General features: G+C 70.2%; 44 protein-coding genes (1 of these 44 cut by a window edge). 23 read left to right on the top strand and 21 right to left on the bottom strand.

The genetic code is table 11. The features are described from left to right. Positions 1-324: 324 nt before the first annotated feature. The 11 genes from FNF32_RS02595 to FNF32_RS02545 all read right to left on the bottom strand — a co-directional run bounded on the left by FNF32_RS02595 (position 325) and on the right by FNF32_RS02545 (position 14,411). The gene (locus FNF32_RS02595) at positions 325-1,401 is read right to left on the bottom strand and encodes an NAD/NADP octopine/nopaline dehydrogenase family protein (protein ID WP_131674750.1); all 1,077 of its coding nucleotides are present in this window, start codon (positions 1,399-1,401) and stop codon (positions 325-327) included. Further along, positions 1,401-2,000: a peroxidase-related enzyme gene (locus tag FNF32_RS02590; RefSeq protein ID WP_131674749.1), complete on the bottom strand. Its 600-nt coding sequence runs from the start codon at positions 1,998-2,000 to the stop codon at positions 1,401-1,403. Before FNF32_RS02590 ends, FNF32_RS02595 begins: the two co-directional genes overlap by 1 nt. Before the next feature lies 1 nt (position 2,001). Continuing rightward, positions 2,002-2,511 carry a CMD domain protein gene (locus FNF32_RS02585; protein WP_131674748.1) on the bottom strand — a complete coding sequence of 170 codons (510 nt, stop codon included), beginning with the start codon at positions 2,509-2,511 and terminating at the stop codon, positions 2,002-2,004. After that, positions 2,508-4,022 carry an NAD(P)-binding domain-containing protein gene (locus FNF32_RS02580; protein WP_131674747.1) on the bottom strand — a complete coding sequence of 505 codons (1,515 nt, stop codon included), beginning with the start codon at positions 4,020-4,022 and terminating at the stop codon, positions 2,508-2,510. The genes FNF32_RS02585 and FNF32_RS02580 overlap by 4 nt, the downstream gene beginning before the upstream one ends. 18 nt (positions 4,023-4,040) lie before the next feature. Then, positions 4,041-5,159, bottom strand: a complete 1,119-nt coding sequence (locus FNF32_RS02575; protein WP_246087633.1) for an ABC transporter ATP-binding protein — start codon at positions 5,157-5,159, stop codon at positions 4,041-4,043. Between the two features lie 10 nt (positions 5,160-5,169). Beyond that, a complete protein-coding gene (locus tag FNF32_RS02570) occupies positions 5,170-5,961 on the bottom strand; it encodes an ABC transporter permease (protein ID WP_131674746.1) in 792 nt (263 codons plus the stop codon). A 7-nt stretch (positions 5,962-5,968) separates the two neighbouring features. Beyond that, positions 5,969-6,955, bottom strand: coding sequence for an ABC transporter permease (locus tag FNF32_RS02565; RefSeq protein ID WP_131674745.1), 987 nt, complete (start codon positions 6,953-6,955; stop codon positions 5,969-5,971). After that, positions 6,955-8,052, bottom strand: a complete 1,098-nt coding sequence (locus FNF32_RS02560) for an extracellular solute-binding protein (RefSeq protein ID WP_131674744.1) — start codon at positions 8,050-8,052, stop codon at positions 6,955-6,957. Before FNF32_RS02560 ends, FNF32_RS02565 begins: the two co-directional genes overlap by 1 nt. A gap of 357 nt (positions 8,053-8,409) precedes the next feature. Then, positions 8,410-9,717 (bottom strand): cation:proton antiporter, encoded by a 1,308-nt coding sequence (locus FNF32_RS02555; RefSeq protein WP_221930640.1) that lies wholly within the window; start codon positions 9,715-9,717, stop codon positions 8,410-8,412. A 222-nt stretch (positions 9,718-9,939) separates the two neighbouring features. Further along, entirely contained in the window at positions 9,940-11,271 is a 1,332-nt protein-coding gene (locus tag FNF32_RS02550; RefSeq protein ID WP_131674743.1) for an Nramp family divalent metal transporter, read from the bottom strand. A 272-nt stretch (positions 11,272-11,543) separates the two neighbouring features. Then, positions 11,544-14,411 (bottom strand): calcium-binding protein, encoded by a 2,868-nt coding sequence (locus FNF32_RS02545; protein ID WP_131674742.1) that lies wholly within the window; start codon positions 14,409-14,411, stop codon positions 11,544-11,546. 362 nt (positions 14,412-14,773) lie between these two features. Between FNF32_RS02545 and FNF32_RS02540 the strand changes: the two genes are divergently transcribed. From FNF32_RS02540 to FNF32_RS02525, 4 genes are read left to right on the top strand one after another with little or no spacing between them, the layout of a single operon-like run. After that, a complete protein-coding gene (locus FNF32_RS02540) occupies positions 14,774-16,225 on the top strand; it encodes a lipopolysaccharide biosynthesis protein (RefSeq protein ID WP_221930639.1) in 1,452 nt (483 codons plus the stop codon). Further along, entirely contained in the window at positions 16,226-17,296 is a 1,071-nt protein-coding gene (locus FNF32_RS02535; RefSeq protein WP_131674740.1) for a polysaccharide pyruvyl transferase family protein, read from the top strand. It begins immediately after the preceding gene. Positions 17,297-17,307: 11 nt separating this feature from the next. Beyond that, on the top strand, positions 17,308-18,324 hold the full coding sequence (locus tag FNF32_RS02530) for a glycosyltransferase (protein ID WP_131674739.1): 1,017 nt from the start codon (positions 17,308-17,310) through the stop codon (positions 18,322-18,324). A 34-nt stretch (positions 18,325-18,358) separates the two neighbouring features. Then, on the top strand, positions 18,359-19,366 hold the full coding sequence (locus tag FNF32_RS02525) for a glycosyltransferase family 2 protein (RefSeq protein ID WP_143796459.1): 1,008 nt from the start codon (positions 18,359-18,361) through the stop codon (positions 19,364-19,366). 39 nt (positions 19,367-19,405) lie between these two features. On the opposite strand, the gene FNF32_RS02520 is transcribed toward FNF32_RS02525, so the two are convergent. Then, positions 19,406-21,133, bottom strand: coding sequence for a bifunctional AfsR/SARP family transcriptional regulator/alpha/beta hydrolase (locus FNF32_RS02520; RefSeq protein ID WP_143796458.1), 1,728 nt, complete (start codon positions 21,131-21,133; stop codon positions 19,406-19,408). Positions 21,134-21,309: 176 nt separating this feature from the next. On the opposite strand from FNF32_RS02520, the gene FNF32_RS02515 reads away from it, so the two are divergent. From FNF32_RS02515 to FNF32_RS02505, 3 genes are read left to right on the top strand one after another with little or no spacing between them, the layout of a single operon-like run. Then, the gene (locus FNF32_RS02515) at positions 21,310-21,723 is read left to right on the top strand and encodes a hypothetical protein (protein ID WP_143796457.1); all 414 of its coding nucleotides are present in this window, start codon (positions 21,310-21,312) and stop codon (positions 21,721-21,723) included. Positions 21,724-21,725: 2 nt separating this feature from the next. Continuing rightward, the gene (locus FNF32_RS02510; protein ID WP_131674736.1) at positions 21,726-22,352 is read left to right on the top strand and encodes a GNAT family N-acetyltransferase; all 627 of its coding nucleotides are present in this window, start codon (positions 21,726-21,728) and stop codon (positions 22,350-22,352) included. Positions 22,353-22,383: 31 nt separating this feature from the next. Then, complete coding sequence (locus tag FNF32_RS02505) at positions 22,384-24,609, top strand: calcium-binding protein (protein ID WP_131674735.1); 2,226 nt, start codon at positions 22,384-22,386, stop codon at positions 24,607-24,609. Between the two features lie 36 nt (positions 24,610-24,645). On the opposite strand, the gene FNF32_RS02500 is transcribed toward FNF32_RS02505, so the two are convergent. Then, positions 24,646-25,008, bottom strand: coding sequence for a winged helix-turn-helix transcriptional regulator (locus tag FNF32_RS02500; protein WP_131674734.1), 363 nt, complete (start codon positions 25,006-25,008; stop codon positions 24,646-24,648). A gap of 99 nt (positions 25,009-25,107) precedes the next feature. Between FNF32_RS02500 and FNF32_RS02495 the strand changes: the two genes are divergently transcribed. The 5 genes from FNF32_RS02495 (at position 25,108) to FNF32_RS02475 (ending at position 30,037) form a co-directional block, all read left to right on the top strand. After that, positions 25,108-25,833: a glutathione S-transferase family protein gene (locus FNF32_RS02495; protein WP_131674733.1), complete on the top strand. Its 726-nt coding sequence runs from the start codon at positions 25,108-25,110 to the stop codon at positions 25,831-25,833. A gap of 114 nt (positions 25,834-25,947) precedes the next feature. Continuing rightward, positions 25,948-27,132, top strand: a complete 1,185-nt coding sequence (locus FNF32_RS02490; RefSeq protein WP_131674732.1) for a glycine C-acetyltransferase — start codon at positions 25,948-25,950, stop codon at positions 27,130-27,132. A gap of 8 nt (positions 27,133-27,140) precedes the next feature. Continuing rightward, the gene (gene tdh / locus FNF32_RS02485; protein WP_221930642.1) at positions 27,141-28,166 is read left to right on the top strand and encodes an L-threonine 3-dehydrogenase; all 1,026 of its coding nucleotides are present in this window, start codon (positions 27,141-27,143) and stop codon (positions 28,164-28,166) included. Between the two features lie 174 nt (positions 28,167-28,340). Then, positions 28,341-29,279, top strand: coding sequence for an ABC transporter ATP-binding protein (locus FNF32_RS02480; RefSeq protein WP_131674730.1), 939 nt, complete (start codon positions 28,341-28,343; stop codon positions 29,277-29,279). Further along, positions 29,276-30,037 carry an ABC transporter permease gene (locus FNF32_RS02475; RefSeq protein ID WP_131674729.1) on the top strand — a complete coding sequence of 254 codons (762 nt, stop codon included), beginning with the start codon at positions 29,276-29,278 and terminating at the stop codon, positions 30,035-30,037. The genes FNF32_RS02480 and FNF32_RS02475 overlap by 4 nt, the downstream gene beginning before the upstream one ends. Positions 30,038-30,041: 4 nt before the next feature. On the opposite strand, the gene FNF32_RS02470 is transcribed toward FNF32_RS02475, so the two are convergent. Beyond that, a complete protein-coding gene (locus FNF32_RS02470; RefSeq protein WP_131674728.1) occupies positions 30,042-31,292 on the bottom strand; it encodes a pyridoxal phosphate-dependent aminotransferase in 1,251 nt (416 codons plus the stop codon). A 128-nt stretch (positions 31,293-31,420) separates the two neighbouring features. Here FNF32_RS02470 and FNF32_RS02465 point away from each other — a divergent pair, with 128 nt between their 5' ends. From FNF32_RS02465 to FNF32_RS02425, 9 genes are all read left to right on the top strand, one after another. Beyond that, positions 31,421-31,714, top strand: a complete 294-nt coding sequence (locus FNF32_RS02465; RefSeq protein WP_185961828.1) for a putative quinol monooxygenase — start codon at positions 31,421-31,423, stop codon at positions 31,712-31,714. 137 nt (positions 31,715-31,851) lie between these two features. Beyond that, positions 31,852-32,991, top strand: a complete 1,140-nt coding sequence (locus FNF32_RS02460; protein ID WP_185961827.1) for a glycosyltransferase — start codon at positions 31,852-31,854, stop codon at positions 32,989-32,991. A 54-nt stretch (positions 32,992-33,045) separates the two neighbouring features. After that, positions 33,046-33,642: an acyl-CoA dehydrogenase family protein gene (locus FNF32_RS02455; RefSeq protein WP_221930638.1), complete on the top strand. Its 597-nt coding sequence runs from the start codon at positions 33,046-33,048 to the stop codon at positions 33,640-33,642. Beyond that, the gene (locus tag FNF32_RS02450; RefSeq protein WP_185961826.1) at positions 33,614-34,171 is read left to right on the top strand and encodes a hypothetical protein; all 558 of its coding nucleotides are present in this window, start codon (positions 33,614-33,616) and stop codon (positions 34,169-34,171) included. Before FNF32_RS02455 ends, FNF32_RS02450 begins: the two co-directional genes overlap by 29 nt. Further along, positions 34,165-34,902, top strand: coding sequence for a PIG-L deacetylase family protein (locus FNF32_RS02445; RefSeq protein ID WP_131675461.1), 738 nt, complete (start codon positions 34,165-34,167; stop codon positions 34,900-34,902). Before FNF32_RS02450 ends, FNF32_RS02445 begins: the two co-directional genes overlap by 7 nt. Further along, positions 34,899-35,501 (top strand): class I SAM-dependent methyltransferase, encoded by a 603-nt coding sequence (locus FNF32_RS02440; protein ID WP_131675462.1) that lies wholly within the window; start codon positions 34,899-34,901, stop codon positions 35,499-35,501. The genes FNF32_RS02445 and FNF32_RS02440 overlap by 4 nt, the downstream gene beginning before the upstream one ends. Beyond that, the gene (locus tag FNF32_RS02435) at positions 35,465-36,970 is read left to right on the top strand and encodes a glycosyltransferase family 2 protein (protein ID WP_143796455.1); all 1,506 of its coding nucleotides are present in this window, start codon (positions 35,465-35,467) and stop codon (positions 36,968-36,970) included. Before FNF32_RS02440 ends, FNF32_RS02435 begins: the two co-directional genes overlap by 37 nt. After that, positions 36,952-37,866, top strand: coding sequence for a glycosyltransferase (locus tag FNF32_RS02430; protein WP_131674953.1), 915 nt, complete (start codon positions 36,952-36,954; stop codon positions 37,864-37,866). The genes FNF32_RS02435 and FNF32_RS02430 overlap by 19 nt, the downstream gene beginning before the upstream one ends. Next, positions 37,863-38,927: a glycosyltransferase gene (locus tag FNF32_RS02425; RefSeq protein ID WP_185961825.1), complete on the top strand. Its 1,065-nt coding sequence runs from the start codon at positions 37,863-37,865 to the stop codon at positions 38,925-38,927. The genes FNF32_RS02430 and FNF32_RS02425 overlap by 4 nt, the downstream gene beginning before the upstream one ends. On the opposite strand, the gene wrbA is transcribed toward FNF32_RS02425, so the two are convergent. Beyond that, positions 38,879-39,478 carry an NAD(P)H:quinone oxidoreductase gene (wrbA, locus tag FNF32_RS02420; protein ID WP_131674951.1) on the bottom strand — a complete coding sequence of 200 codons (600 nt, stop codon included), beginning with the start codon at positions 39,476-39,478 and terminating at the stop codon, positions 38,879-38,881. The genes FNF32_RS02425 and wrbA overlap by 49 nt on opposite strands. A 182-nt stretch (positions 39,479-39,660) precedes the next feature. On the opposite strand from wrbA, the gene aroQ reads away from it, so the two are divergent. Next, a complete protein-coding gene (gene aroQ / locus FNF32_RS02415; RefSeq protein WP_131674950.1) occupies positions 39,661-40,101 on the top strand; it encodes a type II 3-dehydroquinate dehydratase in 441 nt (146 codons plus the stop codon). Between the two features lie 81 nt (positions 40,102-40,182). Here the strand turns inward: aroQ and rlmN are convergent, their stop codons facing one another. Next, positions 40,183-41,415, bottom strand: a complete 1,233-nt coding sequence (gene rlmN, locus FNF32_RS02410; protein WP_131674949.1) for a dual-specificity RNA methyltransferase RlmN — start codon at positions 41,413-41,415, stop codon at positions 40,183-40,185. 189 nt (positions 41,416-41,604) lie between these two features. Beyond that, positions 41,605-42,123, bottom strand: coding sequence for an invasion associated locus B family protein (locus tag FNF32_RS02405; RefSeq protein WP_131674948.1), 519 nt, complete (start codon positions 42,121-42,123; stop codon positions 41,605-41,607). A 143-nt stretch (positions 42,124-42,266) separates the two neighbouring features. Here FNF32_RS02405 and FNF32_RS02400 point away from each other — a divergent pair, with 143 nt between their 5' ends. Next, the gene (locus tag FNF32_RS02400; protein WP_131674947.1) at positions 42,267-43,253 is read left to right on the top strand and encodes an asparaginase; all 987 of its coding nucleotides are present in this window, start codon (positions 42,267-42,269) and stop codon (positions 43,251-43,253) included. 54 nt (positions 43,254-43,307) lie between these two features. Here FNF32_RS02400 and FNF32_RS02395 read toward each other — a convergent pair whose 3' ends face one another. From FNF32_RS02395 to FNF32_RS02380, 4 genes are all read right to left on the bottom strand, one after another. Beyond that, positions 43,308-44,081 carry a TSUP family transporter gene (locus FNF32_RS02395; protein ID WP_131674946.1) on the bottom strand — a complete coding sequence of 258 codons (774 nt, stop codon included), beginning with the start codon at positions 44,079-44,081 and terminating at the stop codon, positions 43,308-43,310. Positions 44,082-44,103: 22 nt separating this feature from the next. Further along, complete coding sequence (gene hspQ, locus FNF32_RS02390) at positions 44,104-44,424, bottom strand: heat shock protein HspQ (protein WP_131674945.1); 321 nt, start codon at positions 44,422-44,424, stop codon at positions 44,104-44,106. A gap of 178 nt (positions 44,425-44,602) precedes the next feature. After that, entirely contained in the window at positions 44,603-45,907 is a 1,305-nt protein-coding gene (locus FNF32_RS02385; protein ID WP_131674944.1) for an MFS transporter, read from the bottom strand. Positions 45,908-45,997: 90 nt separating this feature from the next. Beyond that, a protein-coding gene (locus tag FNF32_RS02380) for a DUF2585 family protein (RefSeq protein ID WP_131674943.1) crosses the window boundary here: on the bottom strand, positions 45,998-46,196 show its 3' end. 377 nt of this gene lie beyond the right edge of the window; 199 of the gene's 576 nt are visible here — the last part of the coding sequence; the start codon falls outside the window, past its right edge — the gene reads right to left on this strand; it ends in the stop codon at positions 45,998-46,000.

Genomic DNA, 46,196 nt, shown 5'->3' with positions numbered 1-46,196 from the left:
CTCCGCCCCATGCCCACCCGCGGAGAATGGACCGATCAGATCAGCAGCGGCAGGAGGAGAGCGCCGTGGCGCTTACCATGGACCGCAGGGCAGGGGCGGCGCGTCGAGCGGAAGCGGCGTTCGGGACACGAGGACACGCACGATCGGGATCGCAGCAGCGAGCGGTGTAGGGCGGATCGCATGCCCTGAAAACATCCTCGATGGCTGCTTCAACTGCCCGGTAGATCGAGGCGCAGTCCTCGCCATCGTCTCCCCCGGTTCCACCCCGCCTGCAACTCCACCGGCCGCGGCGACCCCTGACCCGAGACCGCCGCCTGCCGCAGATCACCCCCCGAACCCCCGCCGGCAAAGCCGCTCCAGCGAGCCCACGTCCAGATCCTCCAGCCCCAAGGGCCCGAGCAGGTCGTTGTCACCCGCCAGATCGCGCCCCACTGCCCCCGAAAACAACGCGATTCCGGCCTCGTGCAACCGCGCAGGTACCCCCGCGATCCGGCCCAGCAGCGCCGTCGAGACAAGACCGAACGGCACGTCCTCGAAAATGTAGCGGCTGTCCATCGTCGCAGGACCCGTCCCCGTGTCGCCACGCCGGAACATCTGCTGGTTCATCTCGTGAACGCTCCCCTCAGGAACGTGAAACGACAACGAAAAATGCTGGAAAACCGTCCGCACCTGCAGGCCGAAGCGGTCCGCGATGGCGATCCGCTCGGCGTCCAGCGCCTCGATCAGCCGGCCTACGGCGGGGGTCACGTATTCGCTTTGCCGCCACGTCTCGCCGGTTTCCATCCGGGTCAGGTTGAACATGGCGATGGCCAGGTGGTTCTGCGGGTTCAGGTTCGACAGCGCGATGGCCAGCAACCCGTCGCGGGGCACGAAGCGGTCGCCGAAGAGCGTGCGGCACAGGTCCACCGCATCGTCGATGGCAGTTTCCGGGACCGTGGCAATATCGACCTTGGACCGGACGGTGCTGACATCGACCAGCGTCTCGCTTTTCTGCCGACCCGCGACCAGCGTCGTGCCCCAGACCGCGATCGGCACCCGCACCCCGCGCTCGGCCAGCAGGCGCGACAGGTAGAGCGCCCCGAACGAGCTGTGGGAGCTGATGATGACCGTCTGCCCTTCGGTCAGGTGCGGGGCGACGGCGTCCATCGCCATCCGGTGCGCGTTCACCGGCATGGCGATCAGGACGGCGGTCGCGCCCGCGACCGCATCGGCCGCGTCCTTTGCCACCGCGACCGGGCCGGTGAACTCGACCTGGCCGACGGCGGTCAGGTCGGCGCCGCCCGCAAGCGCGGCGGTCCGCCGGCCCGAGGGCGACCACAGCACGGGCTCGTGCCCGGCCGCACCCAGAAACGCGGCCATGCCAAAGGCGATCGACCCGGCTCCAAGTATTGCGACGCGCATCAGTCCGCTCCTTTCCTGTCAGGTTTCAGTGTCGGTTCGCCCAGCGTGTGCATCAGGCGGTTGGCCCAGCCGAAGACCGCGACCGCGTGGATCAGGTCCATGATCTCAAGATCGTCCAGGCCGATCTCGCGCAGGCGATGGAATTGCATGTGGCCGGGATTGCCGGGGTCCGACGTCAGGTCCACGCCAAAGTCGTAAAGCGCCTGGTCGGGTTCGGACAGGACGGCGGCGGTTTGCCGCGCGAAGATCTCGTCGATGGACGCGGGGCGCTTTTCCAGGTGCAGGTGCCGGTTCGCGTGGACGCCCGCGCAATAGATGCAGCGGTTGACGACCGATGCCGCCAGCGCCCCCATCTCGCGGCCGCCGCGCGACAGCCCGCCGGTCGAATACATGATGTCGTTGAAAAGCGGCGACCGCTCGGCCAGCATCGACGCCTCGTGCGCCAGCACCAGCACATAGGGCGAGACGCCGGTGTTCGAGGGCGTGACCTGCATCGCGTCCAGCTGTTCGGGCGTCGCGTGGTCAAGTTCAACCGGCGCGACGTAGGGCCTCCAGTCGAGCGGGGCGAGCGTGAAGTCGTGGACGACGTCGGCGGTCATGTCAGAAATCCCTCAGCATCGACAGGCCGGCCACTACGAGGATCTGGTAGTTGACGAAGGCGATCAGCCCGGCAAGCGTCACCACGTCGCGGTCGTCAAGACCCGCGCCCGTAAGCGCCGCGATGTCGTCGCGGGTCGCTTGCGCGGGCTGCCGCGTGACCAGGTCCACGTGGCGAAGGATTGCGCGCAGGCGCGGGTCCTGCGGGGCGGGGGACGCAGGGTCCGCCAGGGCCAGCGTTGCTGCGTCCGCGTCCAGATCGCGGGCAAGGGCGGTGTAGTGCCGGGCAAGCTCGGCCCGTTTCCACGACCGCGCCATGCGCGCCGCCAGCGCCGCCCGCAGCGGCAAGGGGAAGTTGCGCGGGTCGGCGGGCATCAGCGCGGCGCGGTAGCTCGTCTGGCTGTAATGGCGCAGCTTGTCGCGTTCACGCCGCAGCCGGTCCAGCGGCGAGCCGGGCGCGATGCCGAGGACCGCGTCGATCACGTCGGGTTCGGGCGGTGCGGTGTCGTTCATGCCGTTCTCGCCCCGGCCGCCGCGTCCGGCGCCGCGTCCGCGTCTCGCCACTCGGTGCCGTCGAGTTCGGGCTGGGCATAGTCCTGCAGCGCCTGCCAGTGGGTGGCAAGGTCGCGGGCGAACAGTTGCGCCGCGATCCCTTCGGCCAGCCACCCGGCGCCCTCGCTGATCGCCGGGATGTCGCCCGACACCTTGCCCACGCTGATCGCGGCGCCGTAGTTGAAGCAGTGGATGTCGCCCAGGAACGGCGCCGTGCCAGGGGTCTTTTCGGTAAAGCCGAAGTCGCGCGCGAGCCACGGAAAGCGGCCGAGGGCGGGGTTCGCCTCGTCCGGGGGCGGGGTGTAGCGGTCTTCCCAGCAGGCGATGCGGTCGGCGAAGCCCGCGAGTTCCGGCCGCGTCATCGGGTCGATATCGAAGCCGGTCCCCAGGATGACGAAATCGGTCTGGAATCTGCGCCCGTTCAGGGTCGTGACCTGCACGCCCTGCGGCGTTTCCTCGATCCGGTCGATGCCCGCGTTGAAATGGAAATGGGCGTTCGCGTGCCGGCTGACCCGCAGGGTCGAGCCGTGGGGCGCGGGCGTCTGCTGGCGCGCGGCATAGTCCATGATCCGCCAGCGCCATTCCGGCGGCAGGACGGGATAGGCGGCGGTGACGCCAAAGGACCCGATCCCCATCAGCTTGTTGACGGTGGGCATGGTCGGGCGGCGCGCGAGCAGCCGCACCTCGGCCGCCCCTGCCTCGAGCGCCTCGGCGGCGTTGTCGACGGCCGACGCGCCGACCCCGATGACGACGACCCGCTTGCCCCTGAGCGCCGCGAAGTCCACCACGTCAGAGGAATGGGCCCACAGCCGGTGCCGCTCAATCCCGTCCATGAAGCCGGGGATGGTCGGCCCGCCCAGCCCGTCGCGCCCGGTGGCGAGGACGATCTTGCGCGAAAGCCGCGCCGTCTGCCCGTCGATCGACAGCGAGAACAGCCCGTCCGGCCGCGGATCGACGTGCAGCACCCGCACCCCGTTCTCAACCGGGATCTGCAGGACATCGCGGTACCAGCGCAGGTAGTCCATCCACATCGGCCGGGGAATCCGGTACAGATCGTCCCACGCCGCCGCCCCGAACCGGGCGCGGTACCACGCCTGGAACGTCAGCGACGGCACCCCGAAGGCGGGTCCCAGCAGCTGCTTGGGCGAGCGCAGCGTTTCCATCCGCGCAAAGGTCAGCCACGGCCCTTCCTGCCCTTGCGGGGCGGCGTCGAGGATCTGGATGTTGGCGACCCCGGCCCGGCGCAGGGCGAACCACGCCACCAGGCCGCACATTCCGCCGCCGATGATGGTGACGTCCGCGACCTCCACGCCCCCAACCGGCGCGTGAGGCGGGACCCAGTTCGCGGGCGGATAGTTCAGGAACGAAAGATCCTGCCGCACGCGGGCGTCCAGGTCGTCAGGCGAACCTGCGGGCCAAGCTGCGGGCGGGCCTGCGGACAGGTCTTCGGGCGTTTCCGGCACCGATCGCATCCGGTTTCCTCGCGGTCGTCAGTCGTTCAGGATGGTGGCGTTTTCCGGGTTCCAGGACAGCCACACGTCATCGCCCGACAGCGCATCCAGCGCGGCCGGCCCCACCGAGGCCGTGACCTCGGCCCCGTCGGCCGCCCCGTCCGCCGCCCCGCCCGCCGCCCTGATCGTCAGCGCGGTCAGGTTGCCGCGGAAGATGCGGCGAACGATGCGGCCCTGCGCAGCGGCGCGCTGCGCCGGGCGCTCGCTTTGCACCACGATCGATTCCGGCCGCACCACGACGGTGCGCTGTCCGCCCGCCGCCAGCCCCTCGTCGCCCTGCGCCCCGAACCGCTGCCCCGCCCATTCGACCGCCCAGCCGTCGCCCTCGCGCCCCAGCACCCGCGCGTCCAGAAAGTTCGCCTCGCCGATGAAGCTTGCCACGAAGCGACTGCGCGGGCGGCGATACAGCGTTTCGGGATCGCCCATCTGTTCGATCCGGCCCGAGTTCATGACGACCACCTGGTCCGACATGGTCAGCGCCTCTTCCTGGTCGTGGGTCACGAACAGGAAGGTCTTGCCGGTCTGGGACTGGATCGACTTCAGCTCGATCTGCATCTGATGGCGCAGCTTGGCGTCCAGCGCCGACAGGGGTTCGTCCAGCAGCAGCACCTGCGGGTCGGGGGCCAGCGCGCGCATCAGCGCGATGCGCTGGCGCTGCCCGCCCGACAGCTCGCCCGGCTGGCGGTCGCCAAACTCCTCCAGGTGGACCAGCGCCAGCAGGTCGCGCACCCGGCGCGCGATCGCGTCGCGGGGGACGGCCCGCATCTCCAGCCCGAAGGCGATGTTGCGCGCCGCGCTCAGATGGGGGAACAGCGCGTAATCCTGGAACACGATGTTCACGTTGCGCCGGTTCGGCGGCACGTCGGTCACGTCGCGCCCGTCCAGGATGATGCGGCCCGACGTCGGCTCCTCGAACCCGCCCAGCATCCGCAGCGTCGTGGACTTGCCGCAGCCCGACGGCCCCAGCAGGGTCACGAACTGCCCCCGGCCGATATCCAGGTTCAGGTCGTGGACGGCGACCGAGCGCCCGTAGGCCTTGCGGACGTTGACGAAGCTGACGACGGAATCGGCCGCCGTGGCCGGGGACTTCACGTTCACGCGGGTTCCTTCACGTTCTGCCGCGGCGGGTCAGCCGCTCGGCATAAAGACCGATCAGCACGGTGGCGATCAGGACGAGGGTCGCCATGGCGTTGATTTCGGGCGACATGCCGCCCTGCACCTTGGCGAAGATGAGCATCGGCAACGTCGCCTGATAGCCGCCCAGGAAGAAGGTGCGGACGAAGTCGTCGATCGAGGTCAGGACGCAGAAGATCATGCCGCCCGCCAGCGCCGGCCCCAGGAAGGGCAGCGTCACCCGCATGAAGGCAGTCAGGTTGTCGGCGCCCAGGTCCTGCGCGGCCTCGCCCAGCGACTTAGGCATCGTCCGCAGGCGGGTCAGCACCATGATGACCACGAATGGGACGGCATGGACGGTGTGGCCCAGGATGATCGCGCCGGTCCCGGTGGGAATGTCGAGCGTGCGGATGAAGATCCGCATCGAGATCGCGTTGATGAGGCCCGGCACGACGGCGGGCAGCACCGCCAGCGCGAAGATCACGCTGCGCGCCCGCGCGCCGCCGCTTTCGATCAGCAGCGCGATCCACATCCCAATGATCGTCGCGCCGATGGTCGTCGCGGTGGCGATCAGCGCCGAATACCCGACGGCCGACAGAAAGGCGGTGTCGCGCAGGACCTTGCCGTACCACTCGGTCGTCCAGCCGGTGATCGGAAAGGCGATGAAGTCGCCCCCCTTGAAGCTCATCAGCATCATCAGCAGCAGCGGCACCATCAGGTAGATGGCGAACAGCCAGTAGACGACCGACAGGGCCGAGCCGGGGGCAAGTTTCGTCAGGCGGGTCATGGCATCCCTACATCAGCCGGGCGGAGCGGCCGCCGACCGCGCGCATGAACAGGCCCACCGTCGACAGCGCGACCACCAGCATGATGATCGAAAAGGCGGCGCCCGCCGGCCACTTGTCGTTCGAGGAATGGAACAGCTGGGCGATCACCTCGGGGAAGATCGTCGTGGTGGGCCCGCCCAGCAGCAGCGGCGCCGCGAACACGCCGACCGTGGTCAGGAACACCAGGCTGCACCCCGACACGATCCCGTCTTGCGACAGCGGCAGGATGACGCGCCGGAACCGCGTGGCGGGGCTCGCGCCCAGGTCGGACGCGGCATCGACCAGGTTCTGTGGGATCTTTTCCAGCGAGGAATACAGCGGCAGCAGCATGTACAGCGCCACGAGGTAGATCACCCCGAAGCTCAGCGAGAAGAAGGTGTAGAGCATCGGGATCGGCCGCTCGATCAGGCCAAGCTCGCGCAGCGAGAAGTTGATCGCGCCCCGGTTCGCCAGCAGCATGATGACCGAAAAGGTGCGGATCAGCTCGCCCGCCCAGAACGGCGTCAGCAGCAGAAGAAGCGCGCGCGTCCGCCGTTCGGGCCGCACGACCCGGGCGATGTAGTAGGCGACCGGGAACACGACGATCAGCGTGACGACCGTGACCACAGCGGCAAAGACGAGGGTCCGCAGGAACGGCATCCAGTACAGCCGTTCCTGAAAGAACATCGCATAGTTGGCCCAGGTCCAGGCCGGCGTGCCGCCTTCGGCCAGGGGGTAGTTGCGGATGACGCTGATGCGCGCCATCTCGGCGATCGGGCCGATCGAGAACAGCGCGATCCACACCACCGGCACCAGCCACAGCAGCGCCTTGCGGGTCTGCGGGTTCTCGACCAGCCGCCCCAGCGTGGCGCGATAGGCGGGCGACGCGCCCAGCCTGCCGATCCAGCTGCCGAAGCGGCGGTCGTGGCCCGCCGTCGCGGCGGTCACGCCCGTCTCGGTCCGTCCTGCGGTCATCAGGCGGCCTTGATCGCCGAAACGGCGGCGTCGATCATGCTGTTCTTCATGTCGCGGTTGATGGCCGAGAAGAACTGGATCCGCTCCAGCTGCTCGGGCGGCACGGTCAGCGCCGCGCGTTCGCGGTCGTTCAGCACCTGGTCGACGCCCGCCATGGTCGATGAAAAGCCCGACGCGCGGGTCATCGCCGCCCCGACCTCGGGGTCGGCCATGATCGCGTCCAGAAGCGCATAGGCCGCGTCGGCGTTGGGCGCGTTGTTCACCACGTTGAAGGAGTAGATGAACCCGTAGGTCCCTTCCTTGGGGATCGAGATCTCGACCGGGTGGCCGTCCATGATGAGCTTGGCGACCGGGCCCGACCAGCACTGCGCGACATAGGCATCCTCGTTGATCAGCATCTGCTGAACCTCGGACCCCGCGTCGTAGTATTTGCGGACCATGTTCTTGTGCTCGATCAGGAACGCCTGCGCCTTGTCGATCGCGACCTTGGCGACATCGGGCTTGCCGTCGTAGGTCACGAAGTCGCCGTCATCGCCCAGATATTTCATCACGATGGTGACCATGTCCGACAGGATATAGGTCGTCAGCCCCTTGTATTCGGGATCGAACATCATGCCCCAGCTGTCGCTGGGCTTGGTGTAGTCGGTGTTGCGGGCCATCGCCTCGAACCCGGCCAGCAGGGGCACGCCATAGACGCTGCCGTCGGCGGTGATCTGCGGCGCGCCCGCATAGGGCGCGGCGAGGTTGCCCCAGTTCTTCAGCCGCGCGGTGTCGAGCGGCGCCAGCAGGTTGCCGGCGATGAACTGCGACAGGCGGTGCCCGGTCACGGTGACGAGGTCGGTGGACGGCGCCGCGCCCTCGGCGGTCAGCAGGTTGTACTGCTTGCCCTGGTCGTCGGTCAGCCGGACGTTGACCGCGATCCCGGTGTCCTTCTGGAACTTCTCCACGAACTCCGGCGGCAGGAAGCCGTCATAGGTCGTGATGTTGACCGTCTTGGACTGCGCCATCGCGGGCCGCACGACCCACGGCGCCGCAACGGATGCCGTTCCGGCAGCCAGAAGGCCGAGTACTGTCCGGCGGGAGGTGACGATGCCCATGATCGGGTTCCTTCGATGGTTGGCCAGCGCGGGCAAGCACGCCCGCACACGCGACGTAGCGTCACGGTTCAGGCACGATGGAATAATATGACAGGGGTGACAAGGTACTTTTCGGACAGGTTGTTGCCGTATCGCGCAAGATTTGTTCACGATTTTGCCGTGCCGGTGACTTTTAAGGACGAGATGTCTTTTTCTGGCGGCTGGCCGCGAATCGCATTCCGATGCGCTGCATCGTCTTGGAACATGCATCTGGCGCGCCTGCATCGGCGCGGGCGGGCGGCATCCCGCTGACCGGGAAATCGCGGGTCGCGGCGCGCGCTGGCCGCCCTGACAGCCGCCCTGACCGCCGCTTTGCCCTTACCCGCCGCCCGGTCCCTGCAACCCCGGCGGCGGCACCGCGTCCGCGTCGGGATCGCGGCCCTGCTTGCGGTCGAGCAGCCGCATGACGGGCGTGACCGTCAGCCCGTGCAGAAGGATCGAGATCAGGATCACCAGACCCGCGATGGCCCACAGCCGCTCGCCACCCGCGATTTCGGCGTGGTTCAGGCCGTAGGCGAGGTAATAGATCGACCCCACGCCCCGGATCCCGAAGAAGGCGATCGTCAGCTTTTCGCCCATCTCCGCCTTGTGGCCGGCCAGGCCGATCAGCCCGGTCACCGGCCGGATCACCAGCAGGATGACCAGCGCCGCCGCGACGTCGGTCCAGACCAGTCCGCGCAGCAGCCCGTCGGCCAGCGCCGCCCCGAACAGCAAGAGCAGCGCCATCATCGCCAGCCGCTCGATCTGTTCGGTCGTGTCGTGCATCTGGCGGTTGAAGTCGTGGGTCCGGTGCGCGGCGCGAAAGGTCAGCGCGGTCACGAACACCGACAGGAACCCGTAGGAATGGATGATCTCGGTCAGCCCGTAGGACACGAAGGTGGCGGACAGCGCGATCAGCCCGTCGCCGGTCCGCGCCAGCTTCGTTTCGGCGCTGACGCGGAAGGCGAGCCAGCCGAAGGCGCGTCCGATCAGGTAGCCGCCCGCGACGCCCGCGCCGATTTCCCACAGCACGTTGTAGGTCAGCCATTCGACCGCCCACGGCTTCCCGGTCGCGCCTGCGGCCGTCAGCGTGATCGCGAGGTGGACGAACGGAAAGGCCGCGCCGTCGTTCACGCCCGCCTCCGATGTCAGGCCGAACCGCACCTCGTCCTCCTCGCCCGTCTTGGGCGGGCCGACCTGCACGTCCGACGCGAGAACCGGATCGGTCGGGGCAAGCGAGGCCGCCAGCAGCAGCGCCACCGGCGAGGACAGCCCGAGCCAGGTCCCGCCGAGCAGCGTGATCGCCGCGATGCTGAGCGGCAGGGTCACGAGGATCAGCCGCCACGTCACCGCCCATCGCCACAAGCCGAAGATCCGGTCCAGCTTCAGCCCGGCGCCCATCAGGGCGATGATGACGACGAACTCGGCGAAACGCTCGGTCAGCTCGGGGTAGGCCAGCGGCGAGGCATGCAGGTCGCGCAGCGGCCCTGGCACCGCCGACAGCACCGCGCCCGCGGCGATGCAGACGATGGGCAGCGACAGCGGCAGGCGTTTGAGCGCCAGCGGCAGCCACGCGACCAGCGCGATCAGGAACCCCGCGCCGGTCAGGACGAGGATGTAGGGGTCGGGGTGGATCGGCGGGATCACGGGATGGACGCCGTGGATGCCGGGCGCACTTCTATGCCGCGCCTGCCGCCCCCGGGGCGTTCCCTGTCGTATGTCTGGGCCAGCCGCCTTCTCCCTGACTTCTCCCGTGACGGGGGATCGTCCGCGCGAATCCCGTGCGTGCCCAACACCGGGCGCGTGCCCGTGTTCCGTGCCGGGCGTCAGGTTGCGGAAGATTAAACCCCGAAGCTTAGACCCCGAAGATCACGCCCCGAAGATGACCGTCCGCAGCAGGTTGGCGTTCAGCCCGATGATCGTCAGCGCAACGATCGCGCAGGCCAGCGTCAGCCAGCGCGGCGACACCAGGTCGCCCATCTTGGTGCGGCTGGCGGTGAACATCACCAGCGGCACGATCGCGAACGGCAGCTGGAAGCTGAGGACGACTTGGCTCAGGATCAGCAGCCGGCCGGTTTCCTCGGCCCCCCAGATGAGGATCACGGCCAGCGCCGGAATGATCGCGATGACGCGGGTTATCAGCCGCCGCGCGACCGGGCTGATGCGCCAGCGGATGAACCCCTCCATCACGATCTGGCCCGACATGGTCGCGGTGATCGTGGCGTTCAGCCCGCAGCACAGCAGCGCCAGCCCGAACAGCGTCGGCGCGATGGACCCGCCCAGAAGCGGCGTCAGCAGCGCGTGCGCCTGGTCGATCTCGACGATCTCGGTGTTGCCGGTGCTGTGGAACGTGGCCGCGGCAAGGATCAGGATCGAGGCGTTGACGCACAGCGCGAACATCAGCGCGATGGTGGAATCCCACGTCGCCATCGACAGCGCCGCCCGCTTCTCGGCCGGGTCCTGGCCATAGGCTCGGGTCTGGACGATGCCCGAATGCAGGTACAGGTTGTGCGGCATCACGGTCGCGCCGATGATCCCCAGCGCGATATACAGCATCTCGGGGTTGGTCGCGATCTCGACCGAGGGGGCGAAGCCGCGGATGACGGCGCCCCAGTCGGGGTCGGCCATCGCGATCTGGACCGCAAAGCACGCGGCGATCAGGCCCAGCATGGCGATCACGAACGCCTCGATCCAGCGGAAGCCGCGGTTCTGCAGCCACAGGATCAGAAATGCGTCGGCCGCCGTGATGAAGATCCCGATCTCGAGCGGGATCCCGAACAGCAGGTTCAGGCCGATCGAGGTGCCGATCACCTCGGCCAGGTCGGTGGCGATGATCGCCGCCTCGGCCAGCAGCCACAGCGGATAGGACACCCAGCGCGGGAACGCGTCGCGGCAGGCCTGCGCGAGGTCGCGCCCCGACGCGATCGCCAGCCGGGCGCACAGCGATTGCAGCAGCATCGCCATGATGTTCGACAGCAGCGCCACGAACAGCAGCGTATAGCCGAACTTCGCCCCGCCGGCGAGCGAGGTCGCCCAGTTGCCCGGGTCCATGTAGCCGACCGCGACAAGGTAGCCCGGCCCGATGAAGGCGAGGAAACGCCGGAACCGCGACGCGCCCATCGGGATGGCGACGGACCGGAACACCTCGGACAGCGAGGGTTCGTGCTGCGCTGTGCGCCAGCCGGCGGAGGTGTGGTTCATCGTCGGGGGCGCCCCTCATTGGTCCTGGTCGTCGGTTCGGTCGGTGTCGCCCGGCCGGGTGACGCGCGCCGAGTCATCGATGTTCGGGACGCATGCGGCCGGGCAGGTTCCGGTCAGGATGGCAGGCGGCCGCGGGAAAGGCTAGGCCGAGCTGACGGACAGCAGGGTGCGGGCGGACCCGTCCTGTCCACCTGACGTCACGGTTTTGGCCGCGCGCCGGTTGCGAGGCAGCCGCGCGTCACGCGGGCCGCGACGACCGCTCGCCCGCGCCGTCAGATGAAATCGCTGACCAGGTGGTCGCGGAACACGTACAGGTCGCCCGCGAACCGCATCACGGCGTCGTCGCCCTGCTGGGTGAACCCCTCGAACCCCCGCATCGCGCGGATGGCCGCGATGCCCGCCACGCCTTCAACGCTGATCTGGTCCACGCCGATCTCGAAATCCTCGAGATAGGCGATCGCCTGCGAACTGGCGCTGCAGTTGATGAACAGGAACTCGTCGGCGTCCGCCCCGCCGATCAGCGTCTTGATGCTGCCCGCGGCCATGTTCGACAGGAACGTGTCGGCGCCGTTCCCGCCCTCGGACCGGTCCTCGCTTGCGCCGCCTTCAAGGTAGTCGTCGCCGTCGCCGCCGATCAGCAGGTCGTTGTGCATATTGCCGTAAAGGGAATCGTCGCCGACGCCGCCCAGAAGCGTGTCGTTGCCGTCGCCGCCCAGCAGGCTGTCGTTGGCGTCCCCGCCATCCAGCAGGTCCAGCCCGGCCGACCCCAGCAGCTTGTCGTCGCCGCCGTCGCCGTAAAGCGTGTCGTTGTCGTTGCTGCCGTCCAGCGTGTCGTAGCCGTCGCCGCCGCTCAGCACGTCGTGGCCATAGGCGCCGTTGAGCGAGTCGTTGCCTTCGTCGCCGTTGAGCGAGTCGTTGCCGGCCGCGCCCAGCAGGCTGTCGTTGCCGGTCCCGCCGTTCACCAGGTCGTTGTCGCCGCCGCCGTCCAGGGTGTCGTTGCCGTCATCGCCGTTCAGCGTGTCGAAGCCCGCCGACCCCAGCAGCTTGTCGGCGCCTTCGCCGCCGTTCAGCAGGTCGGCGTCGCCGCCGCCATCCAGCGTGTCGCAGTCGGCATCCCCGTTCAGCGTGTCCAGCCCGGCCGCGCCATACAGCTTGTCGTTGCCCGCGCCGCCGCCGATCAGGTCGTTGCCGCCGTCGCCGTACAGCATGTCCTCGCCCAGGCCGCCGTCGAGCGTATCCAGCCCGTCCTGGCCATAGACGGTGTCGCGCCCCTCGTCGCCGATCAGCACGTCGTTGCCGGTGCGGCCGACAAGGGAATCGTCGCCCATGCTGCCGTCCAGCGTGTCGTTGGCGGTGCTGCCGTTGATGGTGTCGTTGCCGCCGCGCCCGTTCACCCACATGCCTTGCCAGGTAAAGGCGTCGCCGTCGGTGTCGACGTAGCCGACGGCGATGTCGTCGGCATCTTCGGTCCCGTGGCAGACGCCGTCTGCGCGGAGCTGGTTCATCAGGATCGCGCGCCCGCCCGCCACCGTCAGGATCAGGTCGTCGGCGCGTCCGTCGTTGTCGTAATCGGCCAGCGTGCCCGCGGCCATCATCTCGGCATAGGTCCATTCCCTGCCGTCGATGATGATACGGTCGCCCTGGTCGTGGCGAAAGTCGGCCAGCACGTCCTCGCCGCCGTCGGCGAGCACGAACAGATCGGCCCCGCGGCCGCCGGTCATCACGTCGTTGCCCGCGCCGCCCCGCAGCTCGTCGTCGCCGTCGCCGCCCATCAGGACGTCGTTGCCCGCGACGCCGTTCAGCGTGTCGTTGCCGCCCTGGCCGAACAGGTGGTCGCGCCCGGACGCGCCGGTGACGACGTCGTTGCCCGCGCCGCCGTAGAGCATGTTCATGCCGCGCTCGATCCCGGTGATCGTGTCGTCGCCGCCGAAGCCCGCGGCATAGCCGATCCCGTCGACCGCGACGCGGATCCCGTCCTCGCGGTACACGTCGCCGGCGATGAGCCGCGCGGTGATCGTCTCGTCGCCGAGGTGAAGCGGATCCTCCTCGTCCATGAGAAAGCCGTTCATGCCCTGCGCGAAGCTGTCGGCGTGCTGGAACAGCACCTTCTTGCCGTTGTTGATGGTGACGAAGGTCGATGCGCCCGCCTCGGCACCCGGGAACCAGCCCAGGCCGATGCCCGCATCCGCGAACACCTCGTAGGCGCGGACCATCCAGAACGCCATGCTGTTGTTCACGACGTTGTTGGCGTTGCGGCCTTCGGCGTTGGTTTCGGTCACGATCACGTCGTCGTCACCAAGGACGCCGAAGCGCTCGCGCAGGAACGTCTCCATCGCCTCGACGGTGTCGCTGCCGCCGGCGGCCCAGTTCGGGTAAAGATGGCTGGACCATACCAGAAGATCGCCCGCCGCGGCCCGGATCTGGTCCATGACGCTGGTGTCGCCCGCGCTGCTGATCGTGGTCGCGAGAATGTCGAATAGCGCCGAATAGGCCCATCCGCCTACCATGATCCGCGCGTCCGACCGCGCCTCGATCAGCTGCGCGAACTCGGCCATGTGGTCGCCGTACATCTGCACGAACTCGCCGCCGCCGCCCGCCAGCGTCTCGGCCCGTGAATAAGCGGCGGGTTCGTTCGCCGCCTCGAGCGCATAGACCGCCGCATTGACCGCGGGATGGGCGTCGAGCCAGTCGAGCATCGTCGTCCAGCCCTGGATCATGCGGTCGTGAACCTCGCCCGCCAGTGCGTCGCGCATCGTGGCGACATCGGGGTTGCCCGTCTCGCCCAGCCGCTGCATGTCGCCGTCGGCATAGACCAGCACCAGCTTGAAACCCTGCTTCGCGGCCTCGGCAAGAAAACGCTCATACACCGGGTCCAGCGTGCCGTCGGCGTTGAACGAAAAGGCGTTGAACGGGATCCGCAGCGTGTCGACCCCGGGAAGCGTCTGGCGCAGCAGCCTGGCATAGGCTTCGGGCTGGTTTTCCATCCCCATCGGGCGGGTCTGAAAGTCCGATTGCCACAGGTAGTATTTCTCGTCGGCCGCCACGGTCGCGGCGTAAGTGCCGTTCGCCTGGTCGATGGCGATCTGTTTTTCCGCCGTGACCTGCAGGTTGATCATGTTGATGTGGGAGGTGGCCGACATGTTGCCTCACTCTACTCTGGGTAGAGCAACAACTTACCTACTCGCCTTATGGTTGCGCGAGTTCCATCAATTTTCCCACGATTTTTTGAGTCTGGCGTGAGCGCCGATTTTCTTGTTTGCTTTCAGCCCCCTGCATAGCCGAATGGCTGCGGGCTCGGATGGGTTCCGTGGGCGCAGGGTCATCGGCGACTTTCCGCGCGCTCGACGGTGCCCCGCCCGCGTGTCGTCCCCATGCCGCAACCTTGGCGAAAGCGACCCCTGCCTGCCGGGCCCTGCCGTTCGGTTGACTCTCACCCCGAAATAACCCCAATGGCCGCACGAAGCCGCCGCGGTGGACGAGATCAATGGCCAACGCTGACGGCTTGAAGCGGAAGACGTTCGTGGCATCGCTGTGGTCGGTGTTGCGCTCGGTCTGGAGCGCGATCATCACCTTCGTCCTGTTCGCGGTCATGGCGCGGCTGCTTGCGCCCGCCGACTTCGGGGTCTTCGCGCTGGCCAGCATCGTGGTGGAAATCGCCCGGATCGTGGCGACGGCGGGGCTTGGCAGCGCGATCGTGCGCGAACCCGACCGCTCGGCGTCGTTCGACAATACCGTGTTCTGGTGCGTGCTGGGCCTGTCGCTGGCGGCGGCCGGGATCCTGGCGCTTGGCGCCCCGGCCTATGCCCGCCTGGTGAACGCGCCCGAGGCGGTGAACGTGATCCGCGCGCTGGCGGTCCTGCTGCCGCTGACGACGCTGACGACAGTGCCCTCGGCCCTGCTCACGCGCGATTTCCAGCAGCGCAGCCTGACCTTTCAAAGCATCGTGTCGGGGCTCGCGGGCGGCGTGGTGGCGGTGATCCTGGCGTTTCAGGGCTGGGGCGTGTGGGCGCTGGTCGGGCAGGCGTTCGTGGGCGGGATCGTGGGCCTGGGCATGATCTGGCGCATGAGCCCGTGGCGGCCCGCGCTGATGTTCGACCGCAGCCGGGTGCGCGGGCTCATCATCTTCAGCAGTTCCATGATGGCCACGCAGATCGTCTGGCTGCTGCTGGTGCGGGTGCAGGAAATCTTCATCTCGCGCTGGCACGGACCCGAGGCGGTGGGCCAGTACCGCATCGCCTGGCGCCTGATCGAGCTGATCTCGCAGTCGCTTCTGTCGCCCATCGGCAGCGTGGCGCTGGTCACGTTTTCCCACGTCCAGAACGACCCCGCGCGGTTCCGCGCGATCTATGCGCGGATGGTCGGGATCGCGGGGCTTGCCACCTTCCCGGCGCTTCTGGGGATTGGCGCGGTCGCGCCGCTGCTGCTGCCGCTGCTGTTCGGCGACAAGTGGGACGCGGCGATCCCGGTCGCGCAGGTGCTGGTGCTGATGAGCGTGCCGTTCGTGCTGAACTTCTTCTCCGGCCCCGCGCTCACCTCGGTCAACCGGCCGCAGGCGAACCTGTGGATCGCGGTCCTGCAACTGGCGCTGACGGTCGTCTTTACCTGGATCGCCATTCCCTACGGGCTGGTGGCGGTGGCCGCCGCCTATGTGGCGCGGGCGTGGATCACGATGATCCCGCAGCAGCTGGCGCTGCGCCGCCACGCGGGCATCCCCATGGCCTCGACCGCGCGGGTGGTGCTGCCGGCGCTGGCGGCGGCGGCGGCGATGGCGGTCGCGGTGCGCTTTGCGATGGACTTCCTCGTCCCGCGCCTTGGCGGCGGGTGGGAAACGGCGGTGGCAAGCGTTGTCTTTGGCCTGATACTGTTCCCTGCGATCATGTTCGCCATCGGCCACGATCCACGGCGCGAGATACGCGACCTGCTGACCTCGTTGCGCCAGCGAAAGGAAACCTGAGTGACCTCGACCCCACCCGCCGCGGCGACCTTGCCCGACCCGCAGTCCCAGACCGCAGCCGACGTGGTGTCCCGCTGCCAGGGCATGCTGGACACGGTGTTCCGGGACGAGATCGCGGCGCTCAAGGCGAACGGCTGCGCGCTGGTGGATTTTCCCGACCACGGCAATGTCGGCGACAGCGCGATCTGGTCGGGGCAGGTCGCGTGGCTGGACCGGCACGGGATCGGCCGCAGGCTGGCGGGCGACCTGAACATCGACCTGGCGCAGATACGCGCGCTTCCCGCCGAGGTGCCGGTGCTGCTGCACGGCGGCGGCAACTTCGGCGACCTGTGGCCGCGCCACCAGCTGTTCCGCGAACGGATCCTGACCGAGTTTCCCGACCGCCGTGTGATCCAGTTGCCGCAGTCGATCCACTACGACGACGCCGCCATGATCGCCCGCACGCGCGAGGCGATCGCCCGCCACCCCCGCTTCCTGCTGCTGGTGCGCGACCATCCGAGCCTCGATCTCGCGCGGCAGAACTTTGCCTGCGACGTGCGGCTGTGCCCCGACATGGCGTTCGCCATGGGGGCGCAGCCGCGTCCCGTCCGGCCCGACGCCGACGTGCTGATGCTGCTGCGGACCGATTCCGAACGGCAGGGCTATGCCGAGGCGGTGGACGTCCCCGAGGGCTGGGTGCAGGCCGACTGGCTTCAGGACGACCCCGACGTCTGGACCCGGGCGGCGGGCGACGCGCGCCGGCGCGCGATCCTGTCGTTCAACCCGGCGCGGATGGGCGGGGCGGCGCGCCACAGGGATTACCTGAACCAGCTGTCGGACCGGCGGGTGGACCGCGGCCTGCGGCTGCTGTCGCGCGCGCGCTATGTCATCACCGACCGGCTGCACGTCCACATCCTGTGCACGCTCATGAACATCCCGCATTGCGTGCTGGACAACCGCTACGGCAAGATCGCCCGGCTGTCGCAGGCGTTCGGGACCCGCTGGGCGGGCGTGTCGCAGGCCGCGACCCTGCCCGAGGCGGTCGCCACCGCCCGCGCCCGGCTCGCGCGCCGCGAACCGCAGACCGCCTGAGGGACGACACCATGCCGACCGACACCCCGCCAAGCGACACCCCGCCAAGCGACACCGCGCCGCCCTCGATCCAGACGCCCCGCCTTACCGTCATCATGTGCACGCGCAACCGGGCCGAGCAGTTGCGCCGGGTCCTCGAATCCGCCGCCGCCATGCAGGTCCCGCCCGGCACGACGTGGGAGTTCCTGCTGGTCGACAACGGCAGCACCGACCACACCGCCGAGGTGGTGCAGTCGTTCGACGGCCGCCTGCCGATCCGCCGCATCGTCGAGCCGACGCCCGGCCTCTCGAACGCGCGGAACGCGGGCGTCGCGGCGGCGCGCGGCGACTACATCCTGTGGACCGACGACGACGTGGTGATCGACCCGGGCTGGCTTGCCGCCTATGCCGACGCCTTTTCGGCCTATCCCGACGCCGTGGTCTTCGGCGGCGTCATCGAACCCGTTTACGAGGAGGAACCCCCCGCCTGGTTCCGCGAGAACGAGGATCTGCTGGCCACCATCGTCGCCAAGCGCGACCTTGGACCCGAGCGGCGGCTGATGGAAAACGTGCCGGGCACCATCCCCTACGGCGCGAATTACGCGCTGCGCGCAGCCGAACAGAAGCGACACCGCTATGACCCGGCGCTGGGCGTCAGCCCCACCCACAAGCGGCTGGGCGAGGAAACGATGGTCATCGACGCGATCCGCAAGGAAGGCGGCGCGGCCGTCTGGGTGCCCGCCGCCCGCGTCCGCCACCTGATTCCCGCCAAGCGCCTGACGATGGACTATGTCCGCGTCTACAGCGAATCCGCAGGCGAGACCTGGGCCTATCTCAGCGAGACGAGCGGCGCGGACGTGATGGGGCCGCCGGTCCCCCGGGGCGGGCGCCGGTTCCTGGGCGCGCCGGTCTGGACCATCCGCAAGATGGTCCAGGGCCAGCTGAAGCTGTGGACCCGGCGCGAGCCGATGCGCGACCACATCCGCCGCCAGCGCGAGGTCGCGCGCCTGCGCGGCGCCGTGCGCTACTGGGTGACGCACCGCAAGTGAACCGCCATCCCCTGCGACACGAGGACATGCGGGCATGAAGACCGCCGCCAGGATCGCCGTCATCATCCCCTTCTACCAAAGCGAGCCGGGCATCCTTGCCCGCGCGCTCGACAGCATCCGCGCGCAGGTCCTGCCGCCGGGGGTGCGGTTGCAGGTGATCGTCGTGGACGACGCCTCGCCGGTCCCGGCCATGGCCGAGATGGCGGGCTACGACGACGACGATCGCATCACCTGGCGCAGCATCCGGCAGGACAACGCCGGTCCCGGCGGGGCGCGGAACACCGGCCTTGGCTATGCGGCGGCGATCGGCAACGCGCGCTACGCGGCATTCCTCGATTCCGACGACGAATGGACGCCCGACCACCTTGCGAACGCGGTGGCGGCGCTGGATCAGGGCTACGACTTCTACTTTTCCGACCACCGGCGCGAGGGGCATTTCGACAGCTACTTCGCCATGATCGACCTGATGGGTCTGGTCACGCCCGCGCTGTGGGACAGGGGCGCCGTGCTGGACGACGCGACGCGCGGCTTTGCGCCCCACGCGCTCGACCCCGTGTTCCTGCGCGAATACCTGTCGCAGTCCTCGACCGTCGTCCTGCGGATGGCGTCGCAGGGGCACCAGCGGTTCGACCCCGAACTGCGCCACGCCAGCGAAGACCGGATGATGTGGATCCAGATCGCGCTGTCGGGCGCGCGCATCTGCGTCTCGACCCGGTCCGAGGTGGAATGCGGGCGCGGCGTGAACATGTTCTACGAAAGCCTGGAATGGGATTCGCCCGGCATCGTCACCCGGCTGGGCAGCCAGCTGCTGTTCGGCCAGAAGCTGGTGCGCCTGCCGAACGCCGATGCGGGCAGCGGGGCCCGCGCGGGCCTGCGCGAAAAGCGCGATCTTTATTCCTATCTGCTGGTCCGCAATCTGCTGAAGGGCAGGCCGACGGGCCTGCGATCCCTTCGCCCCCTGATGCGGCGCGATCCCCTGCTGCCGCTGCGGCTGCCGTTCCTGTTCGCGCGTTTCGCGCTGGCGAAGCGTCGCGGCGGCTGAGCGACCCGGCCCGCCCGGCCGCAGGGGCATGATCGGCCGCTACAGCCCCAGCTCGGCCAGGAACCGTTCGATCGCGTCCATGCAGGTGGTCCACGCGGGTTCATGCCCCAGGATGATGTGGCTGCGGCTTTCCAGCGGGACGAAGCGCGCGCCGGGGATCCCGATCGCAAGCTCGCGCCCCTGTTCCAGCGTGATCCGCTGGTCGTGGCGCGCGTGCAGGACAAGCGTCGGCGCCCGGACGCAGGCCAGCATGTGGCGCACGTCGATGTCGCCGAACGCGTCCTGGAACCGCACCGCGTTCTCGGGCGAGGTCGTCTGGCGCTGGAAGTCGTCGAACCACGCCAGTTCCTCGGGCGTCCCGTCGGGCATGAAGGTCTGGCTGAAGATGTGGCGATAGGCCGAATTGTTGGTGCCCCAGCCCAGCCGGGTCAGCGTCATCACCGCCTCGCGCCGTTCCTGTTCCTCGGCGGACGCGCCAATCCGCCAGCCCGCCGCGTAGCCGCCGATCAGGATCAGCGCCGACACCCGTTCGGGATGGCGCACCGCATAGGCGATGGACACCGCGCAGCCCTGCGACATGCCGAGCAGCGGAAACCGGGGCAGTTCCAGCGCGTCGGCCACCGTTTCCAGGTCGCGCACGAACGCCTCGAAGCTGATCTCGTCCACGTCCCAGTCCGACAGGCCGTTGCCGCGCTCGTCGTAGCGGACGAACCGGCGCGAGCGGGCGAGACGCTGGAAGGTCTGGCCCCAGATCACGCTGTGCCAGTCGAGTTCCAGATGGTTGAGCCAGTTGGCGGCCTTGACCAGCGGCGGCCCGTCGCCGACGCAGGCATAGGCGATCCGCACGTTGTCGTTGGACTGGCAGAAGCCGATGGTCTGGTGCCGCCGCATCCGTTCGAGTTCGGGGGCGGGATCGAGCGCGGGGAAAGCAACCGGGCGGGAAACGGCGTCGGTCGGAAGGTCGTGACCGGCCACGCCTGACCCGGCGGCGCCCTGCGTCCCCGAAACCCCGGCCGGCCCCGACACCCCGGCCGGCCCGCCGCCGATGTCCGGCACCTCGCGCAGGCCCGAGGCTCGCGCCAGATCGCGGTGCTGCCGGACGACCTCATCCGCGTCCTCGATCCGCCCCATCCGGCGCAGGCTGCGCGCCAGAAGGCCCGCCGCCTCGGCCGACAGGGGGTCGGCTGCGTGGCGGTCGCGCAGCCAGCGCAGCGCCTCGATGTCGCCCGCGGCCGAGCGCGAGGTGATGCGTTCGAGGACCCGCAGGCGCAGGCGGAACACCTCTTCCCGTTCGGCGACCAGCCACGCCTGGTAGATGTCGAGCTGCGGCATGTCCAACCCGTCGCAAAGCGGCTGCGCCAGCGCCTTCGCGGCGTCCTTCAGCCGGTCCACCGGCAGGTCGGATGCGTCGGGACGCAGCGCGTCGCGGATCGCCAGCAGGTCCACCTCGCCGGGGCCGAACGCCAGCGTCACCCGCTCGCGGTCGGCCGCCACCCGCGTCGTGTCGTCGTCGTCGAGCAGCGGGCGCATCTTGCTCAGCGCCCAGCGCAGCGACCCGCGGGGGTCGTCGGGCAGGTCCCAGAACAGTTCGCACAGCCGCTCGCGCCGGTGCGGTCGCGCCGTCAGCGCAAGATAGCCGATCAGCGCCCGGGTCTTTTTCGATCGCGGAAGCGCGAGCGGCCGCGCATCGCGCAGGACGCGCAGCTCGCCCAGCACCTCAAGGCGGAACGGCGTCGAAGCGGCGGCGACATGATGGCCGGCCTGCATGCGGACAGGTCCCCGAGAAACCACGGTCGGACGATCGAACTACCACGATGTTTACCACGATCGCGCCCACGCGCGGGCGTCAAAACGCGGTCCGGGGGCAATTTCCACCGTCCGGCCGACGCATCGAGCGGCGGACAGGGCGGCGCGGCCCCGAACCATCAGGGGACCAGAGACGAATGAGAATACCAATCTTCTGCTTCGGCACGGCGGCGCTGGCCGCGCTTTCAGGCATGAGCCTCGGCATCTTCATGGGCATCCGGCAGGACTTCACGCTGGCGCCCGTCCACGCCCACATCAACCTGCTGGGCTGGGTGACGATGGCGCTTTACGGCCTGTACCATCGCGGCGCGCGGCGCGGCGACACGCGCCTTGGCTGGGCGCAGGTCGGCTGCGGCGCGGCCGGGTTCCCGCTGATGACCGGCGGGCTCGCCTATGAGTTCCTGACCGGCGACACCGCGTTCCTGTGGGTCATCTCGGCGGGCGCGCTGCTTTCGCTTGCGAGCATGGCGCTGTTCCTCGCGGTCGTCCTGCGCGATGCGGGCCGGGAAGGGGCGGGGGCGGCCGGTGGCCAGCCCTCGCCGGGGTGGTAGCCATGCGCGGCCGCCCGTCCGTCTTCGACTACCCGTCGTTCTTCGGCCCCGACCCATCGCGCGGCGCGCAGTCCGCACGGGTCGCGCGCCAGACAGCCGACGACACCCGTTTCGCCCCCATTTCCGCTCCCATTCCCGTGACCGGCGCCGACTGGACGCTGCGCCGCGCGCGGCCCGACGACGAGCCCGCGATCCGCGCGCTGGTGCGGGCCGAGGCGCTGAACCCGACCGACCTGCGCTATCCGGCCTTTGTCGTCGCCTGCACCGGCGAGCGGGTCGTGGGCGCGGCGCAGGTGCGCCTGCACCGCGACGGCTCGCGTGAGTTCGGGTCGCTGGTCGTGGCGCCCAGCCATCGCGGACGGGGCATCGGCACGGCGCTGATCGGCACCCTGCTGGCGCAGGAAAACCGCCGCCTGCACGTCATCACCGGGCGGGCCAACATCCCGATCTACGAACGCCACGGCTTCCGGTGCGTGCCGGGCCGCAGCGTGCCCTGGCAGGTGCGCCGCAACCTGCGGATGGGCCAGTTCGTGGGCCATCTGCGCCGCCTCGGGGGCCGCGTGCCCTTGGGCCTGTGCGTCCTTGAACGGGCCGAGATCGGCGGCCTGCGCGACCTTCCCGTCACCTGATTTCACACCAACCCAACCAGACGAGGATAACATGACCACTTTCATCGGCAGCAACGACGCGGACACGATCGCGCCCGGCCTCATCACGCCCGGCGTGGCGGTGCTGGGGCCCGACCCCAGCCCGGGCGCGGGCGACGACCTGATCCTGGCGCGCGGCGGCGACGACATCGTCGCGGGCGGGCGGGGCGACGACACCGCGGCGCTGGGGACCGGCCGCGACGTCTTCGGCTGGGCCCCCGGCGACGGCAGCGACACCGTGTTCGGGCAGGGCGGGTTCGACACGCTCGCCTTCGACGGCAACGGCGCGGACGAGACGTTCCAGCTGGCGCACGCGAACGGCACCACCCGGTTCGACCGCGACGTGGGCGCCATCGCCATGCGCATGACCGGGGTCGAGCGCATCGACCTGTTCGCGGGCGGCGGCGTCGACGTGGTTCGCGTGGGGCAGGGGCTGAAGGGCTCGGCGGTCGAGGAACTCAGGATCGACCTGTCGGGCGTCAAGGGCTCGCATGCGGGCGACGGCGCGGCCGACCGGGTCGAGCTGTCGGACGGCAGCGGCGACAGCTTCGTGTCGATCCTGGGCCAGAACGGCGGCGCCGCGATCCTGGGGCTGCCGGTTTTCGTCGGGATCGACGGGGGCGATGCGGGCGACACCATCGCGTTCCACGCGGGCGGCGGCGCGGACAACCTGGCGGCCAGCCGCGACCTGACCCTGCGCCTCGACGTGGATGCGGGCGCGGGCGACGACGTGATCGCAAGCGGCGGCGGCGACGACATGCTGCGCGGCGGGGCCGGGCGCGACTTCGTCAGCGGCGGGCGGGGCAACGACCGGGCATGGCTGGGCGCGGGCGACGACGTGTTCGCCTGGGACAACGGCGACGGCAGCGACGTCGTGGACGGCAATGGCGGCCGCGACGCGCTGGTCTTCAACGGCTTCGCCGCGGCAGAGACGTTCCGCCTGACGGCGGCGGCGGCGCAGGCGGTCCTGACCCGCGACCTGGGCAACATCCGCATGGACATGACCTCGATCGAGGCGGTGACGATCCGCGCCTTCGGGGGCGCGGACGCCATCTCGCTGGGCGACATGACCGGCAGCACCGTCCGCTCGGTCGAGGTGGCGATGTCGCTGCCCGGCCTTGCGGGCGACGGCGCCGCCGACGCGGTGACGGTCGAGGGCGGGACCGCCGGCGAACAGATCGACATCGCCAGCGGCGGCGGCTCGCTGGTGACGGTGGACGGGCTGCACGCATCGGTGGACGTGTTCGGGGCCGAGGCGATCGACACCCTGACCGTGCAGGGCGGCGGCGGCACCGACTTCATCCGCGCCCGCGACGTGGCGGCGGGGCAGGTGCATCTGGTGCTGGACGGGGGCGCGGGGCAGGACTTCGTATTTGGCAGCCAAGGGGCCGACGTGGTGCTGGGCGGCGCGGGCGACGACGTGATCGCCAGCGACGGCGGCGACGACAGCGTCAGCGGCGGGCTTGGCGACGACGGCGCGATCCTGGGCGACGGCGACGACCGCTTCACCTGGAACCCCGGCGACGGCAACGACGAGGTCGCGGGCGGGGCGGGCATCGACAGCTTCGACTTCGTCGGCGCGGCCGTCGACGAGGCGATCGAGATCGCCGCCGTGGGCACCGACGCGGTGATGACCGCGCAGGCGATCCTGCCCGGCGGCTCGACCGCGACGGCACGGCTGCTTACCGAGACCGTGGAGCGGCTGGAGCTCCACTTGGGCTACGGCACGGACGAGGTGACGGTGCGCGATCTCGCCCCGACGACCGTGGACGAGGTGGTGATCGACCTGTCGGGTCCCGACGGCGCGGCCGACCTGGTGACGGTCGCGGGGACGGCGGGCGACGATCACGTGGTGATCCGCATGGACGGCGACGCGATCGTGGTGGACGGGCTGGGGGCGACCGTGCGGATCGTGGGCTTCGATAGCCTCGACCAGGTCCAGTTCCGCGGGCTCGACGGCGACGACACGCTGGACGCCTCGGGTCTTGGCGGGATGCAGCTGTTCGTTCAGGGCGGGAACGGGCGCGACGTGATCTTCGGAAGCGGGGGCAACGACGTGCTGTCGGGCGACGGCGGCGACGACGTGATCGCGGCGGGTGCGGGCGACGACGTATGCTTCGGCGGCGCGGGCGCGGACGTGCTGGACGGCGGCGCGGGCACCGACATCCTGACCGGCGGCGCTGGCATCGACGTCATCCTGAACGGAGAGGTCGTGTTCGATCCGCTGCTGGCCGCCTGAGCCGCCGCCAGCGCGCGCAAAGTCAGGGCGCGCCGGTCACCGGGCCGGCGCGCCGTCCTGCGGCACCCCCGCCGCCGCCGCAGGACCCGGTTCGGCGACCCCTTCCCACCACGCGCCAAGCGCGTCGATCAGCGGCACCAAGCGCAGCCCCGCCGGGGTCAGCAGGTAATCCACCCGCAGCGGATAGCCGCCGAACTCGGTCCGCTGCACGATGCCCGCGCTTTCCAGCTTGCGCAGTTCCAGCGCCAGCATCTTGGGCGAGATCGTCGGATTGTCGCGCTGAAGATCGCTGAACCGCTTGGTCCCGTCTTTCAGGTAATACAGCAGCAGCGTCGGCCAGCGGCCGCTCAGCACCTGCATCGCTTCCTCGATCGGGCAGCGGGAAACGAGCGTCTTCATCGCGGGCCCCATGGTTACGAAAAGGTGCGTAATTTCCAATATTCGCCGGGTCCACTAGCGGTTCGTTCCGAACATCGTCCTGTATACCGGAGCAAGCGAATGGACCCGATCCTGATCTATGGTTTCCCCGCCGGCAGTTCCATGGGGCTTGTCGCGGCCCTTGAATGGCTGGGCAGACCCTACCGGCTTTGCCGGGTGGACATGCTGGGCGAGATGCGCGAGCCGCCTTATCTGCGGCTCAATCCACGGGTGGAAACGCCCGCCTTCGTCGACCCGGACGGCCGCGTCGTGACCGAAACGATGGCCATCGCAGCCTGGCTCGAGGCGCGCGACGACGGGCGGCGGATCAGCTTTGATCCGCTGTCGCCGCAGGCGGACCGGATGCACCGGCTGATGGCGTTCATCAACACCGGCTTCACAGCCGCATTCGCGCCGCTTTGGCAGGAACTGGAAATGGCGGGCGATCCCGCCCCCGAAACGCGCGCCGCGCTCAAGGCGCTGGGGCGCGAATGGGTGACAAAGCGGCACGACCAGCTCGAAGCCACGATCGGCGATACGACGTTCCTGGCCGGCGACCGCCCGACGCTTGCGGACGGGCTTCTGATCGGGGTGGCGCGCTGGCTGGATGTCCACAGCGTCGCCGACCGGACCCGCTGGCCGAAGCTCTCGGCGCTTCGGGCGCGGATCGAGGCGGAGCCGGCCGTCATCTTCGCCACCGCGATCGAGGCGGGCGGGGCGGCCCCCGACAGCGGAACCGGCGCCTTTCGCGGCCATGTCGCGCTGGCCGAGGTGATCGACCGCTTCGGGGCCGCGCCGGCCGCCTGATCCGCCCGAACCCGCCGCCGCCCCGCAAATCGACTTGCCGGGGCGGCCCAAGGGGCAGAAAGTCGGTGCGCGACGGGCGGACCGCCCGCGCTTGCGTGCGCAAAGGAACCGACGATGACCCTGACCGACAGGCTGGCCGACGAACTGGACCAGATCCGCGCCGACGGGCTTTGGAAGCCCGAGCGGGTCATCACCTCGATGCAGGCGGGGCGGATCGACGTCGCGCCGGGCGGGTCGGTCCTGAACTTCTGCGCCAACAACTACCTGGGGCTGGCGAACCACCCCGACCTGATCGCTGCGGGCAAGGCGGCGCTGGACCGCTACGGCTACGGCATGGCCTCGGTCCGGTTCATCTGCGGCACGCAGGAAGATCACAAGGCGCTGGAAGCGCGGATCGCGCGCTGGCTCGGGACCGAGGACGCGGTGCTGTATTCGTCCTGCTTCGACGCCAACACCGGCCTGTTCGAGACGATCCTGGGCGAGGAGGACGCGATCATCTCGGACGCACTGAACCACGCCTCGATCATCGACGGGGTGCGGCTGTGCAAGGCGAAACGGCTGCGCTACGCCAACAACGACATGGCGGAACTGGAAAGCTGCCTGAAGCAGGCGGCGGACGCGCGGACCCGGGTGATCGTGACGGACGGCGTGTTCTCGATGGACGGCATCATCGCCAACCTGCCCGCGATCTGCGACCTGGCCGAACGTCATGACGCGACCGTGGTGGTGGACGACAGCCATGCGGTCGGCCTGACCGGTCCGCAGGGGCGCGGCACGCCCGCGCTGCACGGCGTGGCGGACCGGGTGGCGGTGCTGACCGGGACGCTGGGCAAGGCGCTGGGCGGGGCGTCGGGCGGCTATGTCGCGGGGCCTTCGGCGGTGGTGGCGATGCTGCGGCAGCGGTCGCGGCCGTATCTGTTTTCCAACGCGCTGGCGCCGATGATCACGGCCGCCTCGCTGACCGCGATCGACCTTGCGGAAGCGGGCGACGACCTGCGCGCGCGGCTGGATGCGAACGCGGCCCGGTTCCGGGACGAGATGGGCGCGGCGGGCTTCACCCTTGGCGGCGCGGGGCATCCGATCATCCCGGTGATGATCGGCGACGCGCGGCTCGCGGGCGACTTCGCCGCGCGGATGCTCGAACGCGGCGTCTACGTCACCGGCTTTTCCTTTCCGGTCGTGCCGCGCGGTCAGGCCCGCATCCGCACCCAGATGTCGGCCGGTCACAGCGACGCCGACCTGACCGCCGCCATCGCGGCCTTCATCGACACGGGCCGCGAATTGGGGGTGATCCAATGACGAACATGATGCGCGCGCTGGTCAAGGCCCGCCCCGAGCCGGGGCTGTGGATGGAAGAGGTGCCGGTCCCCGAGCCCGGCCCCAACGAGGTGCTGATCCGCGTGAACAAGACCGCGATCTGCGGCACCGACGTGCATATCTGGAACTGGGACGAATGGGCGTCCAAGACGATCCCGGTGCCGATGGTCACGGGGCACGAGTTCTGCGGCACCGTCGCGGAAACCGGCAGCGCCGTCACCCGCTTCCAGCGCGGGCAGCGCGTGTCGGGCGAAGGCCACATCACCTGCGGCCACTGCCGCAACTGCCGCGCGGGGCGGGGACACCTGTGCCGCAACACGCTGGGGGTGGGGGTCCACCGGGCGGGCGCGTTCGCGGACTACCTGTGCCTGCCCGAAAGCAACGTGGTCCCGATCCCCGACGACATCCCCGACGAGATCGCGGCGATCTTCGACCCCTTCGGCAACGCCGTCCACACCGCGCTCAGCTTTGATTGCGTGGGCGAGGACGTGCTGGTCACGGGCGCCGGTCCCATCGGCATCATGGGCGCGATGGTCGCCAAGGCCGCAGGCGCGCGCAAGGTCGTCATCACCGACGTGAACCCGGTCCGCCTGGACCTCGCCCGCAGCATGGGGATCGCCGACGCGGTCAACGTGGCCGACACCGACCTTGGCACGGTCATGGAACGGGTCGGCATGCGCGAGGGGTTCGACATCGGCCTTGAGATGTCGGGCGCGGCCCCGGCGTTCCGGCAGATGATCGACAAGATGAACAACGGCGGCAAGATCGCGATCCTGGGCATCGCGCCCGCCGGGTTCGAGATCGACTGGAACCTCGTCATCTTCAAGATGCTGACACTGAAGGGGATCTACGGGCGCGAGATGTACGAGACCTGGTACAAGATGATCGCGCTGATCCAGTCGGGCCTGGACCTGCAACCGCTCATCACCCACCGCATCGGCGCCGGGGACTTCAAGGCGGGCTTCGCCGCCATGCGGTCGGGCGAGGCAGGCAAGGTGGTGATGGACTGGGCCTGATCGGAACCTGACCGGGGCCTGATCGCGCCCACGCCCGCGTTCATCGCGCGCCGGGCGGGAACCCGCCATGCATCGTGATCGGCGACGCCGCGTCTTGAACCCGGCGCGGTCCCGCACCTATGTCGTCCCCACGGGCGGGCTGTCCCAAGCGCCGCCCGCTCAAGGATATTTCCCATGACCGAGATCATCCGGATCGAGAACCTGTCGAAGCGCTACGGCAGCGGCACCAAGGCGCTCGACGACGTGTCGCTGTCGATCCGCGAGGGCGAGATCCTCGCCCTGCTCGGCCCGAACGGCGCGGGCAAGACGACCCTCATCTCAATCATCTGCGGGCTGGTGGTGCCCACGTCCGGCAGCGTCCGGGTGGGCGGCCATGATGTCCGCACCGACTGGCGCGCGGCGCGCAGGTTGATCGGCCTCGTCCCCCAGGAAATCGCGCTCGACCCGTTCGAGAAGGTGATCGATTCCGTCCGCTACACCCGCGCCCTTTACGGCGAGCCGCCGGACGACGCGCATATCGAATCCGTCCTGCGCAGCCTCGCGCTGTGGGACAAGCGCGGCGCGGCCACGCGCGAGCTGTCGGGCGGGATGAAGCGGCGTGTGCTGATCGCCAAGGCGCTGTCGCACCGCCCCAAGGTCCTGTTCCTGGACGAGCCGACCGCCGGCGTGGACGTCGTCCTGCGCCGCGAGATGTGGGAGGTCGTGCGCGACCTGCGCCGCCGCGGCGTCACCATCATCCTGACCACCCACTACCTCGAGGAAGCCGAGGACATGGCCGACCGGATCGGCGTCATCGACAAGGGCAAGCTGGCTCTGATCCAGCCCAAGGCCGAGATGATGGGAGAGTTCGGCCGCAAGACGCTGGTGATCGAACTGGACACGCCCCTGCGCGCGCTGCCGCCCGATCTGGCGCGGCCGGGCCTTGCGCTGGACGACGGCGGCGGCCGCCTGACCTTCGACTACGACACCCGGGCCGAGCGCACCGGGATCGCGCGCCTGCTGGGCGACCTTGCCGGGCAGGGGATCGGCGTGCGCGACATTTCCACCACCCAATCCAGCCTGGAAGAGATCTTCATGAACCTGGTGTCCGAAACCCCGCGGGTGCAGGCATGAACCGGCACGGCGCGGTCGCCATCTTCGGGCGCGAGATGGCGCGCTTCTTCCGCACCATCTGGCAATCCATCGCCTCGCCCGTCGTGTCCACGGCGCTTTACTTCGTCGTGTTCGGATCGGCCATCGGCGGGCGCATCCAGTCGGTCGAGGGGGTGCAGTACGGCGCCTTCATCGTGCCGGGGCTGATGATGCTGACGGTGCTGCAGCAGTCGGTCAGCAACGCGAGCTTCGGCATCTACTTTCCGAAGTTCAGCGGCACGATCTACGAATACCTCGTCTCGCCCGTGGGCTGGATCGAGGTCACGCTGGGTTTTGTGGGCGCCGCCGCCGCCAAGGCGATCCTGATCGCGCTTCTGATCCTTCTCACCAGCTTCTTCTTCGTGGGCGTCCACGTGCTGCATCCGTTCTGGATGCTGGCGTTCTTGTTCCTCACATCGCTCGCCTTCAGCCTGCTGGGGTTCATCATCGGCCTGTGGGCGAAGTCGTTCGAGCAGTTGCAGGTGGTGCCGCTGATGGTCATCACGCCGCTCGTGTTCCTGGGCGGCGCGTTCTATTCGGCCGACATGCTGCCCCCGTTCTGGGAAGGCGTGGCCAAGCTGAACCCGGTGCTTTACCTCATCTCGGGGTTCCGCTGGTCGTTCTTCGGTCTCGCCGACGTGCCCGTCACGGTATCGCTGCTGGCGGTTGCGGCGATGATCGTGGTCTGCATGGGCATCATCCGCTGGATCTTCGCCAGCGGCTGGCGGCTGCGGGAATAGCCGCTCAGCCCAGCTTGCCGCAGGCGGCCCGGATGCGGTCGCAGGCGGCCTGCAGGTTTTCGGTCGAGGTCGCGAACGAGATGCGGAAGAACGGCGAAAGGCCGAAGGCCGCGCCGGGCACGACGGCGACGCCCGCTTCCTCAATCAGGTAGGTGGCGAAGTCGGTGTCGGTCTGGATCACGCGTCCGTCGGGGCGGGTGCGGCCGATCACGCCCGCGCAGGACGGAAACAGGTAGAACGCCCCGTCGGGCGTCCGGCAGCCAAGGCCGGGGATGCTGTTCAATTCCCGCAGGCACAGGTCGCGGCGATCCTGGAACACCGCGTTGCGTTCGGCGAGAAAGTCGATCGGCCCGTCCAGCGCCGCCACCGCCGCCGCCTGGCTGACCGAGCTGGGGTTGGTCGTGCTTTGCCCCTGGATCGTGCCCATCGCCTTGATGAGCGTCGCCGGCCCGCCCGCATAGCCGATCCGCCAGCCGGTCATCGCATAGGCCTTGCTGACCCCGTTCACGGTCAGCGTCCGGTCCGCCAGCCCCGGCTCGACCGCCGCGATGGTCGCGAAGGGCACGTCGCCGTAGCGGATATGTTCGTACATGTCGTCGGTCATGACCATGACGTGGCGGTGATCCAGCAGCACCTCCGCCAGCGCCCGCAGGGCCTCGGCAGGGTAGGCCGCGCCCGTGGGGTTGGACGGAGAGTTCAGGATCAGCCACTTCGTCCGTGGCGTGATCGCGGCGCGCAGGTCGTCCGCGCCCAGCAGGAACCCCCGGTTCTCGCCGCAGGGCACGATCACCGGCGTGCCGCCCGCCAGCCGCACCATGTCGGGGTAGCTGACCCAGTAGGGCGCGGGCACGATCACCTCATCGCCGTCGCCCACCGTCGCCATCAGCGCGTTGTAAAGGACCTGCTTGCCCCCGGTCCCGACCGTGATCTGGTCGATGCCGTAGGCAAGCCCGTTTTCCCGCGCGAACTTGGCCGCGATGGCGCGCTTCAGATCCGGCGTGCCGTCCACGTCGGTATAGCGGGTCTTCCCTTCGTCGATCGCGGCCTTGGCGGCGTCGCGCACATGTTCGGGCGTGTCGAAGTCGGGCTCGCCCACCGACAGGCCGATGATGTCGCGCCCGGCGCGGCGCAGCTCGTTCGCGATCCGGGTCATGGCGACGGTGGCCGAAGGCTTGACCGCGCCCATCCGCGCGGCAAGCGGCACGTCGAAGCCGGGGCGGCCCGCGTCGTCGGAGTTGTTTACGGGCGGGGTCATGGGCGCGGCCTTGTGCGGAGTGGGTCCGGGGCCATTCAACAGCCTCGCCCGCCCGAATAGAACCGGATTCTGCGGCCGGTTGCGATCCGCCTGCCTTTCCCGCACCATCGCGGGGAAGGAGAACCGTATTGCCCCAAGTTCACGTATTCGCCCGTATCCAGCCCCGGCCCGAGGATCGGCCCGAGGTGCTGGCGGCGTTGCAGACGCTGGTGCCGCCCACCCGCGCCGAGGCCGGGTGCAGGCGGTTCGAGCTGAACACCGGGATCGACGGCGACGGCGCGCTGTACCTGGTCGAGATATGGGACAGCGCTGCCGACCTGACGGCGCATCATGCCTTGCCCCATACGATTGCCGCCGCGAAGGTGATCGAGGGCAAGCTTCTGGCGGAAACCGAGGTCGTCAGGATGAGCGCCTCGAGCTGAGGCGGCGCGGCCTGGCGCTCGGGCAGTCCAGCGCCCGCTAGATAAGTACCTGCCAGTACACCCTCGCGTGATAAGCAAATGTCAACGCGGGCGCTTTGCGGATGCGCGCCGGGCGGGGCTGTGACAGCTTTCGCCCGATGATCCTCGACACGTGGCTGGAACGGCAGGGCGAATACCGCGATCTTTCGGCGGCCGCGCCCGCACGTCCGTGCGTGGCCATCGCCGCCCGGAACGAGGCCGCGCTGGTGGGCGCCTGCCTGACCGCCGTTGCCGCGTCCTTCGCGGGCAGCGGGCACGCGCCGATGGCGGCGCTGTTCGTGAACAACTCGACCGACGACACCGCCGCCGTGGCCCGCGATGCGGCGGCGCGCGTAGGCCTGCGTCTGATCCTGCTGGAAGGCGACCTGCCGCCCGGACATGCCCATGCGGGCGGCGCGCGGCGGGTGGCGGCGGCGCTGGCGCGGCGCGCGGCGGGGCCGGGGCATGGGCAGGCCGGCGCGGTCCTGCTGACCGACGCCGACAGCCTGCCCGCGCCGGGCTGGGTCGCGCAGATGCTGGCGGGGCTGGCGCGCGCCGACGTGGTCTGCGGCCGCGTGGCGCTGCCCCCCGATGCCTTTGCCGGCCAAGGTCCCCGCGCCGCCGCCTTTGCCGCGACCGAGGGCGCCTATGCCGACGCCTCGCGCCGGATCCACGCGGCGCTCGACCCCGATCCCGACAACCCGCAGCCCAACCACGGCTGCCGGTCGGGTTGCAACATGGGCCTGACCGCCGCCGCCCTTGACCGCATCGGCGGCATCCCGGCGCTGCCGGTGGCCGAGGATCGGGCCACGGTCGCGGCGGCGCTTGCGGCCGACCTGACGGTGCGGATGCTGGACGGGCCGGTGGTCCTGACCTCGGCCCGCCGCGCCGGGCGCGCGCCGGGCGGCATGGCCGACGCGCTGGCCGCGCGCGAGACCGCCGCCGACCCCTGGATCGACGAGGATTACCACGCGCCCGCCGCGACCCTTCTGCGCGCGCAGCTGCGCGGCCGGTTGCGAAGCGAGGGGCCGGGGCCGTGGCTCGTGGGCTTGGGGCTGGACGCGGCGGGCGTGGAAACCATCGCCGCCTGTCCGGGGTTCGGCAGCCGGTGGGCGGCGCTGCAGGCGCAGCTTCCCGCGCTCGCGCCGGTGCGGCTGCGCCAGTCCGACGCCCGCCGCCACCTGCCGCAACTCCTCGCCCTCGCGGACCGGGTCGAGCGCGGCGACCACGCGGCCCTGCCGGAACCGGAGACGATCTGAATGACCCCTGCCGCCGTCCGCGCGACCCCTGATCAACCGACGCCCGCCCTGCGCGTGCTGCCGCTGCTGCCCGCGATCCGCGCCGCCGCCGACGATCCGGGCGCCGCCGACCACGGGCCCGCGCGGGCCATCACGCTGCTGCGCGACGCGGGCCTGCTGGTCGCGGCGCTGCCCGAAGCTGCGGGCGGCGAAGGGGTCGGCACTTCACCCCACACCGCGCGCGACACCGCGACGCTGCTGCGCCGGCTCGGCCGCGCCGACCTGTCCGCCGCGCGCCTGTTCGAGGGGCATGTCAACGCCGTCAAGCTGATCGCCCTTCACGGCGGCGACGAGGTGCGCGGCCGCGCCTTCGATCTGGTCCGCGCGGGCGGCCTGCTGGGCGTATGGGGGGCCGACGACGGCGCGCCGGTGCAGCTGGACCGCGACGGGACGGGCGAGGGCGACGGGACCGGCAGGGCGGACGCCTGGGGGGCGTCTTGCCGGGGCCAAGCGTTACGCGTCGGGCCTCGGGCTTGTCGATGCGGCCATCGTCACCGTGACGGCGCCCGACGGGCCGCGCATGGTGCTGGTCGATGCCCGCGACACGGGCCGCCAGCACCCGGAACGCTGGACCGCGACCGCCATGCGCGCCACCCGCTCGGGCGTCCATGACCTGACCGGGATAAAGGTCGCGGCGGCCGACCTGATCGGACCGCCGGGCGCGCTGTCCACCGAACCGTGGTTCGAGGGGGGGATCTGGCGCTATGCCGCCGCTCATGTCGGCGGGGCCGAGGCGCTGGTGCAGGCGACGCTGGACCTGCTGGCAGCATCGGGGCGCGCGGGCGACCCGCACCAGGCGGCGCGGCTGGGCCGGGCGCTGGCGCTGACCGACTCCGCCCGCCGCATGGTCGATGCCTGCGCGGTGCTGGTCGAAACCGCTGATCCATCCGACCACGCCGCCACCGACCGCGCCGTGTCCCACGCGCTTTTGACCCGCGCGCTGGTCGAGGATGCTTGCGTCGAGGTGCTGGCGCTGGCCGAACGCGCGCTGGGGATGATCGCCCACGATGCCGCAGCCCCCGTGGACCGGATCCGGCGCGACCTGTCGCTGTATCTTCGCCAGGCCGCCCCCGACGGCAAGCTGATGCGGGCCGTGGCGACGCTCGTCGATGCCCGCGCCGAGGTGGGCGAGACATGGTGACGCCGCTCGCCCATGGCCGCCTGCTGGTGCAGGCGGACAGCGCGCCGGTCGTGGGGATCGAGGCGCTGTGCGGCGGCGCGCCGGGCGGGGTGCTGGCGCTGGTGCCGCACCCCGACGACGAAAGCCTTGCCATGGGCGCGGCCATCGCCACCGCCGCGCGCGCGGGCCGCCCGGTCGCGGTCGCCTGCGTCACAACCGGCAACCGGTCCCACCGTTCGACCCGCTGCCCGCCCGACCGGCTTGCGCGCCTGCGGCGAAGGGAGCTGCGGATCGCCTCGGCCCATCTGGGCGCGACCTGCGTGATCTGGCTCGGTCACGACGACCAGCGCGCGCCGCCCCGGTTCGACGACGCCGACAGCGCCACCCTGCGCGCCGCCTGCGACCGGCTGGGCGTCGGCGCGGTCTGGACCTGCTGGCGCGGCGATCCCCATTCCGATCACAACGCGGTCGCGCAGGCGGCGGACGATTTCTGCGCCCGCGCTGGGCTGCCGCCGCCGGTCGAGGCGCCGGTCTGGGGCCGCTTCATCGACACCGCCCCGGTCGCGGTGCGGCTGGTCCGCCTTGCGCCGTCGCCCGTGGCCGCCCGCGCCAAGGGCCGCGCCATCGCCGCGCATCGCAGCCAGATGACGCGGCTGATCCCCGACGACCCGGACGGCTTCGTCATGGACCCGGCCACCCAGGCCCATTTCCGCGACGGGGACGAGCTGTTCCTGCTGCCGGGGCCGCCATGACCGGCAAGCCGCACGACAGGCGCGCCCGGTTCGAGGCGATGTTCGCCGCCGACCCCGACCCGTGGGGGTTTCGCACCCGCGCCTCGGAACAAGCCAAGTTCCGCGCCACCCGCGATGCGCTGGCGGGCCGCCGCTATGCGCGCGGGATCGAGGTCGGCTGCGCGAACGGCGAGCTGACGGGTTTCCTTGCGCCGCAATGCCGCCGTCTCGACGCGCTCGACGTGGCGCAGTCGGCGCTGGATCTGGCCCGCGCGCATGTGGACGCGCAGGGGCACGGGAACGGCGTCCGCTTTCGGCAGGCCGAGGTGCCGCGCGACTGGCCGGACGGGCCGGCCGACCTGATCGTGCTGTCCGAGGTGCTGTATTTTCTGACCCCGGACGAACTCGGCACCCTCGCCACCCGCATCGCCGGCACGCTGGAGCCGGGTGGCGACCTGCTGGTCGTGAACTTCACCGGCCCGACCGAGGAGCCGCTGAGCGGCCGGCAGGCGGCCGACCGGCTGTGCGCCGCGCTGTCGGCGCAGGTGGCCATGACCGGCATGCTGGAACGCACCGGCCCGACATGGAGGCTGCAGCTGCTGCGGCGCGCCGCCGGATGAGGGGCGCTTGGGCGCAGGCCGTCTGGCCGATCACGGTGCAGGTCGCGGCTGCGGCGGCGCTGGTCGCCTGCCTCGCTGCGCTGCCCGGCACCGGCGCGCTGGCGGTCCTGGCGCTGTCGGTGGCGAGCCTTGGGCTGCGCTTCGTGCCCTCAAGAACGCCGACCGCCGCCCCTGCCGCGCCGGTGCAGGCGGCGACGGAGCCGGTGTTTTCCGTCCACGTGCCGATCCATGCCGAGCCGCCGGGCCTTGTCTGCGCGACGCTGGCGGCGCTCGCGGCCCAGACCCGCCCGGCGCGGCAGGTGGTGGTGGTGGACAACAACACCGCCGATCCGGCGCTGTGGCAGCCCGTGCGGGACTGGTGCGCGGGGCGCGCGGGGTTCGACTTCATCCACGCGATGGGGGTTGCGAACGCCAAGGCGGGGGCGCTGGACATCGCGTTGGCGGCGACCTATCCGGCCGCGACCCATGTCGTTCTGGTCGATGCCGATTACGCCGCCGACCCCGACCTGCTGGCCGACGCCGCCGCCCGGCTGCGGGCCGACCCGACCCTTGCCGCGCTGCAATACCCGCAGGCCTACGCGGGCGAAAGCGAGGTGCCGGGCCTTGCCGCGGACTATGCCCGCTTCTTCGCGGTGGACGCGCCGCGCGCCGACCGCGCGGGCGCGATGCTGCTGACCGGGACGCTGTCGGTCATCGCCCGCGATGCGCTGGACGCGGGCTGGGGCACGCGCTCGATCACCGAGGACGCCGAGATGGGGCTGCGGCTTCTGGAACGCGGCGGCCGGGTGCGGTTCGTGCCGCGCGCGAGCGGGCGCGGGCTGATGCCGATGAGCCTTGAAGGGCTGGTCGCGCAGCGGCGGCGCTGGGTGGTCGGCAACCTGCAGGTGGCGCGGATGCTGGCGCGGTCGCCGCTGGATGGCGCGCGGAAGCTCGCGGTCCTGCGCCAGCTGCTGGCGTGGCACGGCTGGCTGCTGCTGCCGGTGGCGGGGCTGGCGGCGTCGGCCCTTGTGGGGGCAGGGGGCACGTCCGGGGCCGCGGGCCTCGCGCGCGCAAGCGCGGCCGCGCTGGCGGTCGAGGTTGCGGTCGTTGCCCTGCGCGCGGCCCGCTCGCCCGCGCCGCTCGCCGCCGCCGCCGCTGGCTGGGCGCTGGCGTGGACCGGATCGCTGGCGCCGTTGCAGGCGCTCGGCCGCGCCCCGCGTTTCGAGCGCACGGCCAAGTTCGCCGCCGCCGCCGTGCCCGCCCCGTTCGCCCCCGCGACCCTGCACGGCGTCGTGGTGCCGGTTCCGCTGAACGCCCCCCTGATCCTTGGCGGCGCGCTGTTCGCCGCAGCCCTGTTGCAGCGCGCCCCGGCCCTTGCCTGCGGCGCGGCGCTGGTCGCGCTGGTCGCCCCCGCCACCCGCGCGCTGGAACGCGAGATCGCCCGCCACGCCGCCGCCAGACGAGAAGGCCCATGCACGCAGCCGTCGTGATCCCCACGCTGAACCGCCCCGCCCAGACCCGCGCCGCCGTCCGCGCGGCGCTGGACCAAAGCCACCCCGACCTGTCGGTGGTGGTGGTGGACGACGGCTCGACCGACGACACGGTGGCGGCGCTCGGGCCGCTCAGGGACGATCCGCGGCTGACGGTGATCGCGCTGGCGCGGAACATGGGCACGGCGCAGGCCAAGAACGCGGCGCTGGCGCTGTTTCCCGCCGACGCCTACAGCTTTCACGACAGCGACGACCGCCCCGACCCCGACAAGATCCTGCGGCAGGTGCGGCGGCTGGCGCGCGCCGTGGACCCCGATCCGGGGCTGGACTGGGGCCTGACCCCCCATCGCGCGGGCACGCCGGCCGAGGTCGCTGTGGCGCTGACCGCGCACCGCTTCATCCGCGCGGACGGGTCGGTCATGGTCGTAGACCGGGCGCTGAGCCTGATCGACGACTTCTTTCCTCATCTGCAGGTCGATGACAGCGCGCCGGGCGACTGGATCCTCGTGAACTCCGCCCTGTTCCGCGCCCGGCTGTTCGCCGATCACGGCGGCTTCCACCCGGGCGTCGAGGAGGATCGCGAGATCCGCAACCGCCTCATCATGGCGGGCGAGATCATGTCGCTGATCCGCGCGCCGCTGCTGACCAAGATCGAATGTGCCGACAGCCTGACGGTCAGGGCGGGCAGCGACTACGCCAGCGCCGCCCGCGCCGCCGACCGGGCCGAGGTGCAGGCGCGGCTTGCCCGCTGGCGCCGCACGGGCGAGGTCGCGCGCCAGCCGATCGACCTGGCCGACCTTGCGCTCGCCCCCGGCAGCGATGCCGGGCGCCTGCGCGTGACCGGCGCGCTGATGACCGACGCCACGCGGGCGCATCTGGGCCGCCTTGTTCCATGAGGCTGCGGCTGATCGACGGCCACTGCCCCTGGCCCTATGCGCCCGGCGATCTTCTGACCCGCGCGATGGGCGGCACCGAGGCGAGCGTCCTGCATCTGGCCGAGGGGCTGGCCGCGCGCGGGGTCGAGGTGATCGTGCACCAGCACAACCGCACGGCCGTCGCGCGGCACGGCGCGACCTATGCGCCGCTGGGCGATCCGGGCGCGGTCGCCGATGCCGACCCGCAGGCGCGGGTGATCGTGGTGAACGCGGCCAAGATCGCGCTTCTTTGGGCGCGCAGGCAGCCTTGCGCGCGGGTGCTGCTGTGGCGGCACAACTTCGTCGGCGCGCGCACGGCGGCGCTGGGGCCCGCGCTTTCGCAGGCGGGGGTGCGGGTCGTGTGCGTGTCGCGCTTTCACGCGGACCACACGGCCGGGCGGATGCGCGCGAAGCACCCGGCGCTGCCCGCGATCGGGGTGATCGCGAACCCGGTCGTGACCTACGATCCCGGCCCGGTGGCGGTGGACCCGGACCGGCTGATCTTCGCAAGCTCGCCGCACAAGCGGCTGGCGGATTGCCTCGCGCGGTTCCAGGCCGTGCGGCGGATCGTTCCGGGACTGCGCCTGTCGGTCTGCAACCCCGGCTACAAGCCCGACGCGTGCGCCGGCGACGACGGGGTGGACAGCATGGGCGCGCTGCCGCGCCCGGCGCTGCACCGCCATCTCGCGGGCGCGCTGGCGCTGTTTCACGCCCAGGACTTCCCCGAGACGTTCGGGCTGGTCTTCGCCGAATCGATGGCGCTGGGAACCCCCGTGTTGGCCCCGCCCGTGGCGGCCGCGCCCGAGGTCATCGGCGACCCGCGCCAATGCGCGCCGATCGACCCGGCCCAAGTGCTGGCCGCGCGGATCGAGGCCTGGCGCGCGGGCGGCCGACCGCGCCCCGTGGCCAACCCCGACTTCGCGCTGCCCGCCGTGCTGTCGCGCTGGCAGGCGGCGCTGGACGCCCCCGGTGCCGGGGACGCCCCGGCGGACGCTCAGCCGAAGATTTTGGCCGCGACCTCGGCCACCCGGCGGCCCTGGTAGCGGGCGCCGCCCAGCTCATCCTCGGACGGCATCCGGCTGCCGTCGCTGTCGGTCACGGTCGATGCGCCGTAGGGCGAGCCGCCGCGCACCGTGTCCACGCCCGACTGCCCGGCATAGCCGTAGTCGAGGCCGACGATGGTCAGGCCGAAATGCATTAGGTTGTGGATCATCGACAGGATCGTCAGCTCGTTCCCGCCATGCTGCGTCGCGGTCGAGGTGAACGCGCCGCCCACCTTGCCGTTCAGCGCGCCCGTGGCCCACAGGCCGCCAGCCATGTCCCAGAACGCCGCCATCTGCGACGGCAGGCGGCCGAAGCGGGTGCCCGCGCCGACGATGATCGCGTCGTAGTCCTTCAGCTCGTCCACCGTGGCGATGGGCGCGCGCTGGTCCATCTTGTAGCCCGACTTGCGGGCAAGGTCCTCGGGCACGGTTTCGGGCACGCGGCGGATGTCCACGGTCGCGCCGGCGCTGCGCGCGCCTTCGGCCACGGCCTCGGCCATCGCTTCGATATGCCCGTAGGTGGAGTGATACAGAACCAGGACCTTGGCCATGGGGCTTCCTTTCGTGGGGTGGATAGGGGTTTAACGTCCGGTCCTGATCTAGCGGTTCCTGGCCCTTCGCATAACTGCTGCGGAATGAATGCAGATGTTCAGCTTCGTCGAACGGTCGTGACGGCTGGCCCGGCGCGCCGAAGCGTTGCATGATCGGCCCAAGACCCCATGCAGGAACGCCCATGCCCCGCCAGATCCTCGTTTTGAACGGCCCCAACCTGAACCTGCTGGGCCAGCGCCAACCCGAGGTCTATGGCCGCGAGACGCTGGCCGATGTCGAACGCGCCTGCACCGCGCTGGCGGACGAGCTGGGTGTCGCGGTCGAGTTCCGGCAGTCGAACCACGAGGGGCAGCTGATCGACTGGATCCACGCGGCGCGGGGGACAGCCGCCGGCATCGTCGTCAACCCGGCCGCCTATACCCACACCTCTGTCGCGCTGCTTGACGCGCTGTCGGCCTTTGACGGACCGGTGATCGAGGTCCACATCTCGAACATCCACAAGCGCGAGGATTTCCGCCATCATTCCTTCGTCAGCCTGCGCGCGGACGGGGTGATCGCGGGCTGCGGGACCGAAGGCTACCTGCTGGCACTTCGGCGGGTCGCGTCTTTGACGCGCGGATGAGGTCGCGTCTTCGACGCGCGGATGAGGTCGCGTCAATGACGCGCGGGTGAGGTCACGCGCTGACGCGCGGAGCGCGGCGGCTTACAGCCCCGCTTCCGACGCCACCTCGGCGCGCGACTTGCGGCCGCGTTCGGTCGCCGACTTCAGCTGCCCGCAGGCGGCCATGATGTCCTCGCCCCGCGGGGTGCGGATCGGGGAGGCGTAGCCCGCCTTGTAGATGATGTCGGCGAACTGCTCGATCCGGTCCCAGGATGAGCGGCGATAGGGCGCGCCGGGCCATTCGTTGAACGGGATCAGGTTGATCTTGGCGGGGATGCCGCGGATCAGCTTCACCAGACGCCGCGCGTCGTCGTCGCTGTCGTTCACGCCGTCCAGCATGACGTATTCAAAGGTGATCCGCTCGCTGTTGGACAGCCGGGGATATTCGCGCAGCGCGTCCAGAAGCGTGGCGAGGTTCCATTTCCTGTTGATCGGCACCAGCCTGTCGCGCACCTCGTCGGTGGTGGCGTGGAAGCTGATCGCGAGCTGGCAGCCGATTTCCTCGGCGGTGCGGGCGATTTCCGGCACGACGCCGCTGGTCGACAGCGTGATCCGGCGCCGCGACAGGGTCAGCCCCTCGTGGTCCATCACCACCTTCATCGCGTCGCGCACGTTGTCGAAGTTGTAAAGCGGCTCGCCCATGCCCATCAGGACAAGGTTGCTGACCAGCCGCGTCTCGTCCTTGGGCGCGCCCTGTTCGGGCCATTCGCCGAGGTCGTCGCGCGCGACCAGCAGCTGGCCCACGATCTCGCCCGCCGTCAGGTTGCGGACCAGCTTCTGGGTGCCGGTGTGGCAGAAGGTGCAGGTCAGCGTGCAGCCGACCTGCGAACTGACGCACAGCGTGCCGCGCCCTTCCTCGGGGATGTAGACCGTTTCGACCTCGTGCCCGCCCGCGATCCGCAGCAGGTACTTGCGGGTCCCGTCCTCGCTGACCTGCCGCGTCACGATCTCGGGCAGGGCGATCTGGAACCTTTCGGCCAGCATCGCGCGGTAGTCCTTGGCGAGGTTGGTCATCTGCGCGAAGTCGCGCACGCCCCAGTGATAGACCCAACTCCAGACCTGGCCCACGCGCATCCTGGCCTGCTTTTCGGGCGTGCCCGCCGCGATCAGCGCGTCGCGCAACTGCTCGCGCGTCAGACCGACGATGTTGACCTTGTCCGACGCGGGCAGCTTGCGCGGGATCGTCAGCACGTCCTGCACGACTGGCGCCCGCCCGGCGGGGGCGGCGGCCAGAGGCGCGGGGGCGATCCGATCGGGGCTGTCAAAGGCGTTCATGGGCGCGGTCCGGGTCGATTGCGGGCGATCCGTGCGCTTGCGGGCGCATCGGGGCAGGCTGGGGCAGAACGATGAAAGCCGCCCTAATATGGGGCGGCTTTGCACGGATCAACAGGAAAAACCGGAAAATCGGCCAAAAGCGGGCCCGAAGGCGAGCGCGAGGCCGCGCCCTGACCCGTCCGGCCCGCCTTACTTGCAGGTATCGCGCGCCTTGTTCGTAGCGGCGGTCACGCCCGACAGCGAGAACGTGTCGGAGGTGTTGGTGCCGCGGGCCGAACGCCCGGTCACCACCGCGCTCGACCCGCCGCGCAGGGCGGCGACAAGGCGGCTGTCCTCCTCGGGCGAGCCGGCCCAGGCGTTCTCACCCTCGGTGAACAGGCGGAACTTGGTGCCGCCGACGTCAACCTCGACCGTGCTGTCGGGGGCGAAGGGATAGCCGCCCTGGAACGAGACCTCGCCGTTCTGGCCGGGGCGATAGGCGATATACAGGCGGATGTCGCTGCGCGTGACCTCGACTTCCTTGCCGTCCTGGGTGTTCTTGGTCGACTTGGGCGGCGACACCGCCCAGCATTCCTTGGGGTCGTCACCGCCGAAGGCCGACCAGTCGCCCTCGCTTCCCAGCAGCCGCGATTCGGCCGCGAAGGCGGGCGCGGCAAGCGCCGCCATCAGGGCGGCCACTGCGACGCCGCGGATCGAAAGGATGGTCATGCTCGAGCCTCCTGCTTGGTCCCCGTTTCGGGGTTGTCCGATTGAATGGTGTAAGTCACACCGGCAGCGGAAAGATAACCAAAAACCCCGCGCGGCGAAAACCCCGTGCAGGAACAATCGCGCAATTGTCAAAGGAGCCGCCGATGGCGACCGTGGACCTGATCGAGCTGTGGCGTGGCGGGATGCTGGAAAGCGTCCATCGCGGGCATGCCGTCGTCTGGGACGCGGGCGGGATGGTGGCGTCGTGGGGCGACCCGGACGCGGTCATCTTTCCACGCTCGTCGTGCAAGATGATCCAGGCCCTGCCGCTGATCGAAAGCGGGGCGGCCGACGCGGCGCGGCTGGGGACCGAGCATCTGGCGCTCGCCTGCGCGTCCCACAGCGGGGCCGCGATCCACGTGACGCGGGTCGAGGCGTGGCTGAAGGGGCTGGGGATGTCGGATGACGACCTGCGCTGCGGCGTCCACATGCCGCAGGACAAGGACGAACATGCCCGTCTGACCTGTTCCGGCACCGCGCCCTGCCAGGTCCACAACAACTGCTCGGGCAAGCACGCGGGGTTCCTTACGCTGAACCGGCACATGGGGGGCGACGCGGAATACGTGCTGCCCGACCACCCGCTGCAACGCGCCATCCGCCAGGCGTTCGAGGAGGTGACGGACGAACCCTCGCCCGGTTACGGGATCGACGGCTGCTCGGCCCCGAACTTCGCCACCTCGGTCAAGGGGCTGGCGCGGGCGATGGCCGCGTTCGCCAACCCGCAGGGCGGCGCGCGGGGCGACGCGATGCGGCGGCTGGTCGCGGCGATGGTGGCGCATCCGGACCTGGTCGCGGGCGAGACGCGGGCCTGCACCGACCTGATGCGGGCGATGGGCGGGCGGGTCGCGGTCAAGACCGGGGCCGAGGCGGTGTTCGTGGCGATCGCGCCGGAACGGGGCCTGGGCATCGCGCTGAAGATCGCGGACGGCGGCACCCGCGCGTCCGAGGCGGCGATCACCGCGCTTCTGATCGACGCGGGCCTTCTGGATGCTGACCACCCGGTCGCGCGCCGCCTGCTGACCGCGCCGCTGACGAACTGGCGCGGGCTGGAAGTGGCCGAGCTTCGGACCGCGGCCGGATTTCCGGTCTGAGATCAGGGGCAGGGCGGGGCGGGGCAGGGCGCGGCCCTGCCTATGCCCGCCGCGTCACATCATCTGCCACAAGAGCCGCAGCGCCAGCGCGGTCGAGGTCACGACCAGCAGCGGCTTGATGACCCGCGCGCCGACCCGCATCGCCATCCGCGACCCCAGTGCCGCGCCCAGCATCTGCCCCGGCACCATCGCCAGACCGACCAGCCACAAGGGATGCCCGCTCAGCGCGAATACGCAAAGCCCGCCCAGGTTCGATGAAAAGTTCAGAAGCTTGGTGTGCGCGGTCGCCTTGAGGATCCCGTACCCCGCCAGCATCACGAACCCCAGCATGTAGAACGCGCCCGCGCCCGGCCCGATCAGCCCGTCATAGAACCCCACGGCGGGCACCAGCGTCAGCGCGAAGATCGCTTGGCGCATACGCCGCGCCCGGTCGGCGTCGTCCAACCCCTTGCGGAACGCGAAGAAGGCGGCGATCCCCAGCAGGATCACCGGCAGCACCACCCGCAGCGCCTGGGTGGGCAGCCACGTGACCAGCGCGGCGCCGGCAGCGCCCGCGGCAAAGGCGATCAGCGCCGTGCCCCATTGCTGGCGCAGGTCCACGAGCCCGCTGCGGGCATAGGACACCGCCGCCGTGCCCGCGCCGAAGCTGCCCTGCACCTTGTTGGTGGCCAGCGCCTGGTCGGGCGGCAGACCCGCCAGCATCAGCGCGGGCACGGTGATCAGCCCGCCGCCGCCGGCGATGGCGTCGATGAAGCCGGCCGCGAACGCGGTCGCGGCAAGGACGGCTATGGCCCCGACGCCAAGTTCGATGACGCCAGGCTCGATCATGGGAAAACCGGAAGGAAGGGGATCAATTCAGGCCGTGCTGGGGCGGGTAGCGGCCGTCCTGGAACTCGCCGAAGATCTCGATCAGCTCGGGGTGTTCCAGCGGCTCGCCCGACGGGTCGGGGACGAGGTTCTGTTCCGAGACGTAGGCCACGTAATAGCTGACCTCGGTTTCGGCATAGAGATGATAATAGGGCTGGTCCTTGGACGGGCGCACATCCTCGGGAATGGACTGGTACCATTCCTCGGTGTTGCCGAACTCGGCATCGACATCGAAGACCACGCCCCGGAACGGATGGTTCCGGTGCCGGACGACCTGGCCGATGTTGTACTTCGCGCAGCGCATTCAGCATTTCCGTCTGACCACGTCGGGGATGTAACGGCCGCACCCCGAAAAGTCTATTGCCGGAGCGCCCGACGCGGGCCAAGTTGACCGGAGTTTGATCAAAACATGACGGGTCGGCGACCGCCGTCCTGCCGCTCTGCACCCGTTCCGCCCCGGCCGCCCGCCTCAGTCGCCCGCCTCAGTCGTGGCGGAAGAACCCGTGCCGGCGGTTGTCGCGCATGAACACGACCGCGAGCAGGCACACCACCGCCATGCCGGTCACATAGACCGGGAACCACCCCTCGTGCCCGCGATCCTTCAGCGACAGGGCCACGAACTCGGCGCTGCCGCCGAACAGCGCGTTGCCGATGGCGTAGATGAAGCCGGTGGCGAGCGCGCGCACCTCGGTCGGGAACATCTCGGCCTTCAATACGCCCGCGATCGAGGTGTAGAACGACAGGATCATCATCACGCCGGTCAGGCACAGCGTCGCCATCTGCGGCGACTGGTTCGCGCCGAGGAACCGGTAGGCGGGCACGATCACCAGCATCATTCCGATCGAAAAGATGAACATCGACGCCTTGCGCCCAATCCGGTCCGACAGCGCCCCGACGACGGGCTGCGCGCACATGAAGATCAGCAGGCACACCGTCATGATGTTCGACGCCGTGGCCTTGGTCATGCCCGCCGTGTTGATGAGGTATTTCTGCATGTAGGTCGTGAACGAATAGAACACGAGCGACCCGAAGCAGGTGATCCCCAGCACCACCAGCACCGACCGCTTGTGCCGCAGGACGCCGCGCAGCGTGCCCGCGTGTTCGGCGGTTTTCGCGGCGTCCGGCTGGGTTTCCGTCAGCGACCGGCGCAGCCAAAGCGAGATCAGCCCCAGCGCCGCGCCGATGACGAAGGCATAGCGCCAGCCGCCGGCCGTCAGCTGCTCGGACGTCATGAACAGCTGCATCACCGTCGCCAGCAGCGACGCGAGCAGCTGCCCGCCGATCAGCGTCACGTACTGGAACGAGGAATAGAAACCCCGCCGCCCGCGCTGCGCCACCTCGGACATGTAGGTGGCGGTGGCGCCGTATTCGCCGCCCACCGAAAACGCCTGCAGGCAGCGCACCAGCAGCATCAGCACCGGCGCGACCGCCCCCGCCTGGGCCGAGGTCGGCAGCACCGCCATCAAGAGCGACCCGATCGACATCAGCGTGACCGACGTCACCATCGAGGTCTTGCGCCCGTAGCGGTCCGCAATCCGCCCGAAGACATAGCCGCCCAGGGGCCGCATCAGGAACGACAGCAGGATCACCCCCGCAGCGCCCAGGAACGCCTGCGTCTGGTTGCCGCTGAAGAATTGCTGCGCGAAATAGACCGAGAAGAAGGCATACAGGTAGAAGTCGAACCACTCGACCAGGTTGCCGCTGGACGCGATGAGGATCTTCCTGACCGTCTCGCCGGTGGTGGGGTTGTGGTCCGGGTGGTCGGGATGATCCGCAGCGACAGCCATTTTCGCGCCCTTGTTGTTGCGCGCGGAACTTGATCCGGCGTCGCGGCTTTGTCGAGGGGCGTCGGGCGCGCGCGCTCGGCCGCCCGTTTTTCAGGCGCCCGCCTGCCAGTGCCGGATCACGTCGAGCGGCGCGGTGACCATCAGCACGCTGAGCAAAAGCCCGTCCCGCGCCATCCACAGCGTCAGCGCCTCGACCGCGACGAAAAGCGCGGCGCTGCCCCAGACCGGCAGGGTCGCGGCAAGGGCAAAGCCCGCCAGCGCCGCCAGCGTGTCGCCAAGCGCGTTCAGC

Source organism: Paracoccus marinus (genome assembly GCF_007018965.1).
GTDB lineage: Bacteria > Pseudomonadota > Alphaproteobacteria > Rhodobacterales > Rhodobacteraceae > Paracoccus > Paracoccus marinus.
Note: the sequence above shows the minus strand (reverse complement) of the source record. Positions and strands in the feature narration are given on the sequence as shown.

Coding starts and splice junctions, on each gene's coding strand:
- FNF32_RS02595 (WP_131674750.1), bottom strand. CDS start 1,401: ATGCGCGTCGCAATACTTGGAGCCGGGTCGATCGCCTTTGGCATGGCC.
- FNF32_RS02590 (WP_131674749.1), bottom strand. CDS start 2,000: ATGACCGCCGACGTCGTCCACGACTTCACGCTCGCCCCGCTCGACTGG.
- FNF32_RS02585 (WP_131674748.1), bottom strand. CDS start 2,511: ATGAACGACACCGCACCGCCCGAACCCGACGTGATCGACGCGGTCCTC.
- FNF32_RS02580 (WP_131674747.1), bottom strand. CDS start 4,022: ATGCGATCGGTGCCGGAAACGCCCGAAGACCTGTCCGCAGGCCCGCCC.
- FNF32_RS02570 (WP_131674746.1), bottom strand. CDS start 5,961: ATGACCCGCCTGACGAAACTTGCCCCCGGCTCGGCCCTGTCGGTCGTC.
- FNF32_RS02565 (WP_131674745.1), bottom strand. CDS start 6,955: ATGACCGCAGGACGGACCGAGACGGGCGTGACCGCCGCGACGGCGGGC.
- FNF32_RS02560 (WP_131674744.1), bottom strand. CDS start 8,052: ATGGGCATCGTCACCTCCCGCCGGACAGTACTCGGCCTTCTGGCTGCC.
- FNF32_RS02550 (WP_131674743.1), bottom strand. CDS start 11,271: ATGAACCACACCTCCGCCGGCTGGCGCACAGCGCAGCACGAACCCTCG.
- FNF32_RS02545 (WP_131674742.1), bottom strand. CDS start 14,411: ATGTCGGCCACCTCCCACATCAACATGATCAACCTGCAGGTCACGGCG.
- FNF32_RS02530 (WP_131674739.1), top strand. CDS start 17,308: ATGCCGACCGACACCCCGCCAAGCGACACCCCGCCAAGCGACACCGCG.
- FNF32_RS02525 (WP_143796459.1), top strand. CDS start 18,359: ATGAAGACCGCCGCCAGGATCGCCGTCATCATCCCCTTCTACCAAAGC.
- FNF32_RS02520 (WP_143796458.1), bottom strand. CDS start 21,133: ATGCAGGCCGGCCATCATGTCGCCGCCGCTTCGACGCCGTTCCGCCTT.
- FNF32_RS02515 (WP_143796457.1), top strand. CDS start 21,310: ATGAGAATACCAATCTTCTGCTTCGGCACGGCGGCGCTGGCCGCGCTT.
- FNF32_RS02510 (WP_131674736.1), top strand. CDS start 21,726: ATGCGCGGCCGCCCGTCCGTCTTCGACTACCCGTCGTTCTTCGGCCCC.
- FNF32_RS02505 (WP_131674735.1), top strand. CDS start 22,384: ATGACCACTTTCATCGGCAGCAACGACGCGGACACGATCGCGCCCGGC.
- FNF32_RS02500 (WP_131674734.1), bottom strand. CDS start 25,008: ATGAAGACGCTCGTTTCCCGCTGCCCGATCGAGGAAGCGATGCAGGTG.
- FNF32_RS02495 (WP_131674733.1), top strand. CDS start 25,108: ATGGACCCGATCCTGATCTATGGTTTCCCCGCCGGCAGTTCCATGGGG.
- FNF32_RS02490 (WP_131674732.1), top strand. CDS start 25,948: ATGACCCTGACCGACAGGCTGGCCGACGAACTGGACCAGATCCGCGCC.
- tdh (WP_221930642.1), top strand. CDS start 27,141: ATGCGCGCGCTGGTCAAGGCCCGCCCCGAGCCGGGGCTGTGGATGGAA.
- FNF32_RS02480 (WP_131674730.1), top strand. CDS start 28,341: ATGACCGAGATCATCCGGATCGAGAACCTGTCGAAGCGCTACGGCAGC.
- FNF32_RS02475 (WP_131674729.1), top strand. CDS start 29,276: ATGAACCGGCACGGCGCGGTCGCCATCTTCGGGCGCGAGATGGCGCGC.
- FNF32_RS02470 (WP_131674728.1), bottom strand. CDS start 31,292: ATGACCCCGCCCGTAAACAACTCCGACGACGCGGGCCGCCCCGGCTTC.
- FNF32_RS02460 (WP_185961827.1), top strand. CDS start 31,852: ATGATCCTCGACACGTGGCTGGAACGGCAGGGCGAATACCGCGATCTT.
- FNF32_RS02450 (WP_185961826.1), top strand. CDS start 33,614: ATGCGCGCCACCCGCTCGGGCGTCCATGACCTGACCGGGATAAAGGTC.
- FNF32_RS02445 (WP_131675461.1), top strand. CDS start 34,165: ATGGTGACGCCGCTCGCCCATGGCCGCCTGCTGGTGCAGGCGGACAGC.
- FNF32_RS02440 (WP_131675462.1), top strand. CDS start 34,899: ATGACCGGCAAGCCGCACGACAGGCGCGCCCGGTTCGAGGCGATGTTC.
- FNF32_RS02435 (WP_143796455.1), top strand. CDS start 35,465: ATGGAGGCTGCAGCTGCTGCGGCGCGCCGCCGGATGAGGGGCGCTTGG.
- FNF32_RS02430 (WP_131674953.1), top strand. CDS start 36,952: ATGCACGCAGCCGTCGTGATCCCCACGCTGAACCGCCCCGCCCAGACC.
- FNF32_RS02425 (WP_185961825.1), top strand. CDS start 37,863: ATGAGGCTGCGGCTGATCGACGGCCACTGCCCCTGGCCCTATGCGCCC.
- wrbA (WP_131674951.1), bottom strand. CDS start 39,478: ATGGCCAAGGTCCTGGTTCTGTATCACTCCACCTACGGGCATATCGAA.
- aroQ (WP_131674950.1), top strand. CDS start 39,661: ATGCCCCGCCAGATCCTCGTTTTGAACGGCCCCAACCTGAACCTGCTG.
- rlmN (WP_131674949.1), bottom strand. CDS start 41,415: ATGAACGCCTTTGACAGCCCCGATCGGATCGCCCCCGCGCCTCTGGCC.
- FNF32_RS02405 (WP_131674948.1), bottom strand. CDS start 42,123: ATGACCATCCTTTCGATCCGCGGCGTCGCAGTGGCCGCCCTGATGGCG.
- FNF32_RS02400 (WP_131674947.1), top strand. CDS start 42,267: ATGGCGACCGTGGACCTGATCGAGCTGTGGCGTGGCGGGATGCTGGAA.
- FNF32_RS02395 (WP_131674946.1), bottom strand. CDS start 44,081: ATGATCGAGCCTGGCGTCATCGAACTTGGCGTCGGGGCCATAGCCGTC.
- hspQ (WP_131674945.1), bottom strand. CDS start 44,424: ATGCGCTGCGCGAAGTACAACATCGGCCAGGTCGTCCGGCACCGGAAC.
- FNF32_RS02385 (WP_131674944.1), bottom strand. CDS start 45,907: ATGGCTGTCGCTGCGGATCATCCCGACCACCCGGACCACAACCCCACC.